Source organism: Janthinobacterium sp. 1_2014MBL_MicDiv (assembly GCF_001865675.1).
Taxonomy (GTDB): domain Bacteria; phylum Pseudomonadota; class Gammaproteobacteria; order Burkholderiales; family Burkholderiaceae_D; genus Janthinobacterium.
Window position 1 is genome coordinate 3,071,715 of sequence record NZ_CP011319.1, and the last position, 57,671, is coordinate 3,129,385.

At 65.1% G+C, this 57,671-nt stretch carries 45 protein-coding genes (2 of these 45 cut by a window edge); 15 read left to right on the forward strand and 30 right to left on the reverse strand.

Features of this window, described 5'->3' with window-relative positions:
• The 4 genes from YQ44_RS13410 to YQ44_RS29330 form a co-directional block, all read left to right on the forward strand.
• Window positions 1-808 carry the 3' portion of a mechanosensitive ion channel family protein gene (locus YQ44_RS13410; protein ID WP_071323800.1) on the forward strand. Its footprint begins 308 nt before the window's first position, so 808 of the gene's 1,116 nt are visible here — the last part of the coding sequence; the start codon falls outside the window, past its left edge; the stop codon is at window positions 806-808.
• 50 nt (window positions 809-858) lie between these two features.
• A complete protein-coding gene (locus YQ44_RS13415; protein WP_071323801.1) occupies window positions 859-2,154 on the forward strand; it encodes a cation:proton antiporter in 1,296 nt (431 codons plus the stop codon).
• Window positions 2,155-2,262: 108 nt separating this feature from the next.
• Window positions 2,263-3,444, forward strand: coding sequence for a serine hydrolase domain-containing protein (locus tag YQ44_RS13420; protein WP_071323802.1), 1,182 nt, complete (start codon window positions 2,263-2,265; stop codon window positions 3,442-3,444).
• Window positions 3,445-3,530: 86 nt separating this feature from the next.
• Entirely contained in the window at window positions 3,531-3,692 is a 162-nt protein-coding gene (locus YQ44_RS29330; RefSeq protein ID WP_198043933.1) for a hypothetical protein, read from the forward strand.
• A 15-nt stretch (window positions 3,693-3,707) separates the two neighbouring features.
• Here the strand turns inward: YQ44_RS29330 and YQ44_RS13425 are convergent, their stop codons facing one another.
• Window positions 3,708-4,091 (reverse strand): YkvA family protein, encoded by a 384-nt coding sequence (locus tag YQ44_RS13425; protein WP_071323803.1) that lies wholly within the window; start codon window positions 4,089-4,091, stop codon window positions 3,708-3,710.
• A gap of 100 nt (window positions 4,092-4,191) precedes the next feature.
• On the opposite strand from YQ44_RS13425, the gene YQ44_RS13430 reads away from it, so the two are divergent.
• Window positions 4,192-5,301 (forward strand): DNA topoisomerase IB, encoded by a 1,110-nt coding sequence (locus tag YQ44_RS13430; protein ID WP_071323804.1) that lies wholly within the window; start codon window positions 4,192-4,194, stop codon window positions 5,299-5,301.
• Here YQ44_RS13430 and YQ44_RS13435 read toward each other — a convergent pair.
• Window positions 5,261-5,491: a hypothetical protein gene (locus YQ44_RS13435; protein WP_156894827.1), complete on the reverse strand. Its 231-nt coding sequence runs from the start codon at window positions 5,489-5,491 to the stop codon at window positions 5,261-5,263. The genes YQ44_RS13430 and YQ44_RS13435 overlap by 41 nt on opposite strands.
• Window positions 5,492-5,793: 302 nt before the next feature.
• On the opposite strand from YQ44_RS13435, the gene YQ44_RS29545 reads away from it, so the two are divergent.
• On the forward strand, window positions 5,794-9,237 hold the full coding sequence (locus tag YQ44_RS29545) for a hypothetical protein (protein ID WP_071323806.1): 3,444 nt from the start codon (window positions 5,794-5,796) through the stop codon (window positions 9,235-9,237).
• 24 nt (window positions 9,238-9,261) lie between these two features.
• On the opposite strand, the gene YQ44_RS13445 is transcribed toward YQ44_RS29545, so the two are convergent.
• From YQ44_RS13445 to YQ44_RS13480, 8 genes are all read right to left on the reverse strand, one after another.
• Window positions 9,262-10,074, reverse strand: a complete 813-nt coding sequence (locus tag YQ44_RS13445; RefSeq protein WP_071323807.1) for a ferritin-like domain-containing protein — start codon at window positions 10,072-10,074, stop codon at window positions 9,262-9,264.
• Window positions 10,075-10,117: 43 nt separating this feature from the next.
• Window positions 10,118-11,041, reverse strand: coding sequence for a DNA-binding transcriptional regulator DsdC (dsdC, locus tag YQ44_RS13450; protein ID WP_071323808.1), 924 nt, complete (start codon window positions 11,039-11,041; stop codon window positions 10,118-10,120).
• Window positions 11,041-12,375: a D-serine ammonia-lyase gene (gene dsdA / locus YQ44_RS13455; RefSeq protein ID WP_071323809.1), complete on the reverse strand. Its 1,335-nt coding sequence runs from the start codon at window positions 12,373-12,375 to the stop codon at window positions 11,041-11,043. The genes dsdC and dsdA overlap by 1 nt, the downstream gene beginning before the upstream one ends.
• A gap of 89 nt (window positions 12,376-12,464) precedes the next feature.
• Window positions 12,465-13,115 (reverse strand): HEAT repeat domain-containing protein, encoded by a 651-nt coding sequence (locus tag YQ44_RS13460; protein ID WP_198043934.1) that lies wholly within the window; start codon window positions 13,113-13,115, stop codon window positions 12,465-12,467.
• 365 nt (window positions 13,116-13,480) lie between these two features.
• Window positions 13,481-14,020, reverse strand: a complete 540-nt coding sequence (locus YQ44_RS29335; protein WP_071323811.1) for a hypothetical protein — start codon at window positions 14,018-14,020, stop codon at window positions 13,481-13,483.
• 138 nt (window positions 14,021-14,158) lie between these two features.
• Window positions 14,159-16,255, reverse strand: a complete 2,097-nt coding sequence (locus YQ44_RS13470; RefSeq protein ID WP_071326484.1) for a TonB-dependent receptor — start codon at window positions 16,253-16,255, stop codon at window positions 14,159-14,161.
• A gap of 92 nt (window positions 16,256-16,347) precedes the next feature.
• Window positions 16,348-16,746: a DUF2946 domain-containing protein gene (locus YQ44_RS13475; protein ID WP_071323812.1), complete on the reverse strand. Its 399-nt coding sequence runs from the start codon at window positions 16,744-16,746 to the stop codon at window positions 16,348-16,350.
• Window positions 16,747-16,846: 100 nt separating this feature from the next.
• The gene (locus YQ44_RS13480; RefSeq protein ID WP_071323813.1) at window positions 16,847-18,991 is read right to left on the reverse strand and encodes a TonB-dependent receptor; all 2,145 of its coding nucleotides are present in this window, start codon (window positions 18,989-18,991) and stop codon (window positions 16,847-16,849) included.
• Window positions 18,992-19,238: 247 nt separating this feature from the next.
• On the opposite strand from YQ44_RS13480, the gene YQ44_RS13485 reads away from it, so the two are divergent.
• Window positions 19,239-22,736: a DUF748 domain-containing protein gene (locus YQ44_RS13485; RefSeq protein ID WP_232251282.1), complete on the forward strand. Its 3,498-nt coding sequence runs from the start codon at window positions 19,239-19,241 to the stop codon at window positions 22,734-22,736.
• A gap of 168 nt (window positions 22,737-22,904) precedes the next feature.
• On the forward strand, window positions 22,905-23,996 hold the full coding sequence (locus YQ44_RS13490) for a hypothetical protein (protein ID WP_071323814.1): 1,092 nt from the start codon (window positions 22,905-22,907) through the stop codon (window positions 23,994-23,996).
• A 77-nt stretch (window positions 23,997-24,073) separates the two neighbouring features.
• On the opposite strand, the gene YQ44_RS13495 is transcribed toward YQ44_RS13490, so the two are convergent.
• Entirely contained in the window at window positions 24,074-26,494 is a 2,421-nt protein-coding gene (locus tag YQ44_RS13495) for a membrane-bound PQQ-dependent dehydrogenase, glucose/quinate/shikimate family (protein ID WP_335589271.1), read from the reverse strand.
• A gap of 382 nt (window positions 26,495-26,876) precedes the next feature.
• Between YQ44_RS13495 and YQ44_RS13500 the strand changes: the two genes are divergently transcribed.
• The 4 genes from YQ44_RS13500 (at window position 26,877) to YQ44_RS29675 (ending at window position 28,815) form a co-directional block, all read left to right on the forward strand.
• On the forward strand, window positions 26,877-27,530 hold the full coding sequence (locus tag YQ44_RS13500) for a hypothetical protein (protein ID WP_071323816.1): 654 nt from the start codon (window positions 26,877-26,879) through the stop codon (window positions 27,528-27,530).
• Between the two features lie 82 nt (window positions 27,531-27,612).
• Window positions 27,613-28,233 (forward strand): response regulator, encoded by a 621-nt coding sequence (locus YQ44_RS13505; protein WP_071323817.1) that lies wholly within the window; start codon window positions 27,613-27,615, stop codon window positions 28,231-28,233.
• A gap of 12 nt (window positions 28,234-28,245) precedes the next feature.
• A complete protein-coding gene (locus YQ44_RS13510) occupies window positions 28,246-28,608 on the forward strand; it encodes an Hpt domain-containing protein (RefSeq protein WP_071323818.1) in 363 nt (120 codons plus the stop codon).
• Between the two features lie 81 nt (window positions 28,609-28,689).
• Window positions 28,690-28,815 carry a hypothetical protein gene (locus YQ44_RS29675; protein ID WP_257786887.1) on the forward strand — a complete coding sequence of 42 codons (126 nt, stop codon included), beginning with the start codon at window positions 28,690-28,692 and terminating at the stop codon, window positions 28,813-28,815.
• 6 nt (window positions 28,816-28,821) lie between these two features.
• On the opposite strand, the gene YQ44_RS13515 is transcribed toward YQ44_RS29675, so the two are convergent.
• The 9 genes from YQ44_RS13515 to YQ44_RS13555 all read right to left on the reverse strand — a co-directional run bounded on the left by YQ44_RS13515 (window position 28,822) and on the right by YQ44_RS13555 (window position 41,434).
• The gene (locus YQ44_RS13515; RefSeq protein ID WP_071323819.1) at window positions 28,822-30,042 is read right to left on the reverse strand and encodes an NnrS family protein; all 1,221 of its coding nucleotides are present in this window, start codon (window positions 30,040-30,042) and stop codon (window positions 28,822-28,824) included.
• A gap of 148 nt (window positions 30,043-30,190) precedes the next feature.
• Window positions 30,191-30,853, reverse strand: coding sequence for a response regulator (locus YQ44_RS13520; protein WP_071323820.1), 663 nt, complete (start codon window positions 30,851-30,853; stop codon window positions 30,191-30,193).
• Between the two features lie 46 nt (window positions 30,854-30,899).
• Window positions 30,900-32,801 carry a type IV pili methyl-accepting chemotaxis transducer N-terminal domain-containing protein gene (locus YQ44_RS13525; protein ID WP_071323821.1) on the reverse strand — a complete coding sequence of 634 codons (1,902 nt, stop codon included), beginning with the start codon at window positions 32,799-32,801 and terminating at the stop codon, window positions 30,900-30,902.
• 26 nt (window positions 32,802-32,827) lie between these two features.
• Window positions 32,828-33,814 carry a GTP 3',8-cyclase MoaA gene (gene moaA / locus YQ44_RS13530; RefSeq protein WP_071323822.1) on the reverse strand — a complete coding sequence of 329 codons (987 nt, stop codon included), beginning with the start codon at window positions 33,812-33,814 and terminating at the stop codon, window positions 32,828-32,830.
• 88 nt (window positions 33,815-33,902) lie between these two features.
• The gene (locus YQ44_RS13535; protein WP_071323823.1) at window positions 33,903-34,649 is read right to left on the reverse strand and encodes a peptidylprolyl isomerase; all 747 of its coding nucleotides are present in this window, start codon (window positions 34,647-34,649) and stop codon (window positions 33,903-33,905) included.
• A 141-nt stretch (window positions 34,650-34,790) separates the two neighbouring features.
• On the reverse strand, window positions 34,791-35,477 hold the full coding sequence (gene narI, locus YQ44_RS13540) for a respiratory nitrate reductase subunit gamma (protein WP_071323824.1): 687 nt from the start codon (window positions 35,475-35,477) through the stop codon (window positions 34,791-34,793).
• Window positions 35,478-35,505: 28 nt separating this feature from the next.
• The gene (gene narJ / locus YQ44_RS13545) at window positions 35,506-36,174 is read right to left on the reverse strand and encodes a nitrate reductase molybdenum cofactor assembly chaperone (RefSeq protein WP_232251283.1); all 669 of its coding nucleotides are present in this window, start codon (window positions 36,172-36,174) and stop codon (window positions 35,506-35,508) included.
• A 9-nt stretch (window positions 36,175-36,183) separates the two neighbouring features.
• The gene (narH, locus tag YQ44_RS13550) at window positions 36,184-37,734 is read right to left on the reverse strand and encodes a nitrate reductase subunit beta (RefSeq protein WP_071323825.1); all 1,551 of its coding nucleotides are present in this window, start codon (window positions 37,732-37,734) and stop codon (window positions 36,184-36,186) included.
• Window position 37,735: 1 nt separating this feature from the next.
• Window positions 37,736-41,434 (reverse strand): nitrate reductase subunit alpha, encoded by a 3,699-nt coding sequence (locus YQ44_RS13555; RefSeq protein WP_071323826.1) that lies wholly within the window; start codon window positions 41,432-41,434, stop codon window positions 37,736-37,738.
• 242 nt (window positions 41,435-41,676) lie between these two features.
• On the opposite strand from YQ44_RS13555, the gene YQ44_RS13560 reads away from it, so the two are divergent.
• The gene (locus YQ44_RS13560) at window positions 41,677-42,048 is read left to right on the forward strand and encodes a ribonucleotide reductase subunit alpha (RefSeq protein WP_071323827.1); all 372 of its coding nucleotides are present in this window, start codon (window positions 41,677-41,679) and stop codon (window positions 42,046-42,048) included.
• 116 nt (window positions 42,049-42,164) lie between these two features.
• Here YQ44_RS13560 and YQ44_RS13565 read toward each other — a convergent pair whose 3' ends face one another.
• The 3 genes from YQ44_RS13565 to YQ44_RS13575 are packed head-to-tail and all read right to left on the reverse strand — an operon-like array spanning window position 42,165 to window position 45,540.
• Window positions 42,165-42,857, reverse strand: coding sequence for a carbonic anhydrase (locus YQ44_RS13565; RefSeq protein ID WP_071323828.1), 693 nt, complete (start codon window positions 42,855-42,857; stop codon window positions 42,165-42,167).
• Window positions 42,858-42,913: 56 nt separating this feature from the next.
• Window positions 42,914-44,299: a NarK family nitrate/nitrite MFS transporter gene (locus tag YQ44_RS13570; protein WP_071323829.1), complete on the reverse strand. Its 1,386-nt coding sequence runs from the start codon at window positions 44,297-44,299 to the stop codon at window positions 42,914-42,916.
• A complete protein-coding gene (locus YQ44_RS13575; protein ID WP_071323830.1) occupies window positions 44,296-45,540 on the reverse strand; it encodes an MFS transporter in 1,245 nt (414 codons plus the stop codon). The genes YQ44_RS13570 and YQ44_RS13575 overlap by 4 nt, the downstream gene beginning before the upstream one ends.
• Window positions 45,541-45,827: 287 nt before the next feature.
• On the opposite strand from YQ44_RS13575, the gene YQ44_RS13580 reads away from it, so the two are divergent.
• Complete coding sequence (locus tag YQ44_RS13580; protein WP_071323831.1) at window positions 45,828-46,274, forward strand: GNAT family N-acetyltransferase; 447 nt, start codon at window positions 45,828-45,830, stop codon at window positions 46,272-46,274.
• A gap of 84 nt (window positions 46,275-46,358) precedes the next feature.
• Window positions 46,359-46,736, forward strand: a complete 378-nt coding sequence (locus YQ44_RS13585) for a SirB2 family protein (protein WP_071323832.1) — start codon at window positions 46,359-46,361, stop codon at window positions 46,734-46,736.
• A 4-nt stretch (window positions 46,737-46,740) separates the two neighbouring features.
• Here YQ44_RS13585 and YQ44_RS13590 read toward each other — a convergent pair whose 3' ends face one another.
• From YQ44_RS13590 to YQ44_RS13620, 7 genes are all read right to left on the reverse strand, one after another.
• Window positions 46,741-49,212 (reverse strand): TonB-dependent siderophore receptor, encoded by a 2,472-nt coding sequence (locus YQ44_RS13590; RefSeq protein WP_071323833.1) that lies wholly within the window; start codon window positions 49,210-49,212, stop codon window positions 46,741-46,743.
• A gap of 86 nt (window positions 49,213-49,298) precedes the next feature.
• Window positions 49,299-50,300 carry a FecR domain-containing protein gene (locus YQ44_RS13595; protein WP_071323834.1) on the reverse strand — a complete coding sequence of 334 codons (1,002 nt, stop codon included), beginning with the start codon at window positions 50,298-50,300 and terminating at the stop codon, window positions 49,299-49,301.
• The gene (locus tag YQ44_RS13600; protein ID WP_071323835.1) at window positions 50,273-50,785 is read right to left on the reverse strand and encodes a sigma-70 family RNA polymerase sigma factor; all 513 of its coding nucleotides are present in this window, start codon (window positions 50,783-50,785) and stop codon (window positions 50,273-50,275) included. Before YQ44_RS13600 ends, YQ44_RS13595 begins: the two co-directional genes overlap by 28 nt.
• A 325-nt stretch (window positions 50,786-51,110) precedes the next feature.
• Window positions 51,111-52,424 (reverse strand): DUF3472 domain-containing protein, encoded by a 1,314-nt coding sequence (locus YQ44_RS13605; protein ID WP_071323836.1) that lies wholly within the window; start codon window positions 52,422-52,424, stop codon window positions 51,111-51,113.
• A gap of 127 nt (window positions 52,425-52,551) precedes the next feature.
• On the reverse strand, window positions 52,552-53,943 hold the full coding sequence (locus YQ44_RS13610; RefSeq protein ID WP_071323837.1) for a Gfo/Idh/MocA family protein: 1,392 nt from the start codon (window positions 53,941-53,943) through the stop codon (window positions 52,552-52,554).
• Between the two features lie 81 nt (window positions 53,944-54,024).
• Window positions 54,025-57,066, reverse strand: a complete 3,042-nt coding sequence (locus tag YQ44_RS13615; protein WP_071323838.1) for a TonB-dependent receptor — start codon at window positions 57,064-57,066, stop codon at window positions 54,025-54,027.
• An 89-nt stretch (window positions 57,067-57,155) separates the two neighbouring features.
• Window positions 57,156-57,671 carry the final stretch of a TIM-barrel domain-containing protein gene (locus tag YQ44_RS13620; RefSeq protein WP_156894829.1) on the reverse strand. It continues 2,835 nt past the right edge of the window, so 516 of the gene's 3,351 nt are visible here — the last part of the coding sequence; its start codon lies off the right edge, out of view — the gene reads right to left on this strand; it ends in the stop codon at window positions 57,156-57,158.

Genomic DNA, 57,671 nt, shown 5'->3' on the forward strand with positions numbered 1-57,671 from the left:
GCTGGCCATGCAATGCATCCAGGCACTCTCCATCACGATTTCCGAAGTCAACCCCGTCGACGTGGCCGACAACCTGCGCGCGCGCCGCCTGATCACCCAGGCCCGCGTGCTGACGCGCAGCGCGCACGCCATCGTCGTCATCCTGGGCCTGGCTTTCGTCTTGCTGACCCTGCCCGGCGCGCGCCAGATCGGCGCCAGCCTGCTGGCGTCGGCCGGCGTGGCGGGCCTGGTGGCCGGTATCGCCGCCCGCCCCGTGCTCGGCAATTTCATCGCCGGCCTGCAGATTGCGTTTTCGCAACCGATCCGCATCGATGACGTGCTGATCGTCAATGGCGAATGGGGCAAGGTCGAGGAAATCAAGGGCACGTACGTGGTCGTGCGCGTGTGGGACGAGCGCCGCCTGATCGTGCCGCTGCAGTGGTTCATCGAAAATCCGTTCGAGAACTGGACACACAGCTCGTCAACCCTGCTGGGCACGGTGTTCCTGTGGCTCGATTTCAGCATTCCGCTCGAGCCGCTTCGCGCCGAACTCGCGCGCATCTGCGAAGCGGCGCCGCAATGGGACCGGCGCGTCTGCACCGTGCAGGCGACGGACTCGAACGAACGGGCCGTGCGCGTGCGCTTCCTGATCAGCGCGCAAGATTCGGGCACGGCCTTCGAGCTGCGCTGCATCGTGCGCGAGCAGATGCTGGCCTTCATCACGGCCAACTATCCGCACGGCCTGCCGCGCCTGCGCTCCACGCACGACCCGATCGAGGTGCGCGAGATGCAGGCGCAGAACGATAGCGTCTCGCTGCACAAGGCCTAGAAAAACCTGCGGCGCGCTGCCCGCGCCCACCTGCCGCTAGAATAAGGCGCATGAGCACCACCGCCTGGTTCATCCTGATCGGCTGCATGATGCTGGCGCGCGGCCTCGGAGCCGCCAGCATCGCGCGCCTGCCGTTTACCTCGGCCATGGCTTACCTGGGCGTGGGCCTGCTGCTGGGCCCCATGTTCCTCGGCCTGTTCTCGCTCGACCTCGTCAAGCAGGCACCGCTGCTGGAAACCCTGGCGGAAATTGCCGTCCTCATCTCCCTGTTTTCCGCCGGCGTGAAAATGCCCGTGCCGTTCAGCCTGGCGCGCTGGCTGCCATCGCTGCGCCTGGCCTGGCTGTCGATGGCCATCTCCGTGGCCCTCGTGGCCACGTTTTCCTGTTTGGTACTGGGCTTGCCGCTGGGCGCCGGCGTGCTGCTGGGCGCCATCCTCGCGCCCACCGACCCCGTGCTGGCCACCGACGTGCAGGTGCGCCACGCGGGCGACAGCGAACAGCTGCGCTTTACCCTGACCAGCGAAGCGGGCATGAACGATGGCAGCGGCTTTCCCTTCGTCATGCTGGGCCTGGGCTTGCTGGGCCTGCATGAACTGGGCCCGGGCGGCGGCACCTGGCTGTGGCGCGACCTGCTGTGGGCCAGCGCGGGCGCCATCGCCCTGGGCGCGGCCGGCGGCGCGCTGCTGGCCTGGCTGGGCTGGCAGGTGCGCGGCAAGGAGCCGAAACACGAAGTGCTCGACGACCTGGCGGGACTGGGCTTGATCGCCCTCGTGTATGGCCTGGCCACCTGGCTGCACGCGTGGGGCTTCCTGGCCGTGTTCTTCGCCGGCGTGGCCCTGCGCCAGACGGAACTGGTGCTGGCCGGCGCCCCGAAAGACCGCCAGGGCTTGCTGCAGGCCGAGGACGTGCATGGCGGTTCGGCCGTCAAGCCGCACGACAACGCGGCACCGCTGACCGTCAGCGGCGAATCGCTGGTCTTCAAGGAACACCTGGAGCGCCTGTCCGAACTGACCTTGGTGCTGTTGCTGGGCGGCGCCGTCACGGCCGCCGCGTGGAGCTGGCAGGCGTGGAGCGCGGGCCTGTTCCTGCTGCTGGTGGCGCGCCCGTGCAGCGTCATGCTCGGCCTGCTGGGATCCGGCACCAGCCTGCGCCTGCGGGGCCTGGCCGCCTGGTTCGGCGTGCGCGGCATCGGCTCCATGTACTACCTGTGCTATGCGATCGCCCACGGCTTGCCGCCCCGGCTGGCGCACGAACTGGCGAATATCACCATCGTCGTCATCATCCTGTCCATCGTCGCGCACGGCCTCACCGTCAAGCCCCTGTTCGCGCGCTACTGGCGCAAATAGGCCGTCATGCGGCGCCATTGTCATTGCTTCACAGCAATGATTTGCCAATTAGACCTATATCTTGCGGAAATGTTGTTAAGATAATTAAAAACGGCAAAGAGAGAAGCAATGAAACGTAGAAGCGTGCTGGGACTGGGCGTCTCGCTGGCCCTGCTGCAAGGCGGCTGCGCCACCGATCCGGCCAGGCTGGAATGGGAAAAGGAATTTGACAGCTTCATGCACGACGGCCTGGCGCGCACGGAGACGCCGGGCATGAGCGTGGCCGTGGTGCGCGGCGAGCAAACCCTCTTCGCGCGCGGCTATGGCTGGGCCGACATCGAGGCCGGCAAGAAGGCCGATGCCGACACGGCGTTCCACGTGGCGTCCGTCAGCAAGCTCGTCACTGCCACGGCCATCATGATGCTGCTGGAACAGGGCGCCTTCCAGCTCGACGACAAGGTGTCGGCCTACCTGGACTTCCCGCTCATGCATCCGAAGTTTCCCGACGTGCCCATCACCTTCCGCCATTTGCTGAGCCACACCTCGGGCATTTCCGACGCCGTGTATGAAAAGACGACGGCGTTTGCCGTGCAGGGCGACCCGCGCCTGCCCTTGCGCGACTTCGTCAAGGGCTATCTGTCGCGCGGCGGCGCCTGGTATGACGCGGACCTGTCGTTTGCCGCCCGCCCCGGCACGGAATGGCGCTACAGCAATGTCGGCGTGGCCCTGCTCGGTTATCTGGTGGGCCGCCTGAACCCCGACGGCCTCGACACCTACGCCTACGAGCACCTGTTCGAGCCGCTGGGCATGGACCGCACCGCGTGGAGCCTGGCCGGCTTGCCGCGCCGCGCCGTCCTGGCCCAGCCGTATGCACACAAGGAACCGGGCCTGCAACTGCTGCCGCCCGTCGGCTACCCGGACTGGCCGGCCGGCCTGCTGCGCAGTTCCGCGCATGACTACGCCCGTTTCCTGGCCATCTTCAGCAATGGCGGCCGGGTCGATGGCCACCGCTATTTGCAAGATGCCACCCTGCAACTGTTCTTTGCACCGCAAGCGGCCGCGATCACGCCAGCCGATCCCGCGCTGCGCCAGGCCCTGGTCTGGCAATTGCGCGATGTCGACGGCACGCCGCTGGCCACGCACAGCGGCGGCGACCCGGGCGCGGCGTCCATCGTCTGCGTCGACCGCGCCAGCAAGACGGCCGTGCTGGCCTTCGCCAACATCAGCGCCGACAAGGAGTTCCGCTCGTTCCAGAAAGAAGTCGTGCGGCGCCTGTTGGCGCACGGCGCCGGCAAACCGGCCAGGGTCTAGGAAGCTCGCGCTATGTGGGGCGGCGCACGGTGATCGGTGGTCGAGCCGGTATGCTGGGTCACACCGACCAATCACAGGAGAGCGGCATGACGAATCGCATCGGCAACAAGGACGTGGCGCAACAGCGCAGCAAGAGCGAAAAGGCCCGCATCAAGGCGGACAACATCGCCCGCGAAGCCGTGAAGAAAGCCGAAGCCAGGGCCAGGTACCGCAATGCCGTCAAGGGCCAGCCGGCAGCGGCCGCCTAGCCAGGGCCGCCCCGGCTAGGCGCCGAACCAGCCGCGCAGCTTCTCGGCCGCGCGCTGCTTGACGTCAGCCGTGATGTAGGTGGCCACCGTGGCGACGGCCGCCGCCAGCACGGCCAGGTCATCCGCATAGCCGACCACGGGCGTGATGTCGGGAATCGCATCGATGGGCGAAATGAAATAGCCGAGCGCGCCATAGATGGCCGTCTTGGCCCACAGCGGCGTATTCGGCTGCTGGGCGGCGTAGTACAGCCACAAGGCCTTTTCGATGACTTCGCGCCCTGCCGTCTTGGCGAACTTGACCACCTTGTCCCAGAAGCTGTCATCCGTATATTTCTTTTCATACTGCTTGTCGGCCTGGGGGGCGTGGTCTTGCTCGAGATTTTTTCTTCTGCCAAACATCTGCTGCTCCTGTCTGCCGCGCACGGCTTTACGAATGCGCACCTTAGCATAAGAGCGCGCCAGTTGCGCGGCACCCCGGCAACGCCTGCATAGGAAAAACATGGATATCTCCGCCACCACCACCGCCAGGGCCGCCGGCCTGCGCTACACGGGCGACCACCAGCCCGGCCTCGTCCGCCTGGGCAAACCGGCCAAGTTCCGCTATGTGGACGCGGACGGCCAGGCCGTGCGCGACGACGACACCTTGACGCGCATCAAGGCGCTGGCCATTCCGCCCGCCTGGACCGATGTGTGGATCTGTGCGCGCGCCAACGGCCACCTGCAGGCGACGGGGCGCGATGCGCGCGGCCGCAAGCAGTACCGCTACCATGCGCGCTGGCGCCAGGTGCGCGACGAAGTGAAATATGAACGCATGCTCAGCTTTGGCAAGGCCCTGCCCGCCATCCGCGCCGCCGTCGCGCGCGGCATGCAGCTGCCCGGCTTGCCGCGGGAAAAAGTGCTGGCCACCATCGTGCATCTGCTGGAATTGACGATGATGCGCATCGGCAACGAGGAATATGCACGCACGAACAAGTCGTTCGGCCTGACCACCTTACGCACGCGCCACGTGCAGGTCGATGGCAGCGCCGTGGCCTTCCATTTCAAGGGCAAGAGCGGCGTGCGCCACGATATCCGCCTCAGCGACCGCCGCCTGGCCAGAGTGCTGCAGCGCATGCGCGAGCTGCCGGGGCAGGAACTGTTTCAGTATGTCGACGACGCGGGCGAGCGCCACGGCGTCGATTCGGGCGCGGTCAATGACTACCTGCGCGAAGTGACGGGCGAGGACTATACGGCCAAGGATTTCCGCACCTGGGCCGGCACCCTGCTGGCCGCGCTGGCGCTGCAGGCATTCGAACTGGTCGATTCCGATGCGCAAGCCAAGAAGAACATCGTGCAGGCGATCGAGTCGGTGGCGAAAAAGCTGGGCAACACGCCGACCATCTGCCGCAAGTGCTATGTGCACCCGGCCGTGCTGGAAGCGTATCTGGATGGCAGTCTGTTGGAAGGCATGCGCGCGCGGGCGCGGCAGCAACTGCAGGAGGACTTGCCGGCGCTGGCGCCGGAAGAAGCGGCCGTGCTGGCCTTGCTGCAACAACGCTTGCAGGGCGAGGCGAAGGACCAGGCCGGCGTCAGGCCGCGCGCCGCGGCTGGCACTGCGCCGACAGCTTGAACGCGTCGCCGTTGCACAACGGCATGGCGCCATGGCCCGCATCGCGCGCCACGGGCGCCGGCGCGCTCTCGCCTTCGGTCGGCTGCGTTTCGTCCGTATTGATCAGCGTAGCGGCCAGGGTCGACACCGTAAACAGGCAGATCAGCAGGAATGGCTTGTTCAAATGGCTTGGCTCGGCTCGCTTGTGCATCGCATACTCCGTCGGAATGGTTGGCTGTTGCAGCATGAACACGATCATCGCGTGTTTCCGTAAGGCATACAATCAGACGATTTCGACAAGCTGGGTAGGACAGCGCTGACAGCGCCCGGCCATCGTGACAGCCCGATAACGGCGCGCCGCGGCCATGCGTGTCGGTACAATTGACACGCTCATGCGCAGCACGCCTCCACCAGCCTTCAACCCCTTGTTTCAGAAGGACTTTTTATTCAGGAACGCTTCCTGCTTGACCTCTTGCCTGGGCACGCTTGGCGCCAGCAAACGGGGGGACAATCATGAACGTCATCAAACAAACGCTGCTGGCGCTGCTGCTGTGCGCGATGAGCGCCGCGCACGCCACCAGCATCGGCTACACGGCTACCGCCCTGGGCGGCACGCAGTGGCGCTACGACTATACCGTCAGCAATACCACGCTGGCCGTGCCCATCGAGGAATTCACCGTCTTCTTCAGCGTGGGCCCCTACATCAACCTGCAAAACGTTTCCACGGCGCCCGGTTGGGACTTCTTGCTGGTGCAGCCCGATCCCGCCATTCCCGACAGCGGCTACCTCGACGCACTGGCGCTGGCGGGCAGCATCGCTCCCGGCGCCACGGCAACGGGCTTTTCCGTCACCTTCGATTATCTGGGCGTAGGCAGCCCCGGCCCCCAGCTGTTCGTCGTTCTCGATCCCGTTTCCTTCATCGAACTCGACACGGGCAGCACGCAAGCGGTACCCCTGCCCGCCACGCCCTGCCTGCTGCTGGCCGGCGTGCTGGCCATGCTGTGCCTGCGGCGCCGGCAACTGGCCGTCGTCGCGCTGGCGGCGAGCCTGTGCGCCTGCGGCGGCTCCAACGATCCGACGCAGCCGCCCACGCCGAAAGTCATGCTGGCGGCGGACATGGAGGCGGCAGCGGACAAAGATGCGCTGACAGGCAAGGATGCGGCAGCGGCCGCCATGGAGGCGACGACTGCCACGGCGCCCAGCGTTGCCGTCGGCCCTTTTGACGTCACCTCGCTGCGCAAGACGGCGGAGCGGCGCATCAACCGCAGAATCTACGAATACACGTTTCGCATCAGCATCCGCAACAATGGCAGCGAGACGGCAAACAATGTGCACGCCGTCCTTGCCGGCATTCCAGCCGGCGCCACCGTCGTTGACGGCGACGTCCAGGTCGGCAGCATCGCGGCAGGCGCGACGGTCACCGCCACCGACGTCGTCGTGCTGCGCATCAACCGCACGCGTCCGTTCGAGCTGGGCGGCCTCATCTGGAATATCACGGCCGTCGACAGCGTGGCGCTCGATGCCGTGCGGCCGGCGCAGGTGGTGGTCCTGTCGCTGGCCGAGCTGGGGTTGCCGGACGGTGCAGACAGCGTCAAGGCCAGCGGCGCCATCAGCGACGTACTGCTCAGGGATGGCACCCTGCGCTTTTCCACGCCCGGCGATACGGGTGTCGACCAGCACGCGCAATTGTTCATTAGCAAGGGCGGCGCGGTCTCGGTCTTCGATGTGTTGATCCAGACAGAATTGCCGACGGCAGTGGAAACCTATGTCGAGCCGCTCGACGATGGCAGCCTGCCGCCCACCCCGCCCCAGCTGGCCATCACGGGCCTGGGAGCGAACAATACGCTGCAGGCGGATGGCCTGGCCTTTCGCCTCAGCGGCGCGCCGGCGATGGCCCTGCAGAATGACAGCGACGGCTTCCTGGCCGCACCCGGCGGCCCCGCCATCAGCCTGAAGTCCTACTGGGTCTTCCATCCCGACACGGGCAGCTTCACCATCGGCGCCACGGCCATGCAGCAGCTGCTGGCCGTCCTGCCGTCCGGCGCGCTCGACATGAATCTCAACTTCGTGTCGGAGGATGGCGAATTTGCCGTGTCGTACGCCTTGAGCGTCATCAAATCCAATACCGTGCTGCTGGGACAGATGCGCACGCCGGCGGGCGGCAATGCGGCGGGCCTGGCCGGCAAGAAAATCTTGCTCACCGGCTATAACTCCCACCAACGCCGCGTGGCCGTGATCGACGCCACGGGCGCCTTCCGTTTCGACGGCGTCATCCCGGACACCTACCAGCTGACCCTGAACGACCTCGAGCATCCGAACGTGGTCAGCATCAGCGCCGCCGTCTTTCCTGGCAGCACAACGGTCAACGTCGGCATCGTCTATCCGTTCGCGACGGCCCTGGCGCCGCCGGCCGCCGCGAACACCTATACGGCCGGCACGGTGACGCAGGATGGCGCCGCGCCGTCGGCGCGCGGCGGAACGGACGCGGACACGGGCGCGGGCGCCGCGCCGCCGGACGCCACGCCCCTCGATGACGAAGGCAGCCAGACCTTCAGCGCCACGGCGGCCGCACAAAACAACACCATGACCACGCCCATCGTCTACACGGTACCGAAGGGCACGAAAAACGTGGGGGTGAAGATCACCGTCAGCACCGCCGAATATCCCGTGTACACGACGCAGCAAAGCCGCTACAACGATACCTGGTCGTATTCCGTGGTCGGCTTGCCCGGCGCCAACCTGGCGGCGGCCGGCGCCGTGAACCAGTCGCACTTCACGCAAGGCACCATCGTCAGGACCGATTGCATCGATGTCAGCAAGCAAACGCAGAATGGCCCGCTGGCCGTCGGCGGCGGTGTCAGCGCCACGAATATCGGCGACAACCTGCTGCCGACGGTTACTCGGGTGGAGCTGAGCCTGGTGTGCAAGGGCCTGAAAATCACCAAGGCAAGATTCCTGTCGCCGAACAAGGATGCCCATCCCATCTTGCAACCGATCAGGGTAGCGGGCAACTTGCCGGGCCCCTATGTCTCCGTGTCGCAGGGAGCCACCACGCCCACCCACACGGTGCCGCTGGAACTGCAGTACACGCCGGCGGCGGCCACCATTACGGAAGTCAACATCGGCATTTCCGCCAGCGGCGGCAACCCGTCCTTCAGCGCAGACAACCTGTTGGCCCAGGCAAACACCAAGAATCCCGGCAAGGTCAAGTTCCCGGGCCTGGTCCTGCCCACCTTTGCCGGCGCCAAGATCGACAAGAAGGCCGTCGTCACCATCCGCCTGAAGGGGCAGATCAACGGCACCGAAGCGACGTCCGATCCGAACGAGGGCGGACAGGTGGACTTGAAGGGCGACACGGCCTTCATCCCGCTGTACCTGGCCAACAACGAGGCGGCGCTGGCGGCGCGGCGCTACGGCTCGCGCGATGCCGGCGGCGATTCCTGGGCCACCCGGCTGACGATCGCCTGGCTGCTGAACAAGCCCTACCGTTTCGACGACATCAGCGGCCAGCACGTGACGCAAACGGCGGCAGGCCGCTCCATCCTCGGGCACAGCGGCCACAGCGATGGTCAGCAGATCGACATGCGCTACGCGGACGGCGCGGGCGGCTACGCCGATACGCTGGGCGGCCAGGGCAACGGCGCCGGCATTCGCAAGCTGATCGATGATGCACAGGCGGAAGTGGCGGCCGGCCAGGTGAACAAGCCGAGACTGGCCCTGCTGGTGGCGTGGATCACGGCCAACCGCGCCATGCTGACGCTGGAAGCGGCCGCCGCCGACACGCGCGTCATCTACATCGGCCACAGTTTCGTCAAGCTGGCCCTCGTCGATGGCCGCTTTGCCAACCCGCCCAAGGGCTTGATACCGGGCGCGGGGGCCTGGGCCAAGCCGGCCAAGGTGAGCATCGATCCCGCCCACCTGAGCCATTGGCACCTGAGCCTGACGGCCCATCCCTGAGCGACCCGGCGGCGTCTGGCATGTTCAGCCAGGCAAGTCGGACAATTCGAGTTCCGAAAACCCGGCCCGGCGCCGCGCTTCCAGGTTGAACGGGCCGCGCAGGGTCGGCGCCTCGTAGCGCAGCGCCAGCTCGGCATAGGTGGCGCGCAATTCCAGGCCGCGCCGGTCGCACAGGTAGCCATACCAGCGGTTGCCGATCTCGACGTGGCCCACCTCGTCGCGCAGGATGATGTCGAGGATGGCGGCGGCCGCCATATCTCCCGCCTGCGCCAGCTTGGCGCGCAGCGGCGGAATCGCGTCCAGGCCCCGCGCTTCCAGGGTGCGCGGCACCAGCGCCATGCGCGCCAGCACGTCGCCGCGCGTCTTGTCGACCATTTCCCACAGGCTGTCGTGTCCGGGAAAATCGCCATACGTGTGACCGAGCACCTGCAGGTGCGCCTGCAGCATGGCGAAGTGCGTGGCTTCCTCCTTTGCCACGCGCAGCCAGTCCGTGTAGTACTCGGCCGGCAGGTCCGGGAAGCGCCACAGGGCGTCGAGCGCCAAGTTCATGGCATTGAACTCGATATGCGCGAGCGCGTGCACGAGCATGGCGCGCCCTTCCGGCGTAATCATCGAACGCCGCCCCACCAGGCGCGGCGGCACCAGTTCCGGGCGCTCGGGACGGCCCGGCACGGGTCCGCCTGGCGCCAGCGGCGATCGCGCATCCAGCGGGAGTGGCGCCTCGGCCATGGCCGCCACCATCGCCACCTTCGTCGCCGGGTCCGGTTCGAGCAGGCAGGCGAGCGCATACGCGCGCAATTCCTGCGGCGGCGTGGGGATCAGTGGAGATGGCTGCATGGGACTACTTTCTGGCGCGTGTCTGAGTAAGGGGCGCAGTGTATCAAATTGCCTGCCCCACCAGCCAGTCCAGCAGCGCCTGCACGCGTGCCGGCAACGGCGCGCGCGCGCTGTGCACGAGGTAATACGCTTGCGGGCTGGGCAAGGTAAAACCGCCGAACGGCAAAACAAGCTGGCCGCTGGCCAGCCACGGCTGCACCAGCTGGCGCCGGCCCATGGCCACGCCCGCATGGTGGATGGCCGCCTGCGCGCACAGGTCGGCGCGGTCGAAACGCAGGCTGCGCGCGGGCAAGGCCACTTCCGGCGCCTGCACGTCCAGCCACAGCCGCCACTCGGCGTCGGGCGCGCAGGCGGGCCAGGCCAGGGTGTCGTGCAGCAGCGTTGCGCCTGGCAAGTGTTGCGGCATATCAAGCAAGCCGTGCTGGCGCGCATACGCGGGACTGCAGACGGGCGCCAGCCATTCGTCCATCAGCTTGCGCGCCGCCAGGCCGGGAAAGTTGCCGTCGCCATAGTGCAGCGCCAGGTCCACCTGGCCGGCGCGGAAGTCCACGGCCTCATTGCCCACGCGCAAGTCGATGTTCAAATCAGGAAACTGCGCCGTGAAGCCGGCCAGGCGCGGCACCAGCCAGCACTGGGCGATCGATGGGCGCGCATGCACGGTGATGCTGCCCGCCAGCGCATCGCCGCCGGTTATGGCCGCATGCAGGCCGTCCCAGCCCGCCTGCAGGGCGGCAAAGATGCGTTCGCCATCGCGCGTCAGTTTCACCCGCCGCGTCAACCGTTCGAACAGCCGCATGCCCAGGCTGTCTTCCAGCCGCGCGATGCGGTGGCTGACGGCGCTGGGCGTGAGCGCCAGTTCCTGCGCGGCCAGCGCGAAGCTGGCGTGGCGCGCCGCCACGAGAAACGTGTGCAGGTTGGCGAACTGGCTGGCCGTGAGCGTGGCCCTGGGCGGCACGCCGGCCGGCATCAATCGGCTCCGGCCGCCAGCAGCGCGCGGCCACGCGCCACGTAGGCCACCATTTCTTCCTGCGGCACCATGCTGCCGCCCGTGCCCCACACCAGGTGCGTGGCATTCCCCAGCTGTTGCCGGTATTGCGGCGCGGCCAGCACGGCGTCGATGCCCGCGAAACCGGCCACGGCGGACGGTTCCAGGCGCAGCTGCTGCGTTTGCTCCAGCAAGGCCAGCAAGCGGTACAGTTCCTCATCGCTGACGGTGGCATAGCCGTCGATCAGCCGCTGCATGGCGCGCCCGACGAAGCCGGACGGCCGGCCCACGGCCAGGCCATCGGCCGCCGTCACGTTGTCGATGCCGATGTCTTGCACGCTGATGCGCTCGTGCAAGCCCGTATGCACGCCCAGCAACATGCACGGCGAGTGGGTCGGTTCGACGAACACGCAGTGCACGTCGTCGCCAAAGGCCAACTTCAAGCCAAACGCCACGCCGCCGGGGCCGCCGCCGACGCCGCACGGCAGGTACACGAACAACGGATGCTGGGCGTCGACCGCCACGCCGGCCGCTTCCAGCTGACGCTTCAGGCGTTCGCCCGCCACCGCGTAGCCGAGGAACAGATCGTGCGAGTTTTCATCGTCGACGAAATGGCAGGTCGGATCGCCCTGTGCCTGCCGGCGCCCCGCTTCCACGGCCACGCTGTAATCGGTCGCGTACTCGACGACGGTGACGCCATGGCTGCGCAATTTATCCTTCTTCCACTGCCGCGCGTCGGCCGACATGTGCACGGTGGCGCGAAAGCCCAGGCGCGCGCTCATGATGCCGATCGACAAGCCCAGGTTGCCCGTGGAGCCGACAGCGATCGCGTATTGGCCGAAAAACGCGCGTACGGCGTCGCTGGCCAGCACGCCGTAATCGTCGCCCTCTTTCAGCAAGCCGGCATCGAGCGCCAGCGTTTCCGCGTGTTTCAGCACTTCATAGATGCCGCCGCGCGCCTTGATCGAGCCGGAAATGGGCAGATGGCTATCCTGCTTGAGCCACAGCTGGCCCGGAATCGGTGCTTCCGTGCGCGCCGCCAGTGCCGCCTGCATGGCGGGCAGCGGTACGACGGGTGATTCGATGACGCCGCCGCTGGCCTGGGTTTGCGGGAAGGCCTTGGCCAGGTACGGCGCAAAGCGGGCCAGGCGCGCACTGGCGTCGGCCACGTCGGCCGCCGTCAAGCCGACGTCAGCGAGAGCCTCGGCCGCCGGCGCGATGCCGGGATTGAACCAGTTCAAGGGCCGCAAGGCCATCAATTCTGTAATCAGGGGAAATTGCTCGCGCAGCGCGGCGATGGCAGGTGTGGGCAGCATGGCAACCTCGTCAAGGAACAAGCCATGATTAGACTCCATCCGGGCGCGGCTGGCAAAGGATGGTTAATCAGGCAATGGGTGACGGGAGGTCATGTGTGCTGCCGCCGGTCTACCTGGCTATCCGATGGTGCCATCCCATTCTCGATCTCAGCAGCATTACGCATTAAAAATTCCCTGCCGTCGGCCTTGGCCAGAAGTATATATTCATGCAAGTTCCGGGATTTGAGCTCTTTCAGCACCCACAGGACCATGATGCGTTGATATTCATGATTGCTTTCCCATGCGCGTATGCACAGGGGTTCCGCATGGGGCGATGCCATGCGGCCGAGTCCTTGCAGCGCCATCCGGCGCACATATTCATGTTCGTCCTGCACCAGTTTCAGCAAGGCTGATTCTGCGGCAAAAAAGGGGAACTTTTCCACGCCCAATTGCACGGCAAACTGCCATTTCACGTCAGGATCGTTGACCGCAAGCGCATGTGGCAGGAGGAACAGGAACCAGTCTTCGCGCCTGGCCAGCTCCCTGACCAGATATGCGGTTTCATTGTCCCTGCCAATCGCATACAGCAGGTCGGCAATGTCGCCTGCCGTGGAAGCGCGCGGAGGGCCGGTCGTGATATGCGTCAGAAAAGCAGCGTTTAATTCAGGCCATTTCGCATAGTCGCATTCCCACTCGCCACTTCTTTCATCGACAGGACGCTCCGACGCCCAGCGTCGAAATGCATTTACGGCGGTGCTCAAGGCATGGTGCATCGATTAGCTCTTCAAAAAAATGTTGCTGCCATCTGTATCCGCCAAGGGCCAGTTGCTATCGTATGCGGCCTGCGCCTCGAAGACACTATGAGTGGCGCCAACGTTTTCCACCTTAGACCGGAAAACGAGGGCACACGCGCGTTCCCCATGGCGGGGGCACAATATACGCCCGGCACTCCCGGCCGACCATCCTGAATCGCGGGCCAGCCCTGCTCTTTTTGACGCCCAATCCACCACGGGATCAATCGCCGGATCCTCCAGGCTTTCTTGAAATACATGCCAACAACCTGCCATTTGGCATGCAATCAATGGCTGGGCATAGGCAAGGGCTACGATGGCATCGCCAGGAAAAATCATGTTTGATCGGCTGCATCATGCACAGGGGCCGCCGCTGCCTCGCCTTGCACAAGGGCGCGCCAGGCGCGCAGTTCCCCGTCCGTCAGCGCCGGCCCCCAGCCGTTGCGGATCGCCGCATCGTGCTGCGCATAGTGTCCCGGCGCCGGCACGGCGACAGCATGTCGCCCGCAGAGGCGGAACACGGCTTCCAGCTGCCGCCTGGTCGCTGGCAAGTCATCGCCATGCCACGTGCAGGCACTCGTTTCCTGCACGTGCTGCAAAAGTTCCGTCAATGTGCCAAGAAGTGTTGCCGGTATTGCCGCGCTGACCTCTTCCGGCCAGGGATCGCCCATGCCGCTGACAGGCAAGGCGGCGAAGCCGCGTTCCCAGGAGGCAAAATTGCCAGACTCGACCTGCGCCACTTTCCAGACGTGCTCGATGAAAGCCGTCAATGCCGGATGCTCAATGGCATGACGCTGGCAAAAGCGCTGGAGACAGGTCACGGCGATACATTGCCTGGCAATAATGGAGAGCGCGTCTATCGGTATCGTCTGCATGAATCGGGAGGCTTCTCAAAATAATAGTTATCCACATCAACTATAACCGCCCGCTCGATACCTGTCGCCGATTTTGCACCCGGCAAGCGCCTTCCTCCTTAGGCATCAAGGCCGAAGGCGCTCTATTCCTGCTCGGCCTTAGAACTGCAGCTGCAAGCCCAGGTCAATCGACCTGCCCTCGGCCGGCAAGGCTTGCAGCGCCCCGCCGTTCGCCTTCAGTCCCGACAGGTAGACGCCGCCGAGCGGGTCCGCATACGCGCGGTTGAACAGGTTGCTCACGCCCGCAGTCAGGCTGGCCATCTTGCCCAGCGCCACGCTGGTGCGCAGGTTGACGAGGGCATAGCCGCCCGTTTCCCGTTCCAGCCGGCGCGCATCGACCCTGTCCTTGCGGGCAACGATCTTGGTCTCGATGCGGCTGCTCCAGGCGCCCAGCTTGTGCTCGACGGCCAGCAAGGCGTTGAACGGCATCATCCGGTACAGGTCGCCGCCATCGCTGCGCTTGCCCCGCGTATAGGCGGCGTTGCCCGTGGCCATGAAGCGGCCCCAGCGCGCGCTGCTGGCCAGCGGCAGCTGCCAGGCCAGGTTGGCGCCGTACAGCTTGGCGTCGTGGTTGGCGAAGCGCAGCAAGTTGCCGTTGGCGCCCATCTGCATGTACGGGTGGAAAGATGACAGCACGTCCACGTCGACGTAATTGTCGACCTTGCTGTAATACGGATTGACGCGCACGAACCAGCCCTCTTCGCCGCCGCCATGCCAGTCCGCCGTAAACGCCGCCGTATATGCCGTCTCGGGCTTGAGGTCGATATTGCCCACATAGCCGTTGCCATCGCCAAACCAGTTGGTCATGGTCATGGCCATCGAGCCGCGGCCCCACGAGTAGCGCTCGTACAGGTTGGGCGAGCGCACCTTGCGCGCCAGCGCGAATTCATAGCTGCTGGCCGCGTCCGGCGTGTAGGTCGCTTGCGCCGAGGCATCGATATTCGTGTCGCGCTGGCGGCGTTCGCGCGCATTGAAGGCGGCCGCCGCCATGCTGTCGGCCATGTTCATCATGTTCGTGCCATACGACTGCACCTTGCCCGTATCCATGCGCACGGATTCGGCGCGCAGGCCCAGCACGCTGCTCCAGCGCGCGGCATGGCGCGTGTCCAGTTCGGCAAACAGCACGGTGCGCTCGCGCTTGCCGTCGTTGATGTTCAGATAGCTGCGCGGCCCCATCATCATGGAACCGGGCACGGCCGGCCAGTAATCGTCGAGGCGGAAACCGTGCCATTCCTGGCCCAGGCGCAATTCGCCCGTGCCCGTGGGCAGGCTGGCCTGCAAGGCGTAGCCCGTATTGCGCCCGTGCGTGAGCATCGGCATGGTGCCCGTACGCTCGGGCGTGAAAAAGCCCATTTCATGGTCGGTCTGCTGCCAGTAGGCGCGCGCGTCGAGCACGCCCCAGCCGAACTCGCCCCGATAGGCCAGGTTGGCGAACTGGCCGTGGTTGTCCGTCATGTCCATGTACTGGTTGGGAAAACCCTGGTACGGGATATGCTGCACGCCGGCGCGCAGGGTCAGTTGCTGGCCCTTGCCCTTGGCCGACAGCACGATGGCCTGGTTGATGCTTTCCACCATGCTGGCCAGCACCGTGTTGCCATGGCCATCTTCATAACTGTGGGCGCGCGCATAGGCGCCGCTGTAGCCGATGCTGAGCACGTCGCTGGCCGCCGACGCGTTCACGCTGGTCGACACGCTGTTGTTGACGCTGCGTCCCGACACGGCAAAGCTGCCTTGCGTGTGCAGGGCCGCGCCGGGCTGGGCAAACACGGGCGCGTTTGACTGCACCTCGATGGTGCCGCCGATGCTGTCGCCGCCGGCACTGACGGGCGTCACGCCCGCGATCAGGCGTATGCGCTGCACTTGTTGCGGATCAATGTACGACAGCGGCGCATTCATATGATTGGCGCAGGCAGACGTCAGTTCCATGCCGTCGATGCGGATCTTCAGCCGGTCATCGGCGAAACCATTCACGACGGGCAAGCCGGACACGCCGCCGCCGGCCGCCACGCTGTAGCCTGGCGTGCTGCTGAGCATTTGCGCCGTGTCGGCGGCGGGACGGTAGCCATCCTTGACGGCCGTGACGATGACTTTCAGTTCAGGCAGGACGGCCGTGTCGACGTCGCTGCGGGACTGTGCCACGGCGGGCATGGCGGACATGGCAAGGGCGAGGGAAATCAATAAAGGGAAATGGTTCATGCTGCTGCTTTCGAATTCTGTATGGACGAGGCGAACGGCCACGGACGCGCAAGCGGCGCGACGCGGGGCGGTTCACGGACGGGATGGCAGTATCAGGAAGCGGCAGGCGGGCCGCGGGGCTGGACTGGCGTCCAGGCGAACAGCGGTGTGGGGGATTGGTAGAACAGCAGCGGCAGCAAGCCGGCGATCAGTTCGCCGGAAGCGAGCACGAGGGCCGTAGGCGCGATGTCCAGGGTGGCCGCATGCATGCTGCAGCACGGGCAATCGCCCATGTTCATCGCCGGCTTTTGCGGCGCGGACGGTTCCTGCACGCTCGATTTCATCGGCAGCATGCTCATGCCGCCGGCCACCGAGCAAATCTCGAAGCTGGGCACGGCCCGGCCGCTGGCGACCGTGAACGCGCGCGACACGGTCGGGGCGAGCGCAGCCAGGAGGATGGCGATACACGCGATCCACAGGACGATGACGGCGCGGCCTTGGCTGATGAACATGCCACAATTATAACCGCCGCCCTGCCCCGCGGCCAAGGCCCAGGGTCAAGTCAGCCGTTCAGGCCTGCAGGCAAGCCGCCCTGCCTGCAGGCGGCGCGTCTTACAGGTCGACCTTCATCGACAGCTTGATGGCGCGCGGCGCGCCCGAAGCCAGACGCGTGCCGGCGCCGGCCCAGTAGCGCTTGTCGGCCGCGTTTTCCACGTTCAGCTGCCACACGGCGGCTTTGTTCATCAGCGTGCCCGCATAGCGGGCGCCGGCGCTGAAGAGCGTGACGCCGCCGAGGAAGGCCTGGTTCAGGTCGTTGACGGGACGGGCGCTGTAGTAATACGCGCCGCCACTCAGCGACAGGCCCGGCAGCCCATCGAACGCATACGCCAAAAAGGCGCTGGCCGTGCGCTTCGACGCATTTTCCGGCGCCTTGCCGTTGTAGTCGGCGTTGATGTGCGCAAAGGTCGGGTCGAGGAACTGGGCCGACGTTTGCCACGACAGCTGGCGCGTCAGCTTGCCCTGGGTCGACAGTTCCAGGCCGCGGTAGCGCTGTTCGCCATCCGACGTGAAGACATTGCTGCTATTGGTATAGTAGCCGGGACGCGTGATGTCGAACAGCGCGGCGGAGACCAGGGTACCGCCCGGCGCCAGCCAGCGCGCACCCAGTTCCTTCTGCTTGCTCACGCCGGGCGCCATCTTGACGCCCTGGTTGGCCGTGCCCGTCGGGCCCGTCTCGCCCTCTTCCAGGCCGCGCGCCGTGGACGCATAGAACGACAGCTCCGGCGTCAGCTTGTAGATTAATGACGCCATCGGCGTCGTCTTGCTGACGTCGTAATGACTGGCGCCCTGGTCGCTTTGATAACTGCTGCGGCGCACGCCGACCACGCTTTGCCATTGCGGGCTGAAGACCATGCGGTCGAGCGCGTACAAGCCCGTGTCGCGCGTATCGAGCGCGGCCGTCGTCGGCGCCGTCGGCTTGGGGCCGAACACGACATTCGTCACGGGCACGGGGTTATACAGGTTTTGCGCGGCGATCGTGTAGTTGCTCTGGTATATAGGATCTTGCGACTTGTCCGTGCGCGACACGCCCAGGGTCAGTTCATGCGCGATGACACCCGTATGGAAGTTGCCCGCCAGCTCAGCGCGCAGCAAGTCCGAGGCCGTCACGCTGTGCTGGATATTGCCCGTGATGCGGCCAGCGCCCGTGGCCAGCGCCGCCGCGTTATTCAGGCGGAAGATCGCCAGGCGGCGGTCGCGCGCCGTTTCCGAGTGGCCCGCTTCCACCGTCAGGGCCCAGCCATCCGTGATGGCGTAATCGGCGCGCAGCTGCGCGTTTTTCGTCTGCGCCTCGAAATTCGACCAGTCCGGGCCGATCAACTGGCGCGGGTCGACGGCGCGCGGCAAGCTGATCACGCCTTTCACGGCCGCGGGCAGCGCCACGCCCGCCTGCTCCGTCACCTTGCGGCGGTCGTATTCCAGGTCGGCCTTCAACAGCAATCTGTTCGTCACGCGCCAGTCCAGCGCCGCGGAGAGGAAGCTGCGGTTGCCATTGCCGACATGGTCCAGGTAGGAACCAAGCGTGCCGCCGGCCGCGTTCACGCGCACGCCGACTTCCTGCCCGACGCCAAACCGGCGCGCCACATCGACATTCGCCACCGCGCTGCCGCGGTCGTCGATGCTCAAGCCCAGGCTGGTGACGGGCTTGCTGCCGGCCCGCTTGGTGACGAAGTTGACCACGCCGGCCGGCGACGTGAAGCCGTAGTACAGGGCCGAGGCACCCTTCAGCACTTCCACCCGTTCCTTGTTTTCCATGGGCACTTGCGAGAAGTTCATGATGGGCATGGAACCGTTGAGGCGGTAATTCGTGCGGTTTTCCACGGCGATGCCGCGTATCACCAGCTGGTCCCAGGTCTCTCCGCCGTTTTGCTGGCGCGTCACGCCGGCCGTGTTGCGCACGGCATCGTACAGGCCGGAAACGGCTTGCTGCTCCAGCAATTCGCGCGTGATCACGTTGACGGTCGAAGGCACGTCCATGATGCTGGCGCCGCGAAAACTGCCCGCCTCCGTGGTGAGCGGCACCAGGCCCTGCGCGCGGGCGCCCGTCACCTGCACGGCCTGCATGACTTTCTCATCGCCAGCCGTCAAGTCGTCCTGGCCATGGGCTGCGTTGGCGGCCAGCGCGGCGTGCGGGGCGAAGGCCAGCGACAAGGCGGCGGCCACAGGAAGTAGTTGCAAGGAAGAAAAAGCTACGCGCATAAAGACAGGACTTTCTACAGAGAAAATAGACAGAAGGAAACTTCAGGTTACCCGGCATGATAACCGTAACGAGAATCATTCGCAAAAATAAGTGAGATTGTGTGAGTTTTGGCGCAATAAATAGCGCGCGAGGGACTCTGTTATCACATGAGCACGTTTGAATTTTGCAGATGAGCTGGCAAAGAGGCATACTGACAGTCACGGCGCGCAGGACGCGCCGTCCAACAAGATACTAAAAGGTAAGTTCGTGAACACAATCGACAAGAAAAGCGTGCAGACGAAAACATTTCGCTGGAAACGCTGGCAGCGCTGGGCCATCGGCTCCGGTTGCGCCCTCGCCGCCTACAGCGCGGCCGGCTTCTGGCTGGTGCCGCAAGTCATTAAAAACCAGCTGCCCAAATTTGCCGACAAGGAACTGGCGCGCCAGGCCAGCATCGCCGACGTGCGCTTCAACCCGTTTACCCTGCGCCTGGAAGCGGACAAGATTGCCTTGCAGGAAGCGGCCGGCGCGCCGCTGCTGTCCATCGGCGCCGTGGCCGTGCAGCTCGAATGGAAATCCATCGTGCGCCGCGCCTGGAGCCTGGCGGAAATCCGCATCACGGCACCGCAGGCCCATCTGACCATCACGCCTGACGGCAAGTTCAACCTGGCCGAAGTGCTGGCCACCTGGCAACGCAACCACCCGGACAAGAGCGAGGGCGGCATGCCGCGCCTGATCATCGGCCACTTTGCGCTGGAGCAAGGCAAGGTGGCGTGGCAAGACCAGAAGGCGGGCTATGCGGACAACTTCACGCCGATCGCCTTCACGCTCGACAATATTTCGACCCTGCCCGACGCCAACGGCAGCTATACCTTCAGCGCCGATGCGGCGCGCGGCGGCAAGCTGCACTGGCGCGGCACGGCCTCGCTGAACCCGATCCGCGGCGAAGGCGAACTGGTCCTGACTGACGCCTCCCTGCCCGGCCTGGCCGCCTACCTGAAAGCCTATACGCGCGCCGAAGTGACCAGCGGCAAGCTGTCGGCGCGCCTGCCCTATCACTTTTCCTATGCCGACGGCACGCTCGACGCCAAGCTGGCGGGCGCCGGCCTGGCCCTGCGCGACCTGGCGCTGGTGCGCGACGGCAAGGGAGAACCATTTACGGCCATGACCACCCTGGCCGTCACGGGCGCGAACGTGGACCTGGCGCGCCAGAGCGTCACGGTGGAAAAGATCAGCCTGGACGGCGGCAAGCTGGCCATCCGCCGCGACAGCAAGGGCGAGATCGACCTGGCGAACCTGATGCTGCCTGGCAAGCCAGCGGCGGCGCCGGCCGCCACCGCGGCCCCTGCCGCGCCCTCGAAGCCGGGCAAGTGGAAGGTGGATTTGAAACAGGTGGCGCTGGCCAATGTGGACGTATCCGCCATCGATGAAACCGTCTCGCCGGCCCTGCAGCTGAGCGCCAAACAGCTGCAACTGCAATTACAACTGGCACTGCAGCAAGCGCCATCCGGCATGACTACCGTCATCGACGGCGCCAGTTTCGCGCTGGCCGATCTCGCCATGCAACGGGGCGCGCAAACGCCGTTCAAGCTGGCCCAGTTGGGCTTTACAGAAGGCAAGATTGACGTGGCGGCGCGCGCGGTGCACCTGGGTGCCGTGACGGCCAGCGGCGCGCAGATCGACCTGGCGCGCAACCGCCAGGGCCAGTTCGCGATCGCGCAAAAGCTGCCCGTGTTTGCTTCCAGCAAGACCGACACCGTCGCCGAGGCGCCGTCCGCACCGTGGTCCACCAGGATAGACAAGGTAGAACTGAGCAAGTTCGGCGCCCGCTTCGACGATGCGGGCACTGGCATCAAGGGCAACTTGCAGGACGCCCGCCTGTCGCTGCAGCATGTCAGCAACGACATGAAGCAGGCGTTGCCGTTCGAGCTGGGCGTGGGCTTGCGCGAAGGCGGATTGCTCACGGCCAACGGCAAGTTCGTGCCGGGCACGGGCGCCGTCGATGCGCAGCTGAACCTCAAGCAACTGGCGCTGGCACCCGTGCAGCCGCTGCTGGCGCAACATCTGAAGCTGAAGCTGGCCGGCGGCGCCATCTCCGGCAGCGGCCGCCTGACGACAGGCGGCGGCGCGCCCAAGGCTCCGAAGGTGCGCTATGAGGGCGGCGTGGACATCGCCGGCCTGGTGCTCAATGAAACGGATGGCAAGCGCTTTGCCTCCTGGAAAAGCGTGCGTGCCGACAAGCTGACGGCCAGCGTGGGGCCCGACTTTGTCGACATTGCCGAATTGCGCGTGGTGGAACCGAACGCCCAGCTGATCATCGAAAACGACCGCAGCCTCAATGCGCAGCGGCTGCTGGTCAAAGCCCCGGAACCGGCAGCCAAACCGGCACAGCCGGCGACGCCGGCAACGGCGACATCCACGGCCGCCACGGCGGCGGCACCGGCGCCGGACGCCGCCTTCCCCGTGCGCGTGCGCCGCGTGCGCCTGCAGAATGCCAAGCTGGATTTTGCCGACCTGAGCCTGCGACCGCAATTCGCCGCCAAGATCTATGAATTGAACGGCGTCGTCACGGGCCTGTCGACGAAACGCGATGCGCGCAGCCAGATCGAACTCGATGGCCGCATCGACGAATTCGGCCTGGCCCGCGTGCGCGGCCAACTCAACCCGTTTGCCCCGACCGACAACACGGACTTGAACGTGGTCTTCAAGAACGTCGACATGGTTTCCGCCTCGCCGTACACGATGAAGTTTGCCGGCTACAAGGTGGCCGAGGGCAAGATTTCGCTGGACTTGCAGTACAAGGTGCGCAACCGCCAGCTCGACGGCACCAACCAGATCGTGCTCGACAAACTGACCCTGGGCGAGCGCATCGACAGCCCGGACGCCCTGAAACTGCCGCTGGAACTGGCGCTGGCCATCCTCAAGGATAGCGACGGACGCATCGACCTGGGCTTGCCCGTGTCCGGCGACATGAACGATCCGCAATTCAGCTATGGCGCGCTGATCTGGAAAGCCGTCGGCAATGTGCTGACGAAGATCGTCACGGCGCCGTTCCGCGCGCTGGGCAGCTTGCTGGGCATTAGCGCCGACAAGCTCGAATCCATCGACTTCGATGCGGGCAGCGCCGTGCTGCTGCCGCCGGAACGGGAAAAACTCAAGCAGGTGGCGCAAATCCTCGGCAAGCGCGAACAGCTGAAGCTGGCCGTGCCGGGCCAGTACAGCGACACGGACGCGGCCGCCCTGCGCGCCCAGGCCGTGCGCCGCGCCGTCGCCGCCAAGGCCGGCATCAAGCTGGAAGCGGGCGAGGAACCGGGACCGTTGAACCTGGGCGAACGCAAGATACGCGGCGCCCTGCGCGAGCTGTACGGGGAACGCTTCGGCAAGGCCGAGCTGGACAAGCAGAAGAAGGCGGCGGAATCCGCCTCTCCTGCCGCGGCATCGGCAGCGGCGGCGTCCGGGGCATCCGCACCGGCCGCCGCGGCGAAGATCCCCGTCTGGCAACGCCTGGGCAAGCTGATCGAAGGCGAGCCGCAAGTGGCCGACGCCAGCGCGTTTTATACCGGATTGCGCGAACAGCTGGAAGCCAGGCAGCCCCTGCCTGCCGATGCGCTCGCTAAACTGGGCGCCCAGCGCAGCGCGGCCATCCTCGCTGCCCTGCAGCAGGATGGCACGCCAGCGGCCCGGGTCAGCGCGGGCGCGCCGGAAAAAACGGACGCCGCGCCGGGCAAGCTGGTGGGATTGAAACTGGGATTGGCGGCACAATAAGGGCGCCTGACAAAACCGTCGCGAGCGGCAGTCGGCTCGGCGCCCCCTCTTGGCCAGGCAGCGCAGCTGTGCGCGCGGGGACGCCGAGTCAGCGGGCATCGGCGGCCCCAGATCGCAACGCGCGGCAGCTTATGCTGGATGCGCCAAGACACGGAGATAATCTGACGTATGAAAAACCTCGACAAGGTAGCGCCCTATACTGCGTCTATTACACAGGGCAACTTGGGTACGATGACAACGCTGCTTGCGAAGACAGCGATATCAGCAAAGGATAGCATTTCATTTGGTGAAAAAACGCTGCTGACGAGCTATGTGTACGAAAAAAATGGCACGTATCAGCTGATTTATACGACGGTTGAGATTGACGGCAGTATCGACAACTATGTCGAGGATGACGGGATCTTGCCGACACTGTTCTTGAGTCCGGATCAGGAAAACTATGTCTCCATCATTCCCTATCATCCTGATAAGGAACTGGAAATCAGCATTCCCATCTTTCATCGCGAGGATGTGGAAATGCCAAAGGGCAATCGGCCATACACGGGAAACTTCATTGGCACGACGGCGGCCTGTTCGATATTTCACGATGTGGACTTCTACGATAACAAACCTGACAAAATATTGGCCATCGAATTTATCAATGGAAAACTGAAAAAGAAAAACACTATCAAAGTTCCATTACCTGCAAATAACAGAATCACCATTTCCAACAAGGCCATACATTTGCTGGCCAATGATGGCAGCCTGCTCCAGCACAGAGAGATCGATGATAAAGGCAATGTGACGCGCCAGCGGGAAATCGACGCGAAGGGTATAGATGTTTTGCAGATATTAAGTTCATCCTTCGACAAGGAGTCTTATCTGCTGGCGCAAGAAAAAGATAAAATCATCATCAAAAAAATAGATGCGAATGGGGCAAGCGACACCATTGAATTGGCGGTCTTTGCCGATCCATTTTTCAATACCTGGCAGCCAGTCCAAATCGCTGACGACACTTTTGTCACGCGCTTCAACAGCGAGTTTGGAAACGGCTGGCTGACCACGAAAAATGATCAGTTGTTGGAATTATTCTATAGCAAGGGTGAGCAAGGCTACAGGAACTTGCTGACAAACGAACTGCTGCCGATACAGCGTGACAACCTGGTCATTGCAAGCATCAACAAGACGACGGACCATGCTTATGCGGTCGTGCTCTACCCGATGACCGACGATCAGGCGGCTAATGCCGAACTCATCGTCTTGAATCGCCGCTTGCAGTAGCGCCGGGCGCCAACATGGCTGCTGGCCATGTTGGCGCGCATCCGCGGCATTGCCGGTGCATGCCGCGGTGAGCATCGCTACTTCGCTTTCCCCGCCTCATTCACCGCTTCGTCCGGCAAGGCAAACGCCACCAGGCTATCGCCCATCTTCGTGCCCAATGAGCCGTGGCCGCCAGCCATCACCACCACATATTGCTTGCCCGTCTTGTCGGAGACATAGCTCATCGGCGTCGCCTGGCCGCCGGCCGGCAGGCGGGCTTTCCACACGGTTTTGCCATTGCGCACGTCGTAGCCGCGGATGTAGTAGTCCAGCGTGCTGCTGAGGAATGCCACGCCACCGCCCGTGGTGCTGATGCCGCCCAGGCTGGGCACGCCCAGCGGCAAGGCGATGGGCACGGGAGCGCTGTCGCGCGTGGTGCCGTTCTTGTGCATCCACACTTTTTTCATGGTGCGCAAGTCGACGGCGGCGATATAGCCCCACGGCGGCGCCTGGCAAGGGAAGCCCAGCGGCGACAGGAAGGGCTTGATTTCCACGGCGAACGGCACGCCCGTCTGCGGCTGCAAGCCCATTTCCGACCCCGTGCCGCCCTTCGCGTTGGCTTGCGCGCGCGGCACCAGGCGTTCCAGAAAGCCCATATAGTCTGGATTGACCAGCAACAATTGCCGGCCAGGATCGACGGCCGCCCCGCCCCACTCGAAGATGCCGAGCGGGCCAGGCGAGATGATGGCGCCCTTGATCTTGCCCTCGGCCACCGTCTGCGGCGTGAACGGGCCTTCATAGCGGTGCTGGCGGAAGATGATGCGGCACGCCAGCTGGTCGAATGGCGTCGTGCCCCACATGTCCGTCTCGCTGATATTTTTCTCGGGCAAGAAAGTCAGGGCCGAGAACGGCTGCGTGGGCGACAGGCGGTCGCCAGGGGCGGCGTTGGCTGTCGGCACGGGTTTTTCCGGCGCCGGCACGACCAGGCTGCCGTCGCGGCGGTCGATCACATAGATGTCGCCGCGCTTGGTGGTGGCGACGACGGAAGGGATTTTGCCTTTCGGCGTGTCGATGTCGACCAAGGTGGGCTGGCCGCCGATATCCATGTCCCAGATGTCGTGGTGCACGGTCTGGTACACCCAGCGCACCTTGCCGGTGGCCAGATCGAGCGCGACGATGGCGCTATTGTATTTCTCGCCATGGGGGTTGCGGTTGCCGCCCCAGGTATCGGGCGTTTCGTTGCCCATGGGGATGTACACCATGCCCAGCTTTTCATCAACGCTGGACACGCCCCACGAGTTGGGCGAGTTGTTGGTGTAGGTCTTGCCATCGGCGATGGGCGCCGTGTCGTCCGGGTTCGAAGCATCCCAGTTCCACATCAGCTTGCCCGTGACGGGGTCGTAGCCACGGATCACGCCCGAGGGTTCTTCCGTGGAAAAGTTGTCGGTTACGCTGGCGGCCATCACCACCACGTTCTGCGCCACGGCCGGCGGCGAGGTCGGCATCAGGAAACCGCGCTTCTTCATGCCCATGCCATGGTACAGGCCGATCACGCCATTTTCGCCAAAGCTCTTGCACGCTTCGCCCGTATCGGCATTGACGGCGATCAAGGTCGCATCCATCGTGGGCGCGAAGATGCGGCGCGGACACTCCATGCCGGCCGCTTCCGGCGCCGGGCTGTCCTTGGCGCGGCCCGCGTTGACGTCCCAGTACGCCACGCCGCGGCAGATCATGTGCTGGTAGCTCGAGGCGTCGCGGTTGATCTTCGGATCGTGGCGCCAGAGCTCCTTGCCCGTGTCCGGATCGAGCGCGATGACGATGTTGTGCGGCGTGCAGATATACAGCATGCCGTTGACCTTCAGCGGCGTGACTTCGTTGGCGATCTCGCCCGGGTCGTTCGGCCCCTTGAAGTCGCCCGTATGGTAGACCCACGCCTCTTTCAGCTGCGAGGCGTTGGCCGGCGTGATCTGCGCGGCCGGCGCGTAGCGGTCGCCATAGCCGGAGCGGCCATACGCGGCCCAGTCATTGGGTGCCACGCCCGGCGCGTAATCGCCTTCGGGGGCGGCCGCCATGTTTTCGGCCGGCACCTCGCCATGCAGGGTGTAATAATCCTGGAACAGCGAAAACACGCCCACGGCCGCCGTCGCCACGACGGCAGCCAGCAAGGCGCTCTTGCCCGCGTCGCGCGGTTTCGCCCCGGCACGCAAAGGCGGATCGAGGCGGCGGTCGATGAACGGCAGCAGCAGCCAGACGGCGGCCGCGAACCAGATATCCAGGCGCGGCAACAATTGCCACCAGTCGAACTTCACTTCGATCACGGACCAGATCAGGGTGGCGAACAGCAGCAATGCCAGGAAAGGCTGGGCGCTGCGCCGTCCTTTCCACACGAGCGCACCGGCAACTATCATGCCGATACCGGCCACGACGTAATACCAGGAACCGCCCAGGCTGACGAGCCAGGCGCCGCCGCCGGCAAGCGCCAGGCCCAGCAAGATAAAGATGACTGCGGTGAGTAGCAACAATGGTCCAGGCCGGGATGAGGCAGTCATGATGCTCCTTTACAAGGATGTGTCGGCGGCGCGCGCCTGCGCACCGGATTGAGGGCGATCAAGAACGTTTCATTTTTTCACTAATTTGCAAAGCGTGGCACACGCCAGAAAGCAATATTTACGCGGTGTTGCTTTTCCCCACAGGCGCGCTTGCCCTTGCCCGCTAATTTATATCCACAAGGAAAAACAAATTTCCCAAATAAACCAAATATTGTTCTAAACTGGCTATATCGTGATTTTTGTTAAAAACGTTTTCTCCGCTGCCGGCACCGGGCAGCGCGACGTCTTTCAACAGGAGGTCCAGCATGCCACGCGCTTCTTCCCGCCGCGACGCCATTTGGCAGCCACTGCCATGAACGCCTTCATCTACACCTATTTATTGGCCTGCTACGACGGCATGACCCTGGTACGCCCGGGCCTGGCCTTGACGGGCCTGGCGCTGCTGCTGGCCGCCCTGCTGTGGCGGCGCCCGCGCCCACGCCGGCGCCAGCGCGCGTCCGACAAGCTGGCCGACGCCTGGCCGCACGCGGGCTTGCCGGAATTGCTGCGCGCGCGCAGCGCCGTACCGGCCGGCCCCATGGCCGGACAGGCGGCGCCAGCGGCGCCCAAACCGGCGGAACGGCGCGCGCTGCCGTTCGAGCAGGCCCGCCTCGACGCGATGTTTGGCGAAGACCGGCAATTGCAGGGCGAAATCCTGGCCCTGTTCGTGGCCGAGACGCGCGACCGCCTGGCCGGCATCGCGCATGCGCTGCGCTGCGGCCGCACGGCGCCGGCCCGCGTGCTGGCACAGGAAATCTTCGATGCCGCCACGGCCCTGGGCCTGGGCCAGCTGAAGCGCCTTTCAGGCGCGGCCGTGCATGCCAGTTTCACCGAGGATATCGAGACGCAGCGGCGCCTGCATGCGGACTTGCTGATGGCGCTGGAAGTGCTGTCGACGGCCGTCACGCAGCTCCAGCAGCCGCAGCGTCGCGAAGAGCGGCGGCGCGACGCGGAAAGCCTGCCCTGAGCCAAATTCATCAGATTTGCCGGATTTGATTTTCTGAACGGACCCGCATATGCTCTCCTCACCCTCACCGACTCTTTATTCCATGCAAGCTGATGACGTCTGCACCACGCAAAAAGCCGCCGAATTGCTCGGCATTTCCGTCACCTCGGTGCAGCAGCTGGTGGAGGCGGGCGTCATCGAGGCGTGGAAGACCAAGGGCGGCCACCGCCGCATCCCCCTGTCGGCCGTGCACGCCTACAAGAGTGGCTACACACAACATAGTCAGGAGTCGCGCGCGCCGCGTCCCGCGCGGCAGGACGGCGGCCTGCGCGCGCCTTCCATCCTCGTGATCGAGGATCATCCGATCGAGCGTGCGCTGTATCAAAAGCAGATTGCCTCATGGGGCTTGCAGGCCAGCTTGCGCTTCTGCGAAAATGGCTACCAGGCATTGCTGGAAATCGCCCGCGACCAACCCGATATTTTATTGAGCGATATCATCATGGAAGGCATCGACGGCTACGAAGTGATACGCACCATCCTGGCCGACCCGCTGCTGGCGGACATGCACATCGCCATGCTGTCGAGCCTGTCGCCGGAAGCGCTCGATGCAAGGGGCGGCGTGCCTCCGGGCGTGGTGTTCTTCTCCAAGCCCGTCAACTACGACGAATTGCGCGGCTACCTGCGCGCCTGCTGCGCCAGCCACGCGCGGCACGGCACCGCCTGAGGCCGTCCAGCCATGCCAGCCTACCGCCATATCGACCCCGCCCTGCTGCTGCACGCCGCTTGCCAGGACGTGCCGCTGTTCCTCACGCTGTGCCAGACCTATCTCGATACGGCGCCGGCCATGTTTGGCCAGCTCGCGCAGGCCGTGCGCAGCGGCACGCCGCAAGCCATCGTGCACGGCAGCCATGGCTTGCGCGGCAGCGTGGCGCTGCTGGGCGCCACGGCGCTGGTCAGCCGCCTGGCCGAGCTGGAACGGCTGGCGCGCCTGCAGGAGCGGCCAGCGCCGGGCTGGCTCGATGAAACGGCGCGCCTGCTGGCGCTCGTGGAGGCAGAAGTGCGGCGCGGCATGGCCGAGTACCAGGAAACGCAAGCATGAATGGCGCAGCTGACTTGCTAATTAAAAATCAATTCCTTATTGGAAATGTTATACTTATCTCAATCAACCATGGAGCCTGCGATGATCGTGTGCCGTGACCTTCTGCTGAGAGCCTTCATGCTGGGCATGCTGCTCTTCGTCGTCGGCGAATCGCTGTCCTACTGGACGCCGGAAGTCAAGAAGCTGCTGGCCTGGCGCCCGTCCTGAGTTCCCTCAGCCTTCACGCCCATCGACGCGCGCGCGCCACAGGTAAGGCGCATAAACCAGCACATACAAGGCAAACGCCAGCGACCAGCACAAGCCTGCCGCCCACAGCGACGGCAGCACCGATGGCGTGGGGCCGACAGCTGCCAGCAGCCGCGCCAGCGCACCCAGCTGCACCAGCCAGTACATGCCCGCTTCCGCCCTGCCCGCCTTGAGGGGGCGCCCCGTGTGGCCCAGGGTCGTGCGCGTCATCATGCCGATGATCAGGCCCGCCATCGACCCCACGGTCAACGCGTGGAATGCGGCGCTGGCCGGCAGCAGCTGCCAGCTGGCCAGCGCCAGCAGCGCAAAGCCGATGCCTATCCACGCGTACGACAGGTGCAAGATCCACAGCAGCGGTACGCGCAGGGTGCGCCGCGGCTGCCAGGCCAGCAGGTTGGCCAGCGACATGGCGCCTGCCGCCAGGGCCAGCGGCGCCGTCGCCCAGGCCGGCGCGCCCGCCAGCCAGGCGATGCTGGCCAGCGCCATGCATGCCGCGGCCATCAGCGCCCGCTTCGGACTGGCCACGGGCGTGCTGCCCGGTGCGCCATTGCGCGTAAACATGGGAATGACGCGCGCGCCGATCACCGATTCGATCAGCACGATAATCAGAATGGCCGCCTGCACGGGCAGGAACAGCGACAGCGACAGCCAGCCCAGCGCGGCCGCGTGATACAGGCCGTTGGCCAGCGCCAGCAGGGCCAGCAAGCCGACGAGGAACAAGTTGCGCGTATTGCCCGAGCGGCGCAGCACGCGGTACAGCGGATACGTGGCCAGCGGCAGGAACAGCCAGTCCACCAGCGCCGCCATGGGCGCCAGCGGGCCGGTCAGGCACAGCATGGCCATGCGTCCGGCCAGCCACAGCCCCGCCAGCGCCATCAGCGGTGCGCCGTGCGGCGTGGGCAGTCCCGTCCAGTTGCGCCCCGCCGTGTACAGGAAGCCGACGATGACGGCCAGCGCGAAGCCGAACACCATCTCGTGCATATGCCAGCCCAGCCCGACGTGCAGACCGCCCTGCAGCAGGCCGGCATAGCTGGCCAGCCACAGGGGAATGCTGACAGCCGCGAACAGTGCGGCCAGCAGGTAGAACGGACGAAAACCCAGCTGCCAGACGGCATGGCGGGCATGCCACGGTGCGGCACCGGGAGCGGCGGCAGGAGATGATGGTTCGCTGATGGGAGTAATGGCCATGGTGGACTCGCGCTTAAAGATATATTCAATATACTACTTTAAAAGCGCAATGGCGGCCATCGGCAAAAAGGACTAGAAGGACGGGAAGGATGGCGCGACGGCCATGGGGCCCGAGCCGGCGGGCCAGCCCCCGGCATCGCGCTGCCGGCTACTTGCCCTGGCGGTGCTCGACCGCATACACGGCCGCCTGCACGCGGCTGGTCAGGTTGAGCTTTTTCAGCACGTTCTGCACGTGGATCTTCACCGTGCTTTCGGCCAGGTCCAGCGTGCGGGCGATGCCCTTGTTGCTCTCGCCGCGCGACAGGCAGTCGATGATCTCCTTTTCGCGCGGGGTCAGCTTGTCCAGCTCCGACACGGGTTCTTCGCGCCGCGTGCCCGCCTGCAGCTGCGCCACCAGCTTGCCCGTCATGGCTTCGGCGATGACGACTTCGCCGGCGGCCGCGCGGCGGATGGCGCGCACCAGGTAATCGGCGTCGATATTCTTGATCAGATAACCGCAGGCGCCCGCGCGCAGGGCCGTGGCCAGGTCTTCGGCGTCCTCGGAAACGGTCAGCATGACGATGGCCGTGTCCGGGCAATCGTGCTGCATCAGCTGCAGCGCTTCCACGCCGGACATGCCGGCCATGTTCAGGTCCAGCAGCACCACGTCGGGCTGCAGCTGGATGGCGCGCTTGATGCCTTCCACGCCGTCGGCCGCCTCGCCCACGACGGAAAAATCCGTATGCCGCTGCAGCAGCGAGCGTATGCCGCTGCGGAACAGCGCGTGGTCATCGACCAGCATGACGGTGATCGGTTTGACGGGAGTCTCCATTTTTTATGCTTTCAGGTGCTTGCGCGATGATGGTTCAAGTGATGGCTCATGCGGCGCGCCGCTGCGCGCGCGGCAGGTGCAGCTCGACCGTGGTGCCCCGCCCTGGCGCGGCATGCACCTCGAACGTGGCCTCGATGCGCTGCGCGCGCTCGCGCATGATGTGGATGCCGACATGGCTGTCGCCCTTTTCCAGTACGGCCGCGGCATCGAAACCGACGCCGTTGTCGCTGATCGTCAGCGTAAAGTCCTGGTGATCGTCCAGCCGCACCTCGACATGACTGGCCTGGGCGTGCTTGCGGATGTTCGACAGCGCTTCCTGCACGATGAATAATAGCTGCAATTGCTGCTCGCGTGGGAATGGCGCGCCATCGACATCGGCCAGCAGTTCGGCGTCGATGCCCGTCTGGCGACGGAATTTCTCCAGCGCCGCGCGCAGGGAGCCGATCAAGTCGTCTTCCATCAGACGGCTGCGGAAGTTCGCCAGCAGCTCGCGCACGTCTTCATAGCTTTCCTTCACGCCCGCATGCAGGGCCGGCACGATGCCGGCCACCTCGTCGAAACGCGCATGGCGCACGGAGTCGTCGAGCATCTGCACTTGCAGGTTGAGGAAATTGAGGCTTTGCGCGATGCTGTCGTGCAAGCCCTGCGCCACCAGGTTGCGCTCTTCGGAAATGGCCATCTCGCGTTCGCGCGCGGCCAGGCGCAGGTTTTCCAGCGCGATGCCCAGCAGCTGGCCCAGGGTTTCCAGCAAGGCCAGCTCGCGCGCGGAAAACACGCGCGCATGGCGGAAATGCAGGTTGAAGAAGCCCAGGTGCTGTTCATGCGCATGGATATGGAAGACGGAGACGGTGGCGAAGCCTTCGCGGTGGCAGCGCAGCTCGTGCGCCTTGTCGATGCGGCGCATGTCGTGCACCTTCGCCACCTTCATTTCGACGGCCGTGCCGCACAGGCAGTCGCCCACCTTCAGGCAGTGTTCGGACGCCACCAGTTCCTCGGACAGGCCCGTGTGCACCACCATGTGCAGGTTGCCGCGCTCGGCGTCGAGCACGCGCACGGTGGAGCCATCGGCCTCGAAATAATCGACGATGCGCTGCATGAAGCCGCCGCAGATGTCTTCCAACGGCTGCGGGCGCTGCAAGAAGGCGGCGCTTTCGTACAGCAGCGCCAGTTCGCGGTTGCGGTATTCGAGGGTGGCCGTCTTGCTGCGCACGCCCTCTTCCAAATTGCCGTACAGAGCTTGCAGGCGGTCGGCCATCTGGTTGAAGCCACTGGCCAGCTGGCCGAATTCGTCATTGCTCTCGACGGCCAGGCGCACGCTGAAATCGCGCTCCTTCATGCGCTGCATGCCCAGGCGCAGCCGCGTCACGGGCTCGATGATCAGCATGAACATCAGGAAGATCATGCTGACCGTGCCGAGTATCGCCATGGCCAGCAAGACCAGCTGCGAGGCGCGCAGCCAGAACGTGCGCTGCTCGCTATCGTGCTCGATCAGGCGCACCAGCTGGTCGACCTGGCCGACAAAGGTGTCGGCCTCATGCTCGAACTGGCGCGCGCGCGCCGTGCTGTCGGCGGCCAGGGCGGCCGGGCGCAAGCCATCGCGCCAGGCGTCGCCGATGCGCTCGAATTCGGACTTGATGGCGGTGCTGGGCGGCAGGAACAAAGGACGCTGCGGGTCGCCGTGGGCGATCTTGGCCAGGGTTTCGTCGATCAGCAGCGCCTGCTGCTGCGCCTGCACGCGGGCATCGCTGGCGATCAGCAGGGTCAGACGGTAGGTCTGCATGCGCAGCCGCCCCGTCTCGTTGATGGCGGCCGAACTGCCTTCCAGCTGCCACGACAGGAACAGGGTGCAGCCGATGGCCGTCAGGGCCAGGACCAGCATGAGCAGCAGCGCGCCGACGATCTTGGTCGACAGTTTCTGCCAGGAGGAAAACATCGCTTTAAATTTCATACATCCTTTACTTGGCACCGCACCGTTCAGCCTCCGGTTTGGGCCATGAAACGGATAATCTTGTCCGGCTGCGTGTTGAAATCATGCTGCTGCGGCTTCAGTTCGATGGCCGCGCGGATCGCCGCTTCCAGCTCCGCATCGGTGGCGCCGCCACGCAGCATGGGACCGAAGGCGAATTTCTCTTCCTGTCCCAGGCACAGGTACAGGGTACCATCGACGGACAGGCGCACGCGGTTGCAGCTGGCGCAAAAATGCTGCGACATGGGCGTGATGAAGCCGATGCTCGAGCGTCCATCGGGCGTGGCCAGGTAGCGCGCCGGCCCGCCGCCCAGCTCCTGCGCCTGCGGCACCAGGCCGAAGCGGGCCGCCAGGCGCTCGCGCACGGCGGCCAGCGGCATGTAGTGGGCATCGCGCCCCGTGCTGCCCATGGGCATGGCTTCGATCAGGCGCAGGATGAACTGCTGCTCGATGCAAAACGCCGCCATGGCCTCGATCTGGCCGTCATTGACGCCGCGCATGGCCACCATATTGATCTTGATCGGATCAAAACCGGCCGCCTTGCCCGCCATCAGGCCATCGAGGATGGGTTGCAGGCTGTCGCGCCCCGTGATCTGCTGCATGCAGGCGCGGTCGAGCGAATCAAGGCTGACATTGATGCGGTCCACGCCCGCCGCGCGCAAGGCCGTGGCGTGCTTGCCCAGTTGCGTGGCATTCGTCGACAGCGACAGGTCCTGCAGGCCGGGCAGCGACGACAGCTTGTGCGCCAGCTCGGGCAGCTTGCGCCGCAACAGCGGCTCGCCGCCCGTCAGGCGCACGCGGCGCGTGCCGAGGCGTACGAAAATGCCCAGCAGGCGCTCGATTTCATCGAACGTCAGCCAATCCTTCGGTTCTTCGAAGCCGCGAAAGCCCTTGGGCATGCAATAACTGCAGCGCAAGTCGCAGCGGTCGGTGACGGACAGCCGCACATAATCGATCGAACGGCCAAAACGGTCCTGCAACTTGACGCTACTCATGACGCTACTCCTGTTTCTTCCTCGATTGTAAAGGCTGGGGCACGATCTGACTGTGCCCCAGAAGGCCTAGCGGCCTACGCCTTCCGGTCTATTGCACTAACGGACTGGCTGTGCCTTCCAGCTCGATGCCGGCGATCTCGGCGCGGCCCACCAGCAAATGCAGGTACTGGTGCACGGCGCGCTGCCAGGCCGCGCGCGACAGGCGGTCGGCGATCTGCGCCTGCACCGCCTCGTAGGGAATGGCCTGGCCTTCGACCCGGCGCAGCACCTGCACCACGTGGTAGCCGAAGCGCGTTTCCAGCAAGTGGCCGGCCAGCGCGCCCTCTTCCAGGCGAAACAGCAGCGCATCGAATTCCGGCACGCTCTGGCCCGGCGACAGCTGGCCCAGATTGCCCCCCAGCGCGCCGGACGGGCAGTTCGAGTACTGCGCCGCCAGTTCCGCAAAGCGCTCGGGCGCCAGTTTCAAGGCATCGAGCACGGCTTGCGCCGTGGCGCGCAGCAGTTCCAAAGGCGCCTCGGGCGTCACCTGGAACAGGATGTGGCGCGCCTCGACCAGCGCGCCGCTGCGAAACAGCTGCGGGCGCTGCGCGTAAAACGTGCGGCAGGCCGCATCGTCGGCGGGCGGCACGCGCACTTCCTGCGCGAACAGCGCCTCGATGCGGTCATCAATGCTGGTGCCCTGCACGCCGAGGCGCTGCGCCTCGTCCAGCAGCAACCGGCGCAGCACCAGTTCATGCACGGCCTGTTTCAGCGGATTGCCGGCCCTGTCGTGATGCGGCAGTTCCCGCGCGATGTCGGCATCGTCGATATCGATGCCATTGACGGAGATTCCCATCTTACTTTCCTTCCATAAATAGCCTGAAAAATCGTCGCGAGCGGAGATGAGTTGCGGCTGAGAAGCGCAGCTGTGCGCATGCACAGTGAGCATCGCAGGCCGAAAATCGCTACGCACAGTAGATTTTTCATGGCGTTTTTTTTAACGGCGGCGCACCAACTGGTAAGCGCGGCCCAGGTAGCCGATGGCGCCAAAGCCGCTCCACACGTGCACCAGGCGGGTGAACGGGAAGATGACGAACAGCGACATGCCCATGAACAGGTGCAGCTTGAAGACCAGCGGCGCGTCGACGATGAAGCTGGCCGCGTCGGCGCGGAAGGTGACGATGTGCTGCGCCCATTGCATCAGCAAGACCATCATGTGGCCATCCATGTGCGAGGCGGAGACAAAGATCGACGACAGACCCAGCAGCAAGGTCAGCAAAATCCACAGCATCACCAGCTTGTCGCCGGCCGTGGTGACGGCGCGCAGCCGGTCATTGGAAAAGCGGCGCGCCAGCAGGATCAGCAGGCCGACCAGGCACAGGCCGCCCATCACGCCGCCGGCCGCCATGGCCACGCCCTGCTTCAGGCTGTGCGACACGCCCAGGGTGTCCCACACCCAGACAGGGGTCAGCAAGCCGGCCGCATGGCCGAACAGCAGGCCGATGATGCCGATATGGAAAAGGATATTGCCCAGGCGCAGGCTGCCGCGGTGCAACAGCTGGCTGGAATCGGACTTCCACGTGTATTGCTCGCGGTCGAAACGGATCAGGCTACCGAGAAAAAAGATGGCCAGCGCGATGTACGGATAGATGCCGTAGACGAATTGATGCAGGTAATGACTCATGATGTACTCCTCTTCATGCGGACGCCGTTCAGGCGGCGCGCCGCGGCTGCGGGTGAAAATGCACGGGATGGACGCCGCCCGCGACCTGGCCATGGCCTTGGCGCAGCAGCGGCTCGACGCCGTCCGCACCTGGACCGAAGGTTTCCAGCGCTTCGTCCATGTCGCGCACCGGCGGTTCGGCCAGCGTTTCTGCCGCCACGGGGCTCAGGCGTTCGAGCAGGGTGAAGACAGGCGCATACGGGCTGCCGTTGGCCGCCAGCTTGCGGCCGATATGCGCCAGCACGTGCACGGCGTCGCCCAGCAATGGCGCGGCAGCCGCCTCGTCGAGCTGCGCCAGGAACTCCAGGAACAGCGGCACGAAGTCGGGCAAGTCGTCGCCCACCATCTGCAGGCCGTGGCGCTTGTATTCCTCCATCAGGTCGACCATGGCCTGGCCCCGGTCGCGCGATTCGCCGTGGATATGCTCGAACAGGTGCAGCGAGTGCGAGGGATTGCGGTCGAAGGTGGCTACGTACTGCTGCTGCAGGTCGATCAGGCTGCTGCTTTCCAGGTGCGCCAGCAAGGGCCGCAGCAGCGCGTGCTGTTCCGGCACGGCCGCCAGCGCGGCATCGAGCTGCGGCAGGTGGGCGATCAGCTCGGGCTCCGGATACAGCAGCAGGCGCGAGAGGATGTGATAGTGGTTCATGGCGTAGTCCATATGAGCTCCTTAAGCGCCTGGCGCCGTTTTGCGCGACTTCGGCATCTGCATGAAGATGGCCGAACCGTGTTTTTTCTTGCCGAACAAGGTCGGCTCGCTGACTCCGTCCGAGCAGCCATTGCCGAAGCTGAAGCCGCAGGAACCCTTCTCGTTGAAGCTGTCCTCGGCCATTTCCTTGTGGCTGCTGGGGATGACGAAGCGGTCCTCGTAGTTGGCGATGGCCATGATGTGGTACATGTCCTCCACCTGCGCCTGGGTCAATCCCACCTGCTTGAGCACCGTCAGGTTTTCCACCTTCTCGACGGTCTTGCTGCGCATGTAGGCGCGCATGGCCAGCATGCGGTCCAGCGCCGAGACGATGGGCGGCTGGTCGCCGGCCGTCAGCAGATTGGCCAGGTACTGCACGGGAATGCGCAGGCTTTGCGTATCGGGCAGCATGCCGTTCACGCCCAGCTTGCCCGATTCGGCGGCCGCCTGGATCGGCGACAGCGGCGGCACGTACCACACCATCGGCAAGGTGCGGTATTCGGGATGCAGCGGGAACGCCACCTTCCACTCGACGGCCATCTTGTAGACGGGCGACTTGACGGCAGCTTCCAGCCACAGGTCGGGGATGCCCTGGCGGCGCGCCTCGGCGATGATGGCCGGGTCGTGCGGATCGAGGAACAGGCCGAGCTGCGCCTGGTACAGGTCCTGCTCCTGCGGCACGGAAGCGGCGGCCTCGATCCTGTCGGCGTCATACAGCAGCACGCCCAGGTAGCGGATGCGGCCCACGCACGTTTCCGAGCACACGGTAGGCTGGCCCGCTTCGATGCGGGGGAAGCAGAACGTGCACTTCTCCGCCTTGCCGGACGACCAGTTGTAGTAAATCTTCTTGTACGGGCAACCGGAAATGCACATGCGCCAGCCGCGGCACTTGTCCTGGTCGATCAGCACGATGCCGTCGTCTTCGCGCTTGTAGACGGAGCCGGACGGGCAGGACGCCACGCACGTCGGATTGAGGCAATGCTCGCACAGGCGCGGCAGATACATCATGAAGGTGTTCTCGAACGTGCCGTACATCTCCTTCTGCATGTTGTCGAACAGCTTGTCCTTGCTGCGCTGGGCAAATTCGCCGCCCAGGTCATCTTCCCAGTTCGGGCCCCACTCGATCTTTTCCATCTTCTTCCCCGTCAGCACGGAGATCGGACGGGCCGTCGGCGGCGTCTGCGACAGCGGCGCGCTTTGCAGGTGCTCGTAGTCGTAGGTGAACGGCTCGTAGTACTCGTCGATGGCGGGCAGGTTCGGGTTGGCAAAGATATTCGCCAGGATTTTCAAACGGCTGCCCTGGCGCGGCTCGATCTTGCCTGCATCCGTGCGGCGCCAGCCGCCATTCCACTTGTCCTGGTTTTCCCACTGCTTCGGATAGCCGATGCCCGGTTTCGTCTCGACGTTGTTGAACCATGCGTACTCGACGCCGTCGCGACTGGTCCACACGTTCTTGCACGTGACGGAACAGGTGTGGCAGCCGATGCACTTGTCCAGGTTCAGCACCATGCCGATTTGCGCTCTGATTTTCATACTATGCTCCTTCTTCCTGCAACGGGCCTTCGAGCCAGTCGACCTTGTTCATCTTGCGCACCAATACGAATTCATCGCGGTTGGAGCCCACCGTGCCGTAATAATTGAAGCCGTAGGCCAGCTGGGCGTAGCCGCCTATCATGTGCGTCGGCTTGGGCACGGCGCGCGTCACCGAGTTATGGATGCCGCCCCGCTTGCCCGTCATCTCCGCGCCAGGCACGTTGATGATCTTTTCCTGCGCGTGGTACATCATCGTCATGCCGGCCGGGATGCGCTGGCTGACGATGGCGCGCGCCGTCAGGGTGCCGTTCACGTTGAAGACTTCGATCCAGTCGTTGTCGACGATGCCGGCCGTCTTGGCGTCGATTTCCGACAGCCACACGTGCGGTCCGCCACGCGACAGGGTCAGCATGCGCAGGTTGTCCGAATACGTGGAGTGGATGCCCCACTTCTGGTGCGGCGTCAAAAAGTTCAGCGCCAGCTCCTTGTTGCCGTTCGGCTGGGTGCCCAGCAGCGCTTCCGTCGTCTTCGTGTTGATGGCCGGCTTGTACACGCACAGCCCTTCGCCGAAGTCGCGCATCCACAGGTGATCCTGGTAGAACTGCTGGCGGCCCGTCAGGGTGCGCCAAGGGATCAGTTCATGCACGTTGGTATAGCCGGCCGTGTAGCTGACTTCCTCGCTTTCCAGGCCCGACCACGTGGGCGAGGAAATGATCTTGCGCGGCTGCGCCTGCACGTCGCGGAAGCGGATGCTGTCATGCTCGCGCGGCAGCGCCAGATGCGTGTGCTCGCGTCCCGTGATGGCGGACAGCGCGGCCCAGGCTTTCACGGCCACGTGGCCATTCGTTTCCGGCGCCAGCGACAGGATCATCTCGGCCGCATCGATGGCCGTATCGAGGCGCGGCTGGCCCTGCGACACGCCTTCTTCCAGCACCGTGCGGTTGATACCGCGCAGCACGTCCACTTCATGGCCCGTTTTCCAGGAAATGCCCTTGCCACCATTGCCGATGCTTTCCAGCAGCGGGCCGATCGACGTGAATTTCTTGTAGACGTCGCGGTAATTGCGCTCGACCACCGTCATGTTCGGCATGGTCTTGCCGGGAATCGCCTCGCATTCGCCGGCGCGCCAGTCCTTGGGATCGAAAGGCTGGCCCAGTTCGCCGGGCGTATCGTGCATCAGCGGCGTGAGGATGATGTCTTGCTGGGTGCCCAGCAGCTCGCCGCCGATTTCCGAGAATTTCTCGGCGATGCCCTTGTAGATTTCCCAGTCCGACTTCGATTGCCACAGCGGCTGCACGGCTTCCGACAGCGGATGGATGAACGGATGCATGTCCGACGTATTCAAGTCGTCCTTTTCATACCAGGTGGCCGTCGGCAGCACCACGTCGCCGTACAGGCAGGTGGTCGACATGCGGAAATCCAGCACCACCAGCAGATCGAGCTTGCCTTCGGCGGCCGGGCGCACCTTCACCTGCTGCGGTTTCAGGCAGTCGTCTTCGTCGCTGAGCAAGCCGTTCTGCGTGCCGAGCAGGTATTTCAGGAAGTACTCGTGGCCCTTGCCCGAGCTGCCGAGGATATTCGAACGCCAGACGAACATATTGCGCGGGAAGTTGGCCGCATTGTCCGGGTCGTCGCACGAGAACTGCAGCTGGCCCGCCTTGATCTGGTCGAGCGCATACGCGGCCGGCGCCTGCCCCGCCCCCCTGGCGGCCTTGGCCACGTCCAGCGGATTGGTTTGCAGCTGCGGCGCCGATGGCAGCCAGCCCATGCGCTCGGCCTTGGCGTTGTAGTCGAGCAGGGTCAGGTCGCCCGTGCCGCCGGCCGCCGATGGCGAGGCGATGTCGCCCGTTTCCAGCTTTTCATGGCGCCACTGGCTCGTGTGCGCATAGAAGAACGAGGTGCCGTTCATCTGGCGCATCGGACGCACCCAGTCCTGGGCGAAGGCCAAGGGCGTCCAGCCCGTTTGCGGACGCAGCTTTTCCTGGCCCACGTAATGGGCCCAGCCGCCGCCCGACTGGCCGATACAGCCGCACATCATCAGCATGTTGATGATGCCGCGGTAGGTCATGTCCATGTGGTACCAGTGATTCAGGCCGGCGCCCACGATGACCATGCTCTTGCCGCGCGTCTGGTCGGCGTTTTCCGCGAACTGGCGCGCCACGGTGATGACGTCGGCGCGTTTCACGCCCGTGTGCTTTTCCTGCCACGCGGGGGTGTACGGCACGTCGTCGTCATAGCTTTCCGCGACATTTTCTCCGCCGAGGCCACGGTCGATGCCGTAGTTGGCCAGGGTCAGGTCGAACACGGTGGTCACCAGGCCCGTCGTGCCGTCGGCCAGGCGGATGGTTTTCACGGGCACCTTGCGCAGCAGCATGTCGGCCGCGTCCTTGCCGCCGAAGTAGGCGAAACCCACTTCCGTGACGGCGTCGCTGTCGTTGATCATGGACAGCATCGGCACGATGGGCGCGCCGCTGCCGCCCGCCTTCTGTTCCAGGTTCCACTTGCCCGACTCGCCCCAGCGGAAGCCGATGGAGCCGGCCGGCGCCGTGATCGCCCCCGTGCTTTCGTCGATGACGAGGGTTTTCCATTCCGGGTTGTTGGTCTCGTCGAGGTTGTTGTCCAGGTGCGAGGCGCGCAGGAAGTAGTCGGGCACCAGCGTGCCGTTATGCTCCTTGAGCAGTACCAGCATGGGGAAATCCGTGTACTGGCGCGCATAGTCGCGGAAGTAGGCGCTCTGGCCTTCCGCATGGAATTCCTTGAGGATGACGTGGCCCATGGCCAGCGCCAGCGCGGCGTCCGTGCCCTGTTTCGGCGCCAGCCAGATGTCGCCGAACTTCACCATTTCGCCGTAGTCTGGCGAGATGGCCACGGTTTTCGTGCCCTTGTAGCGCACTTCCGTGTAGAAGTGGGCGTCGGGCGTGCGCGTCATCGGCACGTTCGAGCCCCACACCATCAGGTAGGTCGAGTTGTACCAATCGGCCGATTCCGGCACGTCCGTCTGTTCGCCCCACACTTGCGGGCTGGCCGGCGGCAGGTCGCAGTACCAGTCATAGAAGCTCAGGGCCACGCCGCCGATCAGCGACAGGTAGCGCGTGCCGGAGGCATAGCTGACCATGGACATGGCGGGAATCGGCGAAAAGCCGACGACGCGGTCCGGGCCGTATTTCTTGATCGTCAGCGCATTCGCGGCGGCGATGATCTCGTTCGATTCGTCCCACGTGGCGCGCACGAAGCCGCCCAGGCCGCGGATGGACTTGTACTGCTGCGAGCGCACGGGGTCCTGGCTGATCCAGTCCCAGGCCGTGACGGGGTCCATGGTCTTGCGCGCTTCGCGCCACATTTCCATCAGGCGGCCGCGCACCATCGGGTACTTCACGCGCTGCGCCGAATACACGTACCAGGAATAGCTGGCGCCGCGCGGGCAGCCGCGCGGTTCATGATTGGGCAGGTCGGGACGCGTGCGCGGGTAATCGGTTTGCTGGGTTTCCCAGGTGATCAGGCCATTCTTGACATACACCTTCCAGCTGCACGAGCCGGTGCAGTTCACGCCATGCGTGGAACGCACGATCTTGTCGTGCTGCCAGCGCTGGCGGTAGGCGTTTTCCCAGGTACGGTCTTCATCGACCACGGTGCCGTGGCCGTTGGAAAACGGCTCGGCGGGCTTGCTAAAAAATTTAAGGCGGTCCAGAAAGTGACTCATGCTACCTCCACATTGCGCCGCGGACAGCGGCGCCAGGTCTTAAGAAACGCTGCAAGCACGATGGCTCAAGCGTCGATACCAACAGTCTAGCGATGCGCCCTGCGCGGCGGTATTGGCAAGAAGTCGGTTTCCGGCACCAGGAATGCATAGGCGCGTAGTCACCCGGATAGTCACTATTGCCTATGGGCGGCACGCGCGCGCTGCGGTATACCTGTCGCCATCATTCAACCAGGAGGAAAGCCATGCCCATTACCGATTACGCCAGCCTGCTGCGCAGTGCCCGCACCCAGGAACAGCCGCAACGGCTGCTGTTCACGTTTACCCAGGCGCAGGCCCAGCCTGGCGGCCTGGGCAAGTCACTCACGCCCGTGATGTGCGCCGACAAGCTGCCCGATGAACTGGACAGCTTTGAAAAACTCACGGAGGAATCGAAGCAGATGCAGACGCACTGGGACGTGGTCTTCGTGGCGGGACTGGCGGGCCGGGACGGCCAGCCGCCCGCGCCGCAGGAATGCGAGGCGCCGCTGCGCGCCATGGTGACGGCCATCGAGCAGGGCCGCATCGACAGCCTGCTGGCGTTCGACCGCAGCGGCGATTTGCTGCGTTTCAGCTGAGGGAACTTGTCGGATGACGCCCTACCGGCTAATCCGACCTGCCTTGCGTAATTGACGGAAGAATGTCGCGACGTAGGTCGGATTAGCGCGGCAACGCCGCGCGTAATCCGACACCTCTACCTGGCCGCATCCGGCCACGGCCGCTCATGCAGGTGGCGCGCCCGCTCGATGGGACAGACGAGGGGCAAAAACTGCTGCTGGCGCGCCGAGTACGCCATCAGCGCCCCGCTGTCGATATCGAAATACCATCCATGCAGTTTCAGCACGCCCTGTTCCACCCGGCGTTTCAGCCAGGGATAGGTGAGCAGGTTGTCCAGCGACTGCAATATGCTGGCCAGCTCGCACGCATGATGCTGTTCCGCCGACGAGCGGTGTCCGAGGTCGCGCCGCACGCGCTGCGCCACCGGTTCGGCGATGCGCATCCACTGTCCCACGAAGTCCGTTTCCTGCCCCTGCGCGCGCGGCTGCGGCTCCAGCAGCGCGCGGATGCCGCCGCAGCGCGCATGCCCGAGCACGATGACCCTGGCCACTTCGAGCTTGCAGACGGCAAACTCGATGGCCGAACTGACGCCGGGCGGCGCATCGGGGGTACACGGCGGCACCAGGTTGGCGATATTGCGCACGACGAACATGTCGCCCGGGTCGCTGCCCGTCAGCAGCATGGGATCGACGCGCGAATCGCAGCAGCCGATCAGCAGGGTCGAAGGCCGCTGCCCGTCGCGCAAGCTGTCGTACAAAGTCTGCGGCTCGCTGAAATACTGCTGCTGAAACAGGCTGAAGCCGTTGACGAATTTTTCCAGTTCTTCCATCACATACTCTCATTTCCTCAACGCCTGGCAAGACCGGCTTGCCAGGCATGCCAACTTTAGCAAGGCATAGGCGCATTCTTGCGCGCATAGCACCACCAGGTAATCGCGATGCAGCTGGCGTAGAAGCCGATGAAGCACCACAGGGCCGCGTCGGGGCTGCCCGTCATGGCGATCGAGGTGCCGTAGCTTTTCGGGATGAAGAAGGCGCCGTAGGCCGCCACGGCCGACGTGAAGCCCAGCACGGCCGCGCCTTCCTTGTTGGCGTCGACGATGGCCTGCTCCTGCGCCGCCTTACCCTTGCCGGCCGCGGCGCGCTGATGCTCGGTCAGGAAAATCACGGGGATCATGCGGAAGGTCGACGCATTGCCGATGCCGGTGCCGGCGAACAGCAGCATGAACATCCAGAAGAAGCCATTGAAGTTACCGCCAACGCCGCCTTGCGGCATGAAGTACAGCACGCCCAGCACGGCGCCTATCATCAGCAGGAACGACCACAGGGTGACACGCGCGCCGCCCAGCTTGTCCGAGATCACGCCGCCGGCCACGCGCGCCAGCGCGCCCACCAGGGGACCGAGGAACGCGTAGTCGAGCGGATTGACGTCGGGGAACTGGATCTTGATCAACAGCGGAAACGCGGCCGAATAGCCGATGAAGGAACCGAAGGTACCCGTGTACAGCCAGCACATGAGCCAGTTGTGCTTGCGCTTGAAGATCACGGCCTGCTCGGAAAACGAAGCCTTGGCCGACGCCAGGTCATTCATGCCGAACCAGGCCAGCAAGGTGGAGAGTGCAATGAACGGCACCCAGATGAAGCCCGCATTCTGCAACCACATGTCCTTGCTCACGCCATTCTTGACCCAGGTCAGCGCATCGCCGCCCCAGGCGCCGAAGACGGCAAACGTGATCACCAGCGGCACGACGAACTGCACCACCGAGACGCCCAGGTTGCCCAGGCCCGCGTTCATGCCCAGCGCGAAGCCCTTGCTCGCCTTCGGATAGAAAAAGCTGATGTTGGCCATCGACGAGGCGAAATTGCCGCCGCCGAAGCCGCACAGCAGCGCCAGGATCAGCATCGTCGGATAGCCCGTGTTCACGTCCTGCACGGCCAGGCCGATGCCGATGGCGGGGATCAAGAGCGAGCCGGTGGAAATGGCCGTCCAGCGCCGGCCGCCGAAGATCGGCACCATGAACGAGTAAAAGATGCGCAAGGTGGCGCCGGACAGGCCCGGCAAGGCCGTCAGCCAGAACAGCTGGTTGTTACTGTAGGTGAAGCCGATGTTGGGCAGGTTCACCACCACCACGCTCCACACCATCCACACGGCGAACGCCAGCAGCAGTGCGGGAATCGAAATCCACAGATTGCGCGCGGCCGTGGCCTTGCCCGTGCTTTGCCAGAAGCTCGGTGTTTCCGGCTCCCACGTATTGATCATGTAGCGGCTCATGTTTTTACTCCTGCAGGTTGATTGGTAGTGGCCGCGCGCAGCGGCTTGAACGAGAAATGCATCCAGACGAGCGAGACGCAGACGGTGCCGTACAACAGCATGAAGGCGCTCGAACGCACGCCGGTGAAGTCGACCAGGGCGCCGAACATCACGGGCAGGATGAAGCCGCCGAGGCCGCCGGCCAGGCCCACGACGCCCGAAACGGCGCCGATGTTGTCGGAAAAATCATCGCCGATGAACTTGAAGACGGACGCCTTGCCCACGGCCATGGCGATGCCGACGATGAACAGCAGCACGGTGAACCACAGCGGCGACAGGCCGATATGGAAGGCCAGCGGCCCCGTGACGGTTTCCACCACCATCTGCGTCTGCGGGTACGACAGCAGGAAGAAGCACACCCAGCACACCCACATCACGGCCCAGGTGACTTTCGCCGCGCCGTATTTGTCCGAAATCCAGCCGCCCAGCGCGCGCAGCACGCCGCCCGGCAGCGAGAAGCAGGCGGCCAGCAGCGCCGCGTGGCTCAGGTCGAAGCCGTACTCGGCCACGTAGTACTTCGTCATCCACAGCGCCAGCGCCACATAGCCGCCGAACACCACCGAGTAGTACTGGCAGTAGCGCCACACGCGCGGGTCCTTCAGCACCTTCATCTGCGCCGAAAAGCTCTCGCCCGATGGCGCCAGGTGCGATTTGTCCGTGTACGAGAACAGCCAGAAGATGACGGCCGTGGCCAGCATGGCCACCGCATACACCTTGGGCAGCATCTGCCAGCCGAAGGCGGCGACGATGCCGGGCGCGACGAACTTGGTCAGCGCGGAACCGGAGTTCCCGGCGCCGAAGATGCCCATGGCCAGGCCGCGGCGCTCCTTCTCGTACCAGCGCGCCACGTAGGGCGTGCCGACGGAAAACGAACCGCCCGCCAGGCCCACGAACATGCCCAGCAAGAGGAAATGCCAGTAGGCGGTGGCGTAGGCGATCAGGTAGATCGGCACCACGCTGGCCAGCATCAGCAGGAAGAAGACGCGGCGTCCGCCGTATTTGTCCGTCCAGATGCCCAGCGGCACGCGCACGAGTGAGCCCGTCAGCACGGGCATGGCGGCCAGCAGGCCGAATTGCGTTTCAGTCAAGCCCAGGCTGGTCTTGATGGGGATGCCCAGTACGGCGAACATCATCCATACCGCGAAGCAGATCGTGAAGGCAAAGGTACTGCTGACCAGCACGGACGCCTGCTTGCGCCGCATGCCCGGTTCGGCTGCCTTGTTGTTGTTACTGTTCTTGTTAGTGCCATCTAGGGTAGCCACGATGTTTCTCCATGAATGCACTGGCCGTCTGGCCAGCCGTCCCGACCAGCTTACGTGCCAGCCGCGAAAGGCACTATCGGCCACAGGGTGATTCTGGAAAGGCAATCTGGATAGCCGCATCGGCAAAAGTGACTAGGCGATGGGGAATGGACCTAGCCAGGATGGCGGGGGATTTTACAAAACGCCGCGTTTTTGGCACACTCGGCGCCTGGAGAAAAAGGAGCGGCATGGAGCACAGCGGCGCAGCAGACGAGACCATCACCCGCGCGGCGGCATCTGGCGATGTGGAAGCCATGCTGGCCTGCGACGCCTACGCGCAGGCGCACGCCGCCCGCGGCGAGGCCGTGCGCGCCGCCGTCGGCAAGGGACACTGCCTGCTCGCCACGCGGGCCGGCCAGGTCGCCGGCTATGTGCTTCTGCACGACGACTTCTTCGGCTACGGCTTCATATCCCTGGTGGTGGTGTCGCCCGCGCACCGGCGCCTGGGCGTGGGAGAGCGGCTGCTGGCAGCCGCCGTGGCAGCGTGCCCGACGGAGAAAATGTTCACTTCGACGAACCGGTCCAACCTGGCCGCGCAACGGCTGTTCGCCAGCGCCGGCTTTGTGCGCAGCGGCCGGATCGAGCATCTCGATGAGGGCGATCCGGAGCTCGTGTATGTCAAATTCCTGCGCTAGGGCCACCTTGTTCCGACGGCGTATGGCGCGCAAGGCCAAAGGCGGCTATGCTGGCGCCACTCTCAATGACGGCAGCATACATACATGGACTATCTGAGCCTCAAGCATTTCCACATGGGTTGCGCCGCCGCCAGCGGCTTTCTGTTCCTCCTGCGCGGCGCCTGGATGCTGCGCGCCTCGCCCGCGCTGCAGCAGCGCTGGGTGAAGGTGCTGCCGCACCTGGTCGACACGGCGCTGCTGCTCAGCGCGGTCACGCTGGCCGTGTGGAGCGGCCAGTCGCCGGGCAGCCAGCCCTGGCTGGCCGCCAAGCTGTGCGCGCTGGTGGGCTACATCGTGCTGGGCACCATCGCCCTGAAACGCGGCAAGACGCCAGCCGCACGCGGCGCCGCGTTCGCCGGCGCCGTGCTGCTGTTTGCCTACATCGTCGCCGTGGCCGTCACCAAGCAGGCCTGGCCATTCTGATCGATCAGAAGATGTAGCGCAGGGTGACGCTGGCATTGCGCGGCGCGCCCCAGTAAGCCTGGTTGTACATGCCGATCTGGCTGTAGTAATGCTTGTCGAACAGGTTGTTGATGTTCGCCTGCAGCGACAGCTGGCGCGACAGCGCGTATTTCGCCATCAGGCTGGCCACGGCGTAGCCGCCCTGCGCCACGCGTTCGACGCCCTGCGGTCCCGTGGCATCGCGGTAGGCGCCGCTCTGCCAGTTCACGCCGCCGCCCACCGACAATGCGCGCCACCCGCCAGGCAGCTGGTATGTGGAAAACACGCGCGCCAGGGTCTGCGGCACGTAGCTGTTCAGGCGCGCGCCCTTGTTATCCTTGGCCGCCGCGTGCGACACGCTGGCCGACACGTTCCAGCCCTGCGCCAGTTCGCCCGACACGTCCAGTTCCACGCCCTTGCTGGTGGTGCCATCCGCCGCGTAATAGGCCTGCGTCAGCGAATTGCCGACGAAGTGGCCCGTATCTTCCTGCGCCAGGCCATCCTGCGCGATGCGGAACACGGCCAGCGCCGCATTCAGGCGGCCGCCGAAGTATTCGCCCTTCACGCCCACTTCCGCGTTCTTGCCCTGCACGGGATCGAGGTAGCGGCCGAAGCGGTCCTGGTTGCCCTGCGGCTTGAAGATCTTGCTGTAGCTGGTGTACAGCGCATGCTGCGCGTCGATATCCCACACCAGGCCCGCATACGGCGTGACGGCGTGCTTGGCGTAGGCGTAGCTGCCGCCCCAGTCGTCGACATGGTCCGCCTTGTAGCGGCTGTAGCGCGCGCCGACGATCAGCTTGAGCGGATCGGCCAGCGAAAAGCGCGCCGTGCCATAGATGCCGCGCTGCTGCACCGTGTCGAGCAGCTTCCAGCGGTAGAAATCCGGGTCGTTCCAGTCCGGCTCGGGTGCCACGCCCTGCCACCGGTCAAAATTGCCGTAGTCGACGCTGCCGCCCGAGATGCCGGGATTGCTGGCGAACTGGTTGCTGCCCGAGACGCCGAACGCCAGGTCGTGCGTGCGCTCCAGCCACTGGACGGGCCCCTGTACATAGGCGTCGACGCTGTCCTGGCGCCGCGTGCCCGCGTAAAAACCGGGGCTGCCCGTCACGCCCTGCCCCGTGGCCTTGTTCGGCCAGGTGTAGGCGAAGGTTTCGGCGGCCGAGTAGCTGCCCCAGCCGTGATTCAGCATGGCCGTCAGATTCCAGCCGCTGCCCAGCTCCTGCTCCAGGCGCAAAAAGGCCGTCTGGCTGGTGCTGAACCAGCGGCTCCAGGTGGCGGCCGTCGTCGCGGAGCGGGAAAACGTGGCCCGTTCGCCATCCGCATACCACAGCGGCAAGCCGCCATACATGCCGCCGCGCGGGCGGTTGTCCTGGTATTCATAGCCGGCGATCAGCACGCTGCCCGGCGCCAGGTCCGCTTCCACGGTGGCATACGCCATGGCTTTCTTGCCGTGATACAGGCGCACATACGATTCGCTGTCCTGGTAGCTGGCCACGATCCTGCCACGCACCTTGCCGTCCTCGCTCAGGGGCGTGGAGAGATCCGCGCTGGCGCGCGCATTGTTCCAGGAAGCGAGGCTCAGGGCGGCCGCGCCGGCCAGCTGCGTCGACGACGCGCGCTTGCGCACCAGGTTGATGGTGGCCGACGGCTCGCCCGCGCCCGTCAGCAGGCCGGTGGCGCCGCGCACGATCTCGACCCGGTCGTAAGCCGTCATGTCCAAGGTGCTGTCGCCCACGTTATAGGCATTGTCGACCGTGGTGGGGATGCCGTCGTACTGGTAGCTGGCGATGGAAAAGCCGCGCGCGAAAAACGAGGTGCGGTCGCTGTCGTAGCGGTTGATGGCCACGCCGGCCGCGTTCTGCAGCACCTCTTCCACCGTCTGCAGGTTCTGGTCGTCCATCTGCTGGCGCGTGACCACGCTGACGGCTTGCGGCGTCTCGCGCGCGGACAGGCCCAAACGCGTGGCCGAGCGCATGGTCTGCGTCGTGTACGAGCCGCTGCCTTCCGTCGCGCCATGCGCATCGGCGCTGGCGGTGACTTTCATCTCCGGCATGGTCTGGCCCGCACTGGCCGGCGCCGCTTCCAGCACAAAGCCGCCGTTCGCCTGCGGCACGGCGCGCAAGCCGGAACCGGCGACGATGGCGTCCAGCGCCTCGGGCACGCTGTAGCTGCCCGCCAGGCCGGCGCTGCGCTTGCCCGCCAGCGCTGCGGCCTGGTAGGAAATCATGGTGCCCGTGTCCTGGCCGAAGCGCACCAGCACCTGTTCCAGGGTACCGGCGGGTATCGCCACCTGCATGCGGGCGGCATTGTTTGCGTTGGCGGCCATGGCGGCGGGCGCCAGCGCCACGGCGCCGCCGGCGGCCAGCAGCCACAGGGCCTGGCTGACGGCCAGCGCGGCCACGCGGCGGCGGCATGGATGGGAAATGGAAGAGATGGAAGTCGGTGGTTTGCTCGGCATGCGGACTGTTTTCCTGAAAGTGAATGGAGGTTTCACTGTGCTTGTCACGCGAAAATCGAAAACCCCTCACTTTTTCTGGAAATATTTTATGGATGCTGGCGATGCGCCACCACCGTCACCCAGAAGCGCGTGGTCTGGCGCACGTCGACGGGCAAGGTGCGCGTCAGCATGTCGAGCACTTGCCCCGTGTCGGCCAGCGGGTAGATGCCGGAGACGCGCAGGTGGGCGATGGCCGGGTCGCACGCCAGGCGGCCATGGCGGTAGCGGGCCAGTTCGCCGATGAACTCCGGCAGCGGCATGTCGTGCGCCACCAGCATGCCGGTCGTCCAGGCATCGGCGCCGGCCGGCAGGGTTTGTGCCGCAGCGACCTGCATCGACGTGAAGCTGGCCAGCTGGCCCGCGTGCAGCCTGCGCGCCGCAGCGGGTGCACGCTCCGGTTGAATGTCGACGGCGCCTTCGAACACGCCCAGGCGGGTGGCGTCGCTGCCGGCGCGCACGGCAAAGCGCGTGCCCACGGGCTGCAAGCGGCCATGCGCCGTCTGCACGACAAAGGGACGGCCGGCCGGATCGCGCGCCGTGGCGACCATGATCTCGCCCTTTCGTACCGTCACCAGGCGCTGGCCCGCGTCGTAGCGCACGTCGATGCTGGACGCCGTATTGAGCGCGATGCGCGTGCCATCCGCCAGCACCAGGTGGCGCAGCTCGCCCGTGCCCGTACGGTAGTCGGCCAGCCAGGAAGCCGCCTGCTCGTCGCCGCCCGCCAGCCAGGCGCCGCCGCCCACGGCCAGCAGCGCCAGCAGCTTGAGCGACTGGCGCCGCGCGGCATTCGCCTGCGCATGGACGGGTTTACGCGCCAGGGTGCCGTGCGCCAGCGACGCGGGCAAGCTGCGCATGCGCGCCATGCACGCCTCCACATGCTGCCAGGCCAGTTCATTTTCCGGATCGCTGTCGCGCCAGGCGCGCCAGGCCTGCTCCACCTCGGGCGCGCAATCGCCGGCCTGCAGGCGCACCAGCCACTCCACGGCTTGCAGGCTGGCGGCGTGCGGCGTCAGGGCGCCCGTCACGGCGCCGGATGGGAAAAGAAGCACTGGTGCATGGCTTTCACCAGGTAGCGCTGCACGGTGGCCAGCGAGACGTCCAGCTCCAGCGCGATGGCCGCCTGCGGCATGCCGTCGAGCTGCGACAGCAGAAAGGCGCGGCGCACGGGCGGCGCCAGGCCGTCGAGGCGGCGGTCGATATCGCACAGGGCTTCGAGCAGGATGGCTTGCGCCTCGGGATCGGGCGCGCACTGCGCCGGCAGGCTGGCCAGGGTTTCCAGGTAGGCCGCCTCCAGGTCGCGCCGCCGGTACAGATTGCCCAGCACGCCCTTGGCCACGGTCGTCAGGAAGGCGCGCGGCTCGCGCGCGCCGATGGCGTCATCGCGGCTCAGCAAGCGCATGAAGGTATCGTGCGCCACGTCGGCCGCGTCGAAGGCGTTGCCCAGCTTGTGCCGCAGCCAGCCCTGCAGCCAGCGGTGGTGGTCGTGATACAGGCCGCCCACCTCCTGGTGGACGCCGGATTGGGCAGCCGACACGGCATTCCTCGCGCGCAAATAATAATGATTCGCATTCTAACTTGCGCAGCCCGTACCGTGCAACCGCCGCCATGGCCCGTGGCAGGCCGGCAACGGCAGCCCTGTCCGGCAATAGCCGTGACGGCGCGTGCGGCGTCCGTCGAAAAACGGCAAGGCCTGCACTCTTGACAGCCATTGCCGCCGGCCGTGGCGACAGGACGCCCTCGTGCGAGGCGCCGCATCGGCGGGCATGGCGATCAACGGCCGGCCCGCCTGCCATCGCGAACTGCGGGCGTCGCCTGAGCGGCGCCCGCACTGCTGCCCGGCTCTGCGGAGCCGGACAGGCTTATTGCATCGGCAGCGCCGTCACGTCGACGGCCGGCGCCTGGCCCGTCGCCGGCCGCGTGAAGTTCTGGTTGGTCTTCACGTAGTCGGCGAAGAAGCCGCCGTTATGCAGGTAGAACTTGCCGTTTTCCAGGCCGCCCGCGTAATCCATGCGCTGCGCATTGGTGGCCGTGGCGTCGCCCGTGAAGCGCCCCGCCGTCACTTCCGACCAGGCGCCAGCGCTATTGCGCGCCCACTGGTTACCGAACTGGACGCGGCGCTCCGTGTACCCCAGGGTGTCGATGAAGTTTTCGAGGAAGGAATGCACGCCCGTCAGGTAAGTGCTGATCGCCGGCCGCTTCCAGGTGGCGATGTAGCGCCACTTGCCCGTTTCCGGCGCAAAGAACCATGCCGAGTAGTCGCTGCCGCCGTTGCCGTCGGGCCGCGCGCGCGTGATGAAACGGTAGGTCGTGCCGGCCGCCCAGTTATACGACAGATAGGTCTGGCCGCCCGTGCCCTCGCCGCCGAACGCATTGTCGACCACGCCGGCGCCCTTGCTGACCAGGGTGGTCTTGGCGCCATTGTCCGCATCCCAGACGGAGAACAGGATCCAGCGCTCGCTGGGCGACTTGACCTGGATGCCCATGTAGCCCTGGCTGAAGCCATTGGCCATGAAGTACGAGCCGATGGCGTCCTGGCCCACGGGTATCGTCATCTCGTTGTAGAAATACTCGGTATTGGCCGGCACCGTGTAGCCCATGTGCACGGACGGTCCGCGCCGCGACCAGTAGTAATTTTCCGGGTCGTTGGCGTAATTGAGCGCGGCGCCGGACGTCACCTTCAGCGCGGCAACGTCGCCAAACGTGGCCTTCACGCGCGACAGGCCCTGCATGTCCACCTTCACATAGCCGGCTGCCGCCACGTTCACCGTGCCCACGGCATAGGTCTTGCGCGCCTTGCCGGCCAGCTTGACGTCGAACGGCGTGCCGTTGATCTTCACGCGGATGGTGCTGTTGCCGCCATCGGCCAGGCTGGCGTCCAGCGCCACCTGCACCGGCCCCGCCTCGGCGACGCGGAAATACGTGCTGGCGACGGCATTCGGATTGCTCCAGCTGGCCAAGCCTTTTTCATTGATGACGGCGCCACCGGCGCCGCTGGTGATGAAGGCATTGCCGGCCAGTGCCACGGTCGCCGGCGCGCCTGGCGCGGCCACGCTCATGGCCAGCAAGGCCGTGCCGCCCGTGTCCGTGGCCGTGGCGGTGCTGCCGCCGCAGGCTGCCAGCAACATCGGCATGGCGGGAAGGAATGCATAGAGTAATGAACTTCTGTGTTTCATCAACGTCTCCTGGTGGTGCTGCTTGCGACGGGCGTACAGGGACCTGCAGCCTGCGCCGCGGTTGAAAAACTGGGGATAGATGAAAAAACCCGCTACGGCAGGTGGCGCGGTAGCGGGTTGTCGGTGCTTAGTACTTGCCGTCGAAGGCGAAAATCGGCTTGCGCGATTTCCACTGGCCGCCCGTGAAGTCGGGGAAGTCCAGGGTCTGGAAGTTGGCGGCGATCGATTGCTCGGACAACGGCGTGATGGCGCTCCAGGTGACGGCATCGTAGATATCGATCGGCATCGGCGCGTTGGCCTTCAGCGCTTCGACAAAGGCGTGGATGACGAAGAAGTCCATGCCGCCATGGCCGGCACCCTCGGCCTGCGCCGCGTACTTGCGCCACAGCGGATGCTCATACTTGTCCTGGTAAGCCTTGAAGTCGTCCCACGCGTGCGGCTTGCTGACGCCTTCGATGTGGATGGAATTGTTCAAGTCCATCCACAGGCCGTCCGTGCCTTGCACGCGGAAGCCCAGCGAGTACGGGCGCGGCAGGCTCGTATCGTGCTGCAGGATGATGGTTTCGCCGTTTTCGCACGCCAGCGTGGTGGTGACGACGTCGCCCAGCCTGAATTTCACCTTGGCGTTCGCATGCTGCGCGCCGCCCGGCTGCTTGACGATATAGTCGTGCAAGCCGCGTGCCTTGGTGGCGAAGGCGTTGATGCGCGTGAAACGGTTGCCGCGGTTGACGTTGGTGTACATGGCGCATGGGCCGATGCCGTGGCTCGGATACAGCTCGCCGTTGCGCTCGACCGAGTGCTGCGTGCGCCAATGCGCTTCGGACCAGCCCTTTTCGCCGAATTCCACGCCGCCGCCATACGGCTTGGCCGGATTGCCGCTGTTGAATTTGACGGCGCGCAAATCGTGCTGGTAGCCGCCCTGCAGGTGCAGCAGTTCGCCGAACAGGCCGGCGCGCACCATCTGCAGCGCCGCCATCACGTCGCGGCGGTAGCACACGTTTTCCAGCAACATGTACGGCGTGCCCGTCTTCAGCTGGGTATTGAGCACATCCCAGTGGTCTTGCAGGGTGATGCCGGCCACCACTTCGCAACCGACGGGTATCTTCGCCTGCATGGCGGCAATCGCCATCGGCGCGTGGAATTCCCACGGCGTGGCGATGATCACGCCATCGAGGCCGCCCGCGTCGAGCATGCGCTTGTAGGCGTTCTGGTCGCGGTCTTCACCGTAGGTGCGCGGCCGCGGCTTGCCGGCTTTCGCCACCTGGCCCAAAGCATGCTTGAGCATGATCGGTTCGATATCGCACAGGGCCACTACTTCCACGTCGTCGCGGCGCACCAGTTCAGCCAGCAGCACCTGTCCGCGCATGCCCGTGCCGATCATGCCGAGGCGGACCTTGTCGCGGCCGCCGGCGGGGGCGGCAACGGCGTCGCCGGGCAGCAGCGCGCTGCCGGCCATGGCGCCACCGGCCAGCGCTGCGCTGGCGGACAGGAAATTGCGTCGATTGAATTGTGTCGTCATTAGTCTCTTCTCACTCCGTTGGTAATTGCCGGGCGCCCGCCAGGCCGGCACGGGCGCCCATGGATCCTGCCTTACGGCAGATTAATACGTGTATTCCGCCGTGAAGCGCACCGAACGCGGCGCCGTGCGGCCAGCCACCTGCAGGTAATTGCGGGCGATGGCGCCATGGTCTTCTCGCGTTTCGTTGTAGCGCGTCACCGTCTGGCTGTTGAACACATTGAACACGTCCACTTTCAAGCTCAGGCCTTTGACGGCGCTGGGAGTATAGGCCACATTCAGGTCCAGCTGGGCTTGCCATGGCAGGCGGCCCTGGCTGCCGCGCGGCGCCGGCTTGCCGTTGCAATAGAAGTAGGAATCGCCGTAGTCGTTGTCGAACTTCAGGTCATCGGGCAGCGCGCCGATGCAGTTGCGCGGCGCACCCGAGATCAGCGACATGTTGGCGCCCACGGTCACGTCGGGCACGACCTGCATGAAGCCATACGCCTTGAACGCGTGGCGGTGGTCGCCCGGCAGGTAGCCATAGGCGTTGTACATCAGTTCCTTGTGGTCGTCGCTGACCGTCAGGCCCACGTCGCCGCCGCCGATGCTGTCGGTCTGGCCTTCCATATTGCCCTTCAGGCCGGACAGGGTGTAGGTCAGCTTGCCGTACCAGCCGTTCGTGTACGGGTGCTCGACGAACAGGTTCAGGGCGCGGTAGGTGCGCGATGGCAGCGGATTGCCCCACTCCGCCGCCGAGATGTCGACGCGGCGCAGGCCCTTGCCGTCGTCGAAGTCGACCATCAGACTGTTGTCGCGGCCCGGGTTGATGATGGCGCACTGGAAGCCGCCCCAGTTGCTCGTGTCGACGCTGTTGCGCGTGGCCCAGGCTTGCAGCGGACGCGCGTCGCAGACGTCGTCGTTGGTGTCGTTCAGCTTGCGGTACAGCACACTGGCGCCGACCACCAGCTTCTTGCTCAGGGCACGTTCGAAGCCCAGCGAGAATTCATCCTGCGACAGCGGCTTCAGGCCGATGGCCGTCACTTCGCGCGCATCGCGGCTCTGGCCGTAGGCATTGTTGGCCGAATACGGCTTGCTGATGGCGTGCAGGCCCGTCGGCGCGCCCGTCACGGGATCGACGCCCGTGTACGTGTACATTTCGCTGGTGGCCAGGAAGGGACTGGCCATGTTGCTCGACAGATTCGATGGCACCGGCAGGTGGTAGCGGCCGCCATTGGCGAAGAATTTCAGGGTGCCGTCGCCCAGGTAATCCCAGGTGGCGCCCACGCGCGGGGCGATCATGTTGCGCTGCGAGATGAACGCCACGCCGTCGGTGCTGTAGTTGGTGAACTGTTCGCGGCGCAGACCCAGGTCCAGCAGCACTTTTTCAGTGACCTGGTAGTGATCCTGGATGTATTGCGCCGATTGCACGCTGGTGGGACGCGCCAGGTTGGCGTTCAAGTCCTTGCTCACATAGTAACCCTGCGTGCCGTAACCGCCGCCCTGGGCCGGCGTTTCAAACGCGCCGTTGATCGGGCGGTTCGGATCGGCGGCCTTCTGGTAGCTCCAGCGGTAGCCGCCGGCCAGGCTCAGGCCCACCTTCGATTCCACGTCGATGCGGTCGATGCCGCCGCGCAGCGAATGCTTGCCCAGCTTGTATTCCAGGTCCAGGCGCTTGGCCTTCTGGCGGTCTTCCGAGGACGGGTCGATCAGGGTGCCCGTCACCGTCTGCGGATTGGCATACGTCAGCCCTGGCACCTGGGTCGAGGAATTCGACGACGTCTGCGCCAGCAGCGGGTTGTAGCCGTTCGGCGTGCGGGTGTGCGAGGTGCGCGACTGCCCCATCATCGCCGTCAGCGTCAGGTTGTCGGTCAAATAGCCGGTGTACTTGAAGATGTCGATGTTCGCGCCCGGCGCGGCCGACGAGCCGCAGCAGTTGGTCGTCGTCTCGCCCTTGCCGGACTGGACGCCGTTGCTCGAATGCGTGTCGTAGCTGTAGCCATACGACTGGCTGTCCGTGCGGGTGCGGTCATACAGCTTGGTGTACTCGAAGTGATGGTCGTCCGTCAGGTTGTAATCGAGCTTGGCCATCATGCGGTCCACCTTGCTCTGGCTGGTGCTCCAGCCGCGCGCCAGCGCCGTGCCCGAGTCGGCGGCGGCCGCCACGGCCTGGCCGTCGGTGCGCGTCTGTTCCAGCGCGACGAAGGCGAACAGCTTGTTCTTGATCAAAGGACCGCTGCCATACAGGCCCACCACCTTGCTGGTGCTGCCATTGTCGCGGTTCCAGTACAGCAGATTGCCGTCCGTCTTCGGATTGGCGCCCGTGTTCGGGTAGTAGGTGTTTTCCGGCTCGCCCTTCAGCGAGCGGGGAATGATGGAAACCTTGCCGCCGAATTCGACCTTGTTGCCGCCGCTCTTGGTGGTGATGTTGATCACGCCGCCGGTGGAACGGCCGAATTCCGAACCATAGCCGCCCGACAGCACCTGCATGTTCGAAATCGCGCCAAATGGCAGTTCCGACGCGCCCACCTGGGTCAGGATGTTCGTGATCGGGAAGCCGTTGACATAGAACGCGTTTTCCGACTGGCCCGAGCCGCCGATCGACGGCGCGTTGCCGTACACGCTGTTGGTGCCGCGCGAGACGCCCGGCGTCAGCTGCACGATGGACGCGACATCGTTGCCCACCGGCAGGGCCTTGAGTTCCTTGGCCGTGAAGATCACGCCATTGTTGGTGTTCGACACGTCGATCGGGTTGCGCGACGCCTTCACGACGACGGTCTGTTCCTGGCTGACGGGACCGGCCGCGCTAGCCGGGCCGAAGTTGGCCTCGGCGCCGGCGCCGATCAGGGCCTCGACCTCCTGCGCCGCCTCGACGGCGCCGGCGCGCAGCACGCGCACCGCATAGCGGCCAGGCGGCATGGAATTGGCCACATAGCGGCCCGACGCATCCGGCGTCAAGGTGCGCTGCACGCCTGTCGCCAGGTTTTCCAGCACCACGGTGGCGCCGGCCGGCGCGGTCACTTCGCCGAAAATGGTACTGGTGGCGTTCGACTGTGCCCAGGCCTGGCCTGGCACGCCTACCGCCAGCGCGATGACGATCGCGGCGGCGCGGCTGATGTCGCGCAATTTGAGTCGGGTGCTATGCATAATGGTCTCTCCGTCTATATATGAGGGTTATAAGCGCCCCTCCCCGGTCCGAAGAGGGGTGCGTTTTTTTATTGTTGGTGGTAGTTCGGTCAGCGCGGCTTGACGGTCGCGCCTTCCGTGCCGGTCAGTACGGCGTTGGCCCAATTGCCGCAGACCTGGGCCGGTTGGGCGCCGCGCGCGCCCAGGGTGCGCAAACTGAGCTGGCTCAGGCCGCGTACATCGATTTCGGGTTTGACTACCCCGGGAGCCGTGACCAGGCCGCTGTCATACAGCAGCCGCTCACCGCTCCATACCTGGAATTGCAAGCCGCCCGCGCTGCGGCAGCTATCGTCCACGCCCAGGTCGGCGCGCAGCAGATTCCAGTTCCCCGCCAGCTGCAGGTCGATGCGGCTGGCAGGTCCCACGCCGAGGCCCTTGCGGAACCACAGCCCGTTCATGCGCATCTCGGCAGCCTTGCCGGCCGGCCGGTCGCGCCCGATGTTCTTCGGCAGCGCCAGGTCCGACAGGTAGCGCTGCACTTCCGCGCCTTCGGCCACGCGGTGCTCGAGCACGCGGAATTCGGACAGGGTGACGGGCGCCACGTCGGTCGCCAGCGCGGCGTCGAA

Bases quoted from the DNA above. Each gene is read 5' to 3' on its own strand.
- YQ44_RS13560 (WP_071323827.1), top strand. From the start codon at position 41,677: ATGCCCATTACCGATTACGCCAGCCTGCTGCGCAGTGCCCGCACCCAG.
- narI (WP_071323824.1), bottom strand. From the start codon at position 35,477: ATGAGTCATTACCTGCATCAATTCGTCTACGGCATCTATCCGTACATC.
- YQ44_RS13590 (WP_071323833.1), bottom strand. From the start codon at position 49,212: ATGCCGAGCAAACCACCGACTTCCATCTCTTCCATTTCCCATCCATGC.
- YQ44_RS29545 (WP_071323806.1), top strand. From the start codon at position 5,794: ATGAACGTCATCAAACAAACGCTGCTGGCGCTGCTGCTGTGCGCGATG.
- YQ44_RS13420 (WP_071323802.1), top strand. From the start codon at position 2,263: ATGAAACGTAGAAGCGTGCTGGGACTGGGCGTCTCGCTGGCCCTGCTG.
- YQ44_RS29675 (WP_257786887.1), top strand. From the start codon at position 28,690: ATGATCGTGTGCCGTGACCTTCTGCTGAGAGCCTTCATGCTGGGCATG.
- narJ (WP_232251283.1), bottom strand. From the start codon at position 36,174: ATGGACTACGCCATGAACCACTATCACATCCTCTCGCGCCTGCTGCTG.
- YQ44_RS13520 (WP_071323820.1), bottom strand. From the start codon at position 30,853: ATGGAGACTCCCGTCAAACCGATCACCGTCATGCTGGTCGATGACCAC.
- YQ44_RS13515 (WP_071323819.1), bottom strand. From the start codon at position 30,042: ATGGCCATTACTCCCATCAGCGAACCATCATCTCCTGCCGCCGCTCCC.
- YQ44_RS29335 (WP_071323811.1), bottom strand. From the start codon at position 14,020: ATGCAGACGATACCGATAGACGCGCTCTCCATTATTGCCAGGCAATGT.
- YQ44_RS13585 (WP_071323832.1), top strand. From the start codon at position 46,359: ATGGACTATCTGAGCCTCAAGCATTTCCACATGGGTTGCGCCGCCGCC.
- YQ44_RS13555 (WP_071323826.1), bottom strand. From the start codon at position 41,434: ATGAGTCACTTTCTGGACCGCCTTAAATTTTTTAGCAAGCCCGCCGAG.
- YQ44_RS13415 (WP_071323801.1), top strand. From the start codon at position 859: ATGAGCACCACCGCCTGGTTCATCCTGATCGGCTGCATGATGCTGGCG.
- YQ44_RS13580 (WP_071323831.1), top strand. From the start codon at position 45,828: ATGGAGCACAGCGGCGCAGCAGACGAGACCATCACCCGCGCGGCGGCA.
- YQ44_RS13425 (WP_071323803.1), bottom strand. From the start codon at position 4,091: ATGTTTGGCAGAAGAAAAAATCTCGAGCAAGACCACGCCCCCCAGGCC.
- YQ44_RS13510 (WP_071323818.1), top strand. From the start codon at position 28,246: ATGCCAGCCTACCGCCATATCGACCCCGCCCTGCTGCTGCACGCCGCT.
- YQ44_RS13445 (WP_071323807.1), bottom strand. From the start codon at position 10,074: ATGCAGCCATCTCCACTGATCCCCACGCCGCCGCAGGAATTGCGCGCG.
- YQ44_RS13575 (WP_071323830.1), bottom strand. From the start codon at position 45,540: ATGCGGCGCAAGCAGGCGTCCGTGCTGGTCAGCAGTACCTTTGCCTTC.
- YQ44_RS13565 (WP_071323828.1), bottom strand. From the start codon at position 42,857: ATGGAAGAACTGGAAAAATTCGTCAACGGCTTCAGCCTGTTTCAGCAG.
- YQ44_RS13570 (WP_071323829.1), bottom strand. From the start codon at position 44,299: ATGAGCCGCTACATGATCAATACGTGGGAGCCGGAAACACCGAGCTTC.
- narH (WP_071323825.1), bottom strand. From the start codon at position 37,734: ATGAAAATCAGAGCGCAAATCGGCATGGTGCTGAACCTGGACAAGTGC.
- YQ44_RS13475 (WP_071323812.1), bottom strand. From the start codon at position 16,746: ATGTTCATCAGCCAAGGCCGCGCCGTCATCGTCCTGTGGATCGCGTGT.
- YQ44_RS13430 (WP_071323804.1), top strand. From the start codon at position 4,192: ATGGATATCTCCGCCACCACCACCGCCAGGGCCGCCGGCCTGCGCTAC.
- YQ44_RS13480 (WP_071323813.1), bottom strand. From the start codon at position 18,991: ATGCGCGTAGCTTTTTCTTCCTTGCAACTACTTCCTGTGGCCGCCGCC.
- YQ44_RS13525 (WP_071323821.1), bottom strand. From the start codon at position 32,801: ATGAAATTTAAAGCGATGTTTTCCTCCTGGCAGAAACTGTCGACCAAG.
- YQ44_RS13535 (WP_071323823.1), bottom strand. From the start codon at position 34,649: ATGGGAATCTCCGTCAATGGCATCGATATCGACGATGCCGACATCGCG.
- dsdA (WP_071323809.1), bottom strand. From the start codon at position 12,375: ATGCTGCCCACACCTGCCATCGCCGCGCTGCGCGAGCAATTTCCCCTG.
- YQ44_RS13610 (WP_071323837.1), bottom strand. From the start codon at position 53,943: ATGACGACACAATTCAATCGACGCAATTTCCTGTCCGCCAGCGCAGCG.
- moaA (WP_071323822.1), bottom strand. From the start codon at position 33,814: ATGAGTAGCGTCAAGTTGCAGGACCGTTTTGGCCGTTCGATCGATTAT.
- YQ44_RS13500 (WP_071323816.1), top strand. From the start codon at position 26,877: ATGAACGCCTTCATCTACACCTATTTATTGGCCTGCTACGACGGCATG.
- dsdC (WP_071323808.1), bottom strand. From the start codon at position 11,041: ATGCCGGCCGGCGTGCCGCCCAGGGCCACGCTCACGGCCAGCCAGTTC.
- YQ44_RS13605 (WP_071323836.1), bottom strand. From the start codon at position 52,424: ATGAAACACAGAAGTTCATTACTCTATGCATTCCTTCCCGCCATGCCG.
- YQ44_RS13615 (WP_071323838.1), bottom strand. From the start codon at position 57,066: ATGCATAGCACCCGACTCAAATTGCGCGACATCAGCCGCGCCGCCGCG.
- YQ44_RS13505 (WP_071323817.1), top strand. From the start codon at position 27,613: ATGCAAGCTGATGACGTCTGCACCACGCAAAAAGCCGCCGAATTGCTC.
- YQ44_RS13435 (WP_156894827.1), bottom strand. From the start codon at position 5,491: ATGCACAAGCGAGCCGAGCCAAGCCATTTGAACAAGCCATTCCTGCTG.
- YQ44_RS13490 (WP_071323814.1), top strand. From the start codon at position 22,905: ATGAAAAACCTCGACAAGGTAGCGCCCTATACTGCGTCTATTACACAG.
- YQ44_RS13470 (WP_071326484.1), bottom strand. From the start codon at position 16,255: ATGAACCATTTCCCTTTATTGATTTCCCTCGCCCTTGCCATGTCCGCC.
- YQ44_RS29330 (WP_198043933.1), top strand. From the start codon at position 3,531: ATGACGAATCGCATCGGCAACAAGGACGTGGCGCAACAGCGCAGCAAG.